This is a genomic window from Mesorhizobium sp. 113-3-3, assembly GCF_016756495.1.
In the GTDB taxonomy this organism is placed as follows: domain Bacteria; phylum Pseudomonadota; class Alphaproteobacteria; order Rhizobiales; family Rhizobiaceae; genus Mesorhizobium.
Genome location: NZ_AP023243.1, coordinates 6553037 through 6610707 on the forward strand (window position 1 = coordinate 6553037; position 57671 = coordinate 6610707).

The 57671-nt window shown below is 60.4% G+C and carries 54 protein-coding genes, 3 pseudogenes and 1 riboswitch (2 of these 58 running past the window's edge); of the genes and pseudogenes, 13 read left to right on the forward strand and 44 right to left on the reverse strand.

Features of this window, described 5'->3' with window-relative positions:
• Positions 1–670 carry the 3' portion of a LysR family transcriptional regulator gene (locus JG746_RS31570; protein WP_010913834.1) on the forward strand. Its footprint begins 275 nt before the window's first position, so 670 of the gene's 945 nt are visible here — the last part of the coding sequence; its start codon lies off the left edge, out of view; the stop codon is at positions 668–670.
• A gap of 14 nt (positions 671–684) precedes the next feature.
• Here JG746_RS31570 and JG746_RS31575 read toward each other — a convergent pair whose 3' ends face one another.
• The 4 genes from JG746_RS31575 to nodB all read right to left on the reverse strand — a co-directional run bounded on the left by JG746_RS31575 (position 685) and on the right by nodB (position 4211).
• Entirely contained in the window at positions 685–1497 is an 813-nt protein-coding gene (locus tag JG746_RS31575) for a TIM barrel protein (protein WP_162034361.1), read from the reverse strand.
• Between the two features lie 263 nt (positions 1498–1760).
• Complete coding sequence (locus tag JG746_RS31580) at positions 1761–2411, reverse strand: LysE family translocator (RefSeq protein ID WP_010913832.1); 651 nt, start codon at positions 2409–2411, stop codon at positions 1761–1763.
• A 27-nt stretch (positions 2412–2438) separates the two neighbouring features.
• Entirely contained in the window at positions 2439–3062 is a 624-nt protein-coding gene (locus JG746_RS31585) for an FMN-binding negative transcriptional regulator (RefSeq protein WP_202296081.1), read from the reverse strand.
• Positions 3063–3551: 489 nt separating this feature from the next.
• On the reverse strand, positions 3552–4211 hold the full coding sequence (gene nodB, locus JG746_RS31590) for a chitooligosaccharide deacetylase NodB (RefSeq protein WP_010913829.1): 660 nt from the start codon (positions 4209–4211) through the stop codon (positions 3552–3554).
• Between the two features lie 329 nt (positions 4212–4540).
• Here nodB and JG746_RS31595 point away from each other — a divergent pair.
• Positions 4541–4701: pseudogene (locus JG746_RS31595) on the forward strand (LysR family transcriptional regulator); the annotation flags it as partial.
• A gap of 22 nt (positions 4702–4723) precedes the next feature.
• Here JG746_RS31595 and pdxR read toward each other — a convergent pair.
• Positions 4724–6193 carry a MocR-like pyridoxine biosynthesis transcription factor PdxR gene (gene pdxR / locus JG746_RS31600; RefSeq protein WP_010913827.1) on the reverse strand — a complete coding sequence of 490 codons (1470 nt, stop codon included), beginning with the start codon at positions 6191–6193 and terminating at the stop codon, positions 4724–4726.
• 318 nt (positions 6194–6511) lie between these two features.
• Here pdxR and JG746_RS31605 point away from each other — a divergent pair, with 318 nt between their 5' ends.
• Together JG746_RS31605 and JG746_RS37885 are read left to right on the forward strand one after the other, a co-directional pair.
• Positions 6512–6664, forward strand: a complete 153-nt coding sequence (locus JG746_RS31605) for a PLP-dependent transferase (RefSeq protein WP_244730574.1) — start codon at positions 6512–6514, stop codon at positions 6662–6664.
• Complete coding sequence (locus JG746_RS37885; RefSeq protein ID WP_244748460.1) at positions 6665–6901, forward strand: DUF6398 domain-containing protein; 237 nt, start codon at positions 6665–6667, stop codon at positions 6899–6901.
• Between the two features lie 217 nt (positions 6902–7118).
• On the opposite strand, the gene JG746_RS31610 is transcribed toward JG746_RS37885, so the two are convergent.
• The 16 genes from JG746_RS31610 to JG746_RS31685 form a co-directional block, all read right to left on the reverse strand.
• Positions 7119–9140: a carbamoyltransferase family protein gene (locus JG746_RS31610; RefSeq protein WP_199201271.1), complete on the reverse strand. Its 2022-nt coding sequence runs from the start codon at positions 9138–9140 to the stop codon at positions 7119–7121.
• 303 nt (positions 9141–9443) lie between these two features.
• Positions 9444–10232, reverse strand: a complete 789-nt coding sequence (locus JG746_RS31615; RefSeq protein ID WP_010913823.1) for an ABC transporter permease — start codon at positions 10230–10232, stop codon at positions 9444–9446.
• Between the two features lie 3 nt (positions 10233–10235).
• Entirely contained in the window at positions 10236–11258 is a 1023-nt protein-coding gene (nodI, locus tag JG746_RS31620) for a nodulation factor ABC transporter ATP-binding protein NodI (protein ID WP_010913822.1), read from the reverse strand.
• Between the two features lie 49 nt (positions 11259–11307).
• A complete protein-coding gene (gene nodC / locus JG746_RS31625) occupies positions 11308–12582 on the reverse strand; it encodes a chitooligosaccharide synthase NodC (RefSeq protein WP_010913821.1) in 1275 nt (424 codons plus the stop codon).
• A gap of 127 nt (positions 12583–12709) precedes the next feature.
• Positions 12710–13303, reverse strand: a complete 594-nt coding sequence (locus tag JG746_RS31630; protein WP_044549143.1) for a NodA family N-acyltransferase — start codon at positions 13301–13303, stop codon at positions 12710–12712.
• An 853-nt stretch (positions 13304–14156) separates the two neighbouring features.
• Entirely contained in the window at positions 14157–15635 is a 1479-nt protein-coding gene (ltrA, locus tag JG746_RS31635) for a group II intron reverse transcriptase/maturase (RefSeq protein WP_202324029.1), read from the reverse strand.
• 832 nt (positions 15636–16467) lie between these two features.
• Positions 16468–17073: a nodulation methyltransferase NodS gene (gene nodS / locus JG746_RS31640; RefSeq protein ID WP_010913819.1), complete on the reverse strand. Its 606-nt coding sequence runs from the start codon at positions 17071–17073 to the stop codon at positions 16468–16470.
• 371 nt (positions 17074–17444) lie between these two features.
• Positions 17445–18626, reverse strand: a complete 1182-nt coding sequence (gene ubiM, locus JG746_RS31645; protein ID WP_202324040.1) for a 5-demethoxyubiquinol-8 5-hydroxylase UbiM — start codon at positions 18624–18626, stop codon at positions 17445–17447.
• Positions 18627–19045: 419 nt separating this feature from the next.
• On the reverse strand, positions 19046–20020 hold the full coding sequence (locus JG746_RS31650) for a hypothetical protein (RefSeq protein ID WP_202324042.1): 975 nt from the start codon (positions 20018–20020) through the stop codon (positions 19046–19048).
• 242 nt (positions 20021–20262) lie between these two features.
• The gene (locus JG746_RS31655) at positions 20263–21993 is read right to left on the reverse strand and encodes a ParB/RepB/Spo0J family partition protein (protein WP_202324052.1); all 1731 of its coding nucleotides are present in this window, start codon (positions 21991–21993) and stop codon (positions 20263–20265) included.
• A 79-nt stretch (positions 21994–22072) separates the two neighbouring features.
• Positions 22073–22492 (reverse strand): DUF2958 domain-containing protein, encoded by a 420-nt coding sequence (locus tag JG746_RS31660; protein WP_202324054.1) that lies wholly within the window; start codon positions 22490–22492, stop codon positions 22073–22075.
• A gap of 196 nt (positions 22493–22688) precedes the next feature.
• Positions 22689–23651 (reverse strand): ArdC family protein, encoded by a 963-nt coding sequence (locus JG746_RS31665; RefSeq protein WP_202324056.1) that lies wholly within the window; start codon positions 23649–23651, stop codon positions 22689–22691.
• Positions 23652–24076: 425 nt separating this feature from the next.
• Complete coding sequence (locus tag JG746_RS31670) at positions 24077–25045, reverse strand: omptin family outer membrane protease (protein WP_202324068.1); 969 nt, start codon at positions 25043–25045, stop codon at positions 24077–24079.
• Between the two features lie 342 nt (positions 25046–25387).
• Positions 25388–25843: a GNAT family N-acetyltransferase gene (locus JG746_RS31675; protein ID WP_202296099.1), complete on the reverse strand. Its 456-nt coding sequence runs from the start codon at positions 25841–25843 to the stop codon at positions 25388–25390.
• Positions 25844–26234: 391 nt separating this feature from the next.
• Entirely contained in the window at positions 26235–27326 is a 1092-nt protein-coding gene (locus JG746_RS31680; protein WP_202324072.1) for a threonine aldolase family protein, read from the reverse strand.
• A 70-nt stretch (positions 27327–27396) separates the two neighbouring features.
• Complete coding sequence (locus JG746_RS31685) at positions 27397–28272, reverse strand: AraC family transcriptional regulator (RefSeq protein WP_202324074.1); 876 nt, start codon at positions 28270–28272, stop codon at positions 27397–27399.
• Positions 28273–28347: 75 nt separating this feature from the next.
• On the opposite strand from JG746_RS31685, the pseudogene JG746_RS37325 reads away from it, so the two are divergent.
• From JG746_RS37325 to metE, 5 genes and pseudogenes are all read left to right on the forward strand, one after another.
• Positions 28348–28533, forward strand: a pseudogene (locus tag JG746_RS37325) (transposase); the annotation flags it as partial.
• 404 nt (positions 28534–28937) lie between these two features.
• Positions 28938–29630: an OmpW/AlkL family protein gene (locus JG746_RS31690; RefSeq protein ID WP_202324077.1), complete on the forward strand. Its 693-nt coding sequence runs from the start codon at positions 28938–28940 to the stop codon at positions 29628–29630.
• A gap of 95 nt (positions 29631–29725) precedes the next feature.
• On the forward strand, positions 29726–30958 hold the full coding sequence (locus JG746_RS31695) for a cytochrome P450 family protein (RefSeq protein WP_202324079.1): 1233 nt from the start codon (positions 29726–29728) through the stop codon (positions 30956–30958).
• Positions 30925–31212, forward strand: a pseudogene (locus JG746_RS31700) (cytochrome P450); the annotation flags it as partial. The gene JG746_RS31695 and the pseudogene JG746_RS31700, both read left to right, overlap by 34 nt.
• A gap of 274 nt (positions 31213–31486) precedes the next feature.
• A riboswitch (cobalamin riboswitch) is annotated at positions 31487–31686 on the forward strand.
• A 116-nt stretch (positions 31687–31802) separates the two neighbouring features.
• Positions 31803–34133 (forward strand): 5-methyltetrahydropteroyltriglutamate--homocysteine S-methyltransferase, encoded by a 2331-nt coding sequence (gene metE / locus JG746_RS31705; protein ID WP_202324082.1) that lies wholly within the window; start codon positions 31803–31805, stop codon positions 34131–34133.
• Between the two features lie 713 nt (positions 34134–34846).
• Here the strand turns inward: metE and JG746_RS31710 are convergent.
• Together JG746_RS31710 and JG746_RS31715 are read right to left on the reverse strand one after the other, a co-directional pair.
• On the reverse strand, positions 34847–35095 hold the full coding sequence (locus JG746_RS31710; protein WP_199201251.1) for a DUF982 domain-containing protein: 249 nt from the start codon (positions 35093–35095) through the stop codon (positions 34847–34849).
• A 270-nt stretch (positions 35096–35365) separates the two neighbouring features.
• Entirely contained in the window at positions 35366–35668 is a 303-nt protein-coding gene (locus tag JG746_RS31715; protein WP_202324084.1) for a DUF982 domain-containing protein, read from the reverse strand.
• Positions 35669–35913: 245 nt separating this feature from the next.
• On the opposite strand from JG746_RS31715, the gene JG746_RS31720 reads away from it, so the two are divergent.
• The gene (locus JG746_RS31720) at positions 35914–36378 is read left to right on the forward strand and encodes a MucR family transcriptional regulator (RefSeq protein ID WP_202324086.1); all 465 of its coding nucleotides are present in this window, start codon (positions 35914–35916) and stop codon (positions 36376–36378) included.
• Positions 36379–36635: 257 nt separating this feature from the next.
• Here the strand turns inward: JG746_RS31720 and JG746_RS37730 are convergent, their stop codons facing one another.
• The 4 genes from JG746_RS37730 to JG746_RS31740 all read right to left on the reverse strand — a co-directional run bounded on the left by JG746_RS37730 (position 36636) and on the right by JG746_RS31740 (position 41275).
• Positions 36636–37235, reverse strand: coding sequence for a cold-shock protein (locus tag JG746_RS37730; RefSeq protein WP_202324089.1), 600 nt, complete (start codon positions 37233–37235; stop codon positions 36636–36638).
• A 378-nt stretch (positions 37236–37613) separates the two neighbouring features.
• Positions 37614–38606: an adenosine kinase gene (locus JG746_RS31730; protein WP_202324091.1), complete on the reverse strand. Its 993-nt coding sequence runs from the start codon at positions 38604–38606 to the stop codon at positions 37614–37616.
• Positions 38607–38704: 98 nt separating this feature from the next.
• Complete coding sequence (metK, locus tag JG746_RS31735; protein ID WP_202324094.1) at positions 38705–39880, reverse strand: methionine adenosyltransferase; 1176 nt, start codon at positions 39878–39880, stop codon at positions 38705–38707.
• A gap of 57 nt (positions 39881–39937) precedes the next feature.
• Complete coding sequence (locus JG746_RS31740; protein WP_202324096.1) at positions 39938–41275, reverse strand: serine hydroxymethyltransferase; 1338 nt, start codon at positions 41273–41275, stop codon at positions 39938–39940.
• Positions 41276–41472: 197 nt separating this feature from the next.
• Between JG746_RS31740 and JG746_RS31745 the strand changes: the two genes are divergently transcribed.
• The gene (locus JG746_RS31745; protein ID WP_202356170.1) at positions 41473–41610 is read left to right on the forward strand and encodes a hypothetical protein; all 138 of its coding nucleotides are present in this window, start codon (positions 41473–41475) and stop codon (positions 41608–41610) included.
• 121 nt (positions 41611–41731) lie between these two features.
• On the forward strand, positions 41732–42313 hold the full coding sequence (locus JG746_RS31750; protein ID WP_202324098.1) for a transposase: 582 nt from the start codon (positions 41732–41734) through the stop codon (positions 42311–42313).
• Here the strand turns inward: JG746_RS31750 and JG746_RS31755 are convergent.
• The 5 genes from JG746_RS31755 to JG746_RS31775 all read right to left on the reverse strand — a co-directional run bounded on the left by JG746_RS31755 (position 42282) and on the right by JG746_RS31775 (position 45090).
• Positions 42282–42491: a helix-turn-helix transcriptional regulator gene (locus tag JG746_RS31755; protein WP_019863475.1), complete on the reverse strand. Its 210-nt coding sequence runs from the start codon at positions 42489–42491 to the stop codon at positions 42282–42284. The genes JG746_RS31750 and JG746_RS31755 overlap by 32 nt on opposite strands.
• Positions 42492–42605: 114 nt before the next feature.
• Complete coding sequence (locus tag JG746_RS31760; RefSeq protein ID WP_342215817.1) at positions 42606–42953, reverse strand: helix-turn-helix domain-containing protein; 348 nt, start codon at positions 42951–42953, stop codon at positions 42606–42608.
• Positions 42868–43083: a helix-turn-helix domain-containing protein gene (locus tag JG746_RS31765; RefSeq protein ID WP_006328748.1), complete on the reverse strand. Its 216-nt coding sequence runs from the start codon at positions 43081–43083 to the stop codon at positions 42868–42870. The genes JG746_RS31760 and JG746_RS31765 overlap by 86 nt, the downstream gene beginning before the upstream one ends.
• 279 nt (positions 43084–43362) lie before the next feature.
• Positions 43363–44709, reverse strand: coding sequence for an IS701 family transposase (locus tag JG746_RS31770; protein ID WP_202323969.1), 1347 nt, complete (start codon positions 44707–44709; stop codon positions 43363–43365).
• 171 nt (positions 44710–44880) lie between these two features.
• Positions 44881–45090, reverse strand: coding sequence for a helix-turn-helix domain-containing protein (locus JG746_RS31775; protein ID WP_096453812.1), 210 nt, complete (start codon positions 45088–45090; stop codon positions 44881–44883).
• A gap of 125 nt (positions 45091–45215) precedes the next feature.
• On the opposite strand from JG746_RS31775, the gene JG746_RS31780 reads away from it, so the two are divergent.
• Positions 45216–45467 carry a DNA -binding domain-containing protein gene (locus JG746_RS31780; RefSeq protein ID WP_027033327.1) on the forward strand — a complete coding sequence of 84 codons (252 nt, stop codon included), beginning with the start codon at positions 45216–45218 and terminating at the stop codon, positions 45465–45467.
• 29 nt (positions 45468–45496) lie between these two features.
• Here JG746_RS31780 and JG746_RS31785 read toward each other — a convergent pair whose 3' ends face one another.
• The 12 genes from JG746_RS31785 to JG746_RS31840 all read right to left on the reverse strand — a co-directional run.
• Positions 45497–45982, reverse strand: a complete 486-nt coding sequence (locus tag JG746_RS31785; RefSeq protein ID WP_244730578.1) for a DUF2285 domain-containing protein — start codon at positions 45980–45982, stop codon at positions 45497–45499.
• A gap of 64 nt (positions 45983–46046) precedes the next feature.
• A complete protein-coding gene (locus JG746_RS31790) occupies positions 46047–46298 on the reverse strand; it encodes a transcriptional regulator domain-containing protein (protein WP_202324106.1) in 252 nt (83 codons plus the stop codon).
• Position 46299: 1 nt separating this feature from the next.
• Positions 46300–46932, reverse strand: a complete 633-nt coding sequence (locus tag JG746_RS31795) for an acyl-homoserine-lactone synthase (protein ID WP_202327578.1) — start codon at positions 46930–46932, stop codon at positions 46300–46302.
• A gap of 100 nt (positions 46933–47032) precedes the next feature.
• Positions 47033–47758 carry a LuxR family transcriptional regulator gene (locus tag JG746_RS31800; protein ID WP_202324108.1) on the reverse strand — a complete coding sequence of 242 codons (726 nt, stop codon included), beginning with the start codon at positions 47756–47758 and terminating at the stop codon, positions 47033–47035.
• 673 nt (positions 47759–48431) lie between these two features.
• Positions 48432–49838 carry an aminotransferase gene (locus JG746_RS31805; RefSeq protein WP_202324110.1) on the reverse strand — a complete coding sequence of 469 codons (1407 nt, stop codon included), beginning with the start codon at positions 49836–49838 and terminating at the stop codon, positions 48432–48434.
• 162 nt (positions 49839–50000) lie between these two features.
• A complete protein-coding gene (locus JG746_RS31810) occupies positions 50001–50498 on the reverse strand; it encodes an Lrp/AsnC family transcriptional regulator (protein ID WP_202324113.1) in 498 nt (165 codons plus the stop codon).
• A 68-nt stretch (positions 50499–50566) separates the two neighbouring features.
• Positions 50567–52111 carry a fumarate hydratase gene (locus JG746_RS31815; RefSeq protein ID WP_202324116.1) on the reverse strand — a complete coding sequence of 515 codons (1545 nt, stop codon included), beginning with the start codon at positions 52109–52111 and terminating at the stop codon, positions 50567–50569.
• A 6-nt stretch (positions 52112–52117) separates the two neighbouring features.
• Positions 52118–53551 carry an NAD-dependent succinate-semialdehyde dehydrogenase gene (locus JG746_RS31820; RefSeq protein WP_202324118.1) on the reverse strand — a complete coding sequence of 478 codons (1434 nt, stop codon included), beginning with the start codon at positions 53549–53551 and terminating at the stop codon, positions 52118–52120.
• 196 nt (positions 53552–53747) lie between these two features.
• Entirely contained in the window at positions 53748–54674 is a 927-nt protein-coding gene (locus JG746_RS31825) for a LysR family transcriptional regulator (protein ID WP_202324120.1), read from the reverse strand.
• Between the two features lie 174 nt (positions 54675–54848).
• Positions 54849–55763, reverse strand: coding sequence for an HpcH/HpaI aldolase/citrate lyase family protein (locus tag JG746_RS31830; RefSeq protein WP_244730580.1), 915 nt, complete (start codon positions 55761–55763; stop codon positions 54849–54851).
• Positions 55764–55893: 130 nt separating this feature from the next.
• Positions 55894–57045, reverse strand: a complete 1152-nt coding sequence (locus JG746_RS31835) for a CaiB/BaiF CoA transferase family protein (RefSeq protein WP_202324122.1) — start codon at positions 57043–57045, stop codon at positions 55894–55896.
• 16 nt (positions 57046–57061) lie between these two features.
• Positions 57062–57671, reverse strand: the 3' end of a protein-coding gene (locus JG746_RS31840; protein ID WP_202324124.1) for a methylaspartate ammonia-lyase. The gene runs 644 nt beyond the window's last position; the window shows 610 of its 1254 coding nt (coding positions 645–1254); its start codon lies off the right edge, out of view — the gene reads right to left on this strand; the stop codon is at positions 57062–57064.

Below are 57671 nucleotides of genomic sequence, written 5' to 3' on the forward strand. Positions count from 1 at the left end.
GGCTCAATCCGATCGCCGTTTCAGGATCATTCTTTCCGATTTCGCCACACTCGTGTTTTTTGAAAAGGTCGTGGAGCGGGTTGCACGCGAAGCACCCGCCGTCAGCTTCGAATTGTTGCCTATCGACGACGACCCCGATGAGCTTCTCCGGCGCGGTGACGTCGATTTTCTGATTTTTCCAGAATTGTTCATGTCAAGTGCCCATCCAAGAGCGGCGCTGTTCGACGAGACGCTCGTGTGCGTGGGCTGCTCCACGAACAAGCAGCTGCCACGGCAGCTTACATTCGAGAGATACATGTCGATGAGGCACGTTGCGGTCAAGTTCGGGCGGACGCTGAAGCCCTCCATCGAGGAACAGTTTTTTCTTGAGCATGGTCTCAAGAGACGTGTCGAGATCGTTGTGCAGGCCTTTAGCATGATCCCGCCGATGGTCTCAGGCACAGCTCGTATAGCGACCATGCCCTTCCGGCTGGTTCAGCATTTCAAAAAAACCTTCCCCCTGCGGATCATCGAACTTCCGCTGCCACTACCCACGTTCACCGAGGCCGTTCAATGGCCCGCCCTTCACAACAGTGATCCGGCAAGCATCTGGCTGCGAGAGATATTGCTACAGGAGGCGTCTCGAATGACTTCTCCGGGGGACGCCAAAAGGCGCCCCAGGCAGCCCTAATTTACTCCCGCGTCTCACGCCGGCACTCGCGTCAATAGCCCGTGTCGGAAGAGAGCGACGCTCGCGGCAAGTGCGCCTGCGAGGTCGTCCAGCGGGTGGGCTGCGTCGACAAACGGTGCGAATGAGAAGGGCCCCCCATAGCCGCCATCAAGCAGCGCCCGGATCTGGCTGCCATTGTCGGAACCGACCAGGACGCGATCCGGGTAAATCCAGTGGATCGGATCGTTCACGCTTGAAATGTGGACGAGACCGGTCAGCTCGGAGGAGAAGAACGTCTCCCCGGCAAGCGTGTGGTGGAACGTGTCGTGCACGAGGCGGAAGACGGATTGGCCATCAATGGCGGCAATGGCCTTAGCCGCTTCGTTCTTCGATCGAAGCGAGCAGGTCCGGAAGCCCAGCGGCTCGATGAGACCGATCAGACCGCGCGACTGGAGGATCGGCTTGAGCGCCTTCAAGGCGACGCGGAGATCGCCCCGGCGCTCGACATTGGCGGGCCAGGAGCCATCGTTGACCGGCACCAGCATGAGCGTCTTGGCTCCGCAGGCCGCTGCATAATCGGCGAGCTTGCTCGCCTCGGCCCTGCGGGCGGGGGTCCACTCATTGAAGCGCTGGAGGGCATTGACGGAAATAATCCCAACGCCTGTGTCGGCGGCCGCAGACCGGACGTCCGCCGCCGGCATGCCGCGTGCAATAGCATTGCTGCCCGGTTGGCTGCGGATCTGGACATCGGTTAGGCCCTGGTCGCGGGCAAAAGCGAAAAGTGCCCTGACGTCAAGTCCGGGCGTCGCCAAATAATCGAGTGCAAAGCGGGGCGATGCTTCGCGCATGGCTTGGCTTTCCTTCCATGAAACGGGCGTCATTCTCGGCTGACTGGCTTCTACCGTGCGTTGATTCGCGAGGTCCGAAATGATGGGCATGAGCGAGGCGAGGCAGTCGTACTCACGTTTCTCTCACGCTATGTTTTTCTCTCATTTATGAGCCGACGTTCACCCAAACGGCGGTGCCGCGCCTCCTGAGACATGGTTAAATAGGTGCAATGACCGAACTCGCTCGCAGCCATCCAACTGCTTCCGCAAGGTACCCGCCAAAGTCAGGCAGCAGGGTGTTTCGCCAGAGCGAGGCCGACGCCCAGCGCGATCATCGCGCCACCTGACGCCTCCCTCAGGCGGCGGATCAACCCGGGACGCGCTGCCGCGCCGTCTTGAATGCCGCTGGCCACGACGGCAACCACGATGTCGGCGAGCGTGTTGAGCGCAATGGACACGGAGCCAAGCACCACGAATTGCAGAGCTACGAGCCCTGCGCTCGGATTCACGAACTGCGGAATGAAGGCGAGGAAAAAGACTGCCGTCTTCGGGTTGAGCGCCTCGACCAGTACCCCTTCACGAAACGCCCGCCGGGGTCCGACTGGACCCACTGCGGCGCCGTCATCGCCGCCAGTCGCTCCCTTGAGGCGGGCGGCTTGAAAGGTGCGAAAGCCGAGCCAGACGAGGTAGACCGCGCCGAACAGCTTTAATGCGGAGAACAGTTCCGAGCTCTCGAGCACGATCGCGGAAACACCTAAGCTTGCGGCGAGGACGTGGATCATGCCCCCCAACCCCGTGCCGAAGCTGGAAGCGATACCTTCCCGACGACCACCGGCGAGCGTGCGCGCGGCAACGTAGAAGATGCCCGGACCGGGGGTGATGGCGAGCACGGAGGCCGCGGCGAGGTACAGGGCGAGTGGGGTCAGTTCTGGCATGATGGTCGATTCCGACGAAGTTCATGATTATTTTGGGATGAGAGCGGCGACGTCGCGGTCAGATGCCCGCTCGCTCACCGCAAGGCCCGCCGCCACGCCAGCGCGGTCGGCCGCGTTCCGGTTCTGGCTCATTTTGCGCTTGCCCTCCAGCCTCGTGATTGGCATGCGCAGGCCGACGATTCCGCGGAGTTGCGCCTGTATAAAATCCGGCGGCGCGTCCGACACCGCCCAAGGCGAGGCGCGCTCGCCCTCGTGGTGGTCGGTCAGCCGATTCACGACGTCCAGCAATCTTCCCGCATCCTCGAAGAACTCGACCGGGCCATAGGCGTGGACGGCGACGTAATTCCAGGTCGGGACGACCTTCCCGGTTTCCCGCTTGGTCGCATACCATGCCGGCGTCACGTAAGCGTCCGGCCCCATGAAGATGGCTAAGCCGTCGCCCAGCGGCGGAACACGGCACTGGGGATTGGCCTTCGCCAGGTGCCCGTAGATCACGCCGTGCTCGCCCTCGCTCTCGTCAAGGAAGAGGGGCAGTGGCGTTGCGAGCGGCCCTTCCGCCGTGACGGTAACGAAGTTCGCCAGCAGCGCCGCGCGAATGGTCGCGCGCAGGCATTCCTTGTCGTCGTCGCGGAAAGCGGGAGGGATGTACATCGCGAAACTCCTTGCGTTACCAAGTCAGGTATCGGCAAGCTGGCCTATTGGAAACAGCCAGTCAGAAGCTATTGAGGTAGTCCAGTTGGTGAAAGATGGCATCGCGCACCGGATCAGGGCACCGGAATCCCCGGTGCCGGTCACGGTATGCGAATTGCTTGCCAAACCTTTTGGACGCAGCCAGCGATCCCGCTTGGTCGCTATGTGAGCCTGCGGCAAGCCCAATGAAATTGATCCAACGCAAAGTGAACCATACATGCAAACAATCGTCGAAAAGTGAACCTACCGGCGATGCTAGGCATGCCGAGAGCCTGCGCGGGTTTTCACTGTAGCAGGTGACAACACTACCCTTAGCCAACCGGTCGGAGCCGACCAGTTTGTCCGATGTCGACGAAGTGCTTGTTCGCAGGGCGCAAACGGCCTGTAAGCCTTCATAAGCGAGACCACACAGGTACTGGCTGGGAAAGCAGGTCCGTGGGATCTCGCATTTCAGTGATGTTCTGGAAGCGAGCGAATTTCATATCCGCAGGCATCTAATGCAGGAATCAGATTGGACAGCGCCATAACGGTCTGGTTGCGCAGACTGGCTTGAGTGCTCCGTGTCGACTCGTCGGGAGGGCATCCGTCGTGCAAGAGCACGATTGCGCCGGGGCGTACCGAGGCGAGCACTGCATCGACGATCGCGTCGGTGCCGGGGCGCGACCAGTCTCTTGGGTCGATCGACCAATGAAGGGCCGCCAGCCCCGCGATCTCTGAGGCAGTGAACACTTCTTCGCTCCAGGCGCCGTATGGCGCGCGAATGTAGCGGATCGAGGCCTGCGGGCATGCCAGCATGATGGCCTGGTTCGCCTCAAATACTTCACGTTGCACTTCGCCCAAACCGCATTTGGACAGGTCCGGATGAGACATCGTGTGGTTGCCTACCTCATGCCCTTCTGCGATCATTCGCTGGATGAGTTCCGGATGCTCTGCGGCGTAAGCACCAATGACGAAGAATGTCGCTGGCACCCGATTTTGCGCCAGCACATCGAGTATCTGTGGTGTGAAACATGGATTGGGACCGTCGTCAAACGTCAGATAAACGCTTCGACGCCCGGTGCCGTCAGCGCATTCACTCTGCACCTTCCATCTGTCATCGAGACGTCTCATAGCTGCGAACCCTTGCGGTCAATTGTTGTACCGGTCGGCCATTCGCAATCGGCATAACCCCGATCCTTGAGGTAGGGGCCTACGCTATCGGGGGGAGCTTGTCGCGAAGAGCCGACGCGATGCAGCTTGCGCCGATCACCGATGTACCTGGTCGAAAAGGGGATCGGCTCGCTTGATGTTCGGCGCAGACCAGGAGGGACACACCAGAAAATGCTCCTCGGAGCCAACGCACGCATCGACAATCTCCTTAGGGCTGCATCCTTGAATTCTTCCTATGGGACGTTCTGTACAATCGGCAAAATCGATTGTTTCGATGACAAGCATCCACGTTGCGGATAGATGAGACAAAGGCTTGGATCGCGTGCAACCTCACGGCGGCGGCAGCAGCATCAACCTTAGTCAGCCGGCCATGAGCGCGGCCGTCGCCCGGCCGCGCGACTATTTCAACGATGAACTGTTTACGATGAGCGGCCGCGAATGCGTTCTAACCCGCGTGCGGAACCGTCAGCGTCTCAGAGTCGAGCGACGACGTCGCGCAGCATCTCGACGCCTTTTTCGATCTGCCGGATGCTCAGGGCGGAATAGCCCATGACAAGCCCGACGCGGTCGGCTTCGCCTGCTCCCGACTGCCGATGATAAAGCGGCGAAATCGGGTGCAGACCCAGACCCGCGTATTGGGCAGCTTCGACCAACGCCGTTTCACGCGATCGCGGCAGGTCGTTGAACCATATGACGACGTGCAGTCCAGCCTCTGCCCCCTGGACGGCGATCCGACCTTGAAAACTCCGCTTCAGGGCGGTCAGCAATGCCTCCCGGCGCTCGCCGTTGATGCGGCGCACGCGGCGCACATGGCTTTCATAGCCACCGCTCTCGATCAGAGAGGCCAATGACTCCTGCCCCGCCATCGGAGAATGCCGGTCGGCAAGCTGCTTGGCGGTTTCGAAAACCTGCAGGAATTCCGCCGGGACGACGAGATAACCGATCCGCAGCATCGGCGAGAGCGTCTTGGAGATGGTGCCGAGGTAGATGACGGCCCCATGATCCTCGAGGCTATGCAGCGGGGGAACGGGGCTGATATCGTAGCGATATTCGCTGTCGTAGTCGTCCTCGATGACATAGGCGCCCTGCTCCCGCGCCCATTCCAGAAGCTGATGCCGCCGCGGGATCGGCATGACGCCGCCGAGCGGAAACTGATGCGAGGGCGTCACATAGGCCAGCCGGGCCGCGACCCCCGCCAGTTGCTCCGTTTGCATGCCGTGATCGTCAACCTCGACAGGAACGGGCGTGGCACCTGTACTGGCAAAGACCTGGCGCGCCATCCTGTAGCAGGGGTCCTCGATGACGAAGCTGTCCCCGGGGTCGAGCAGCAGGCGCGCGCAGAGATCGAGGCCCTGCTGCGAACCATTGACGATGACGATCTGCTCGGGGTCGCAGCGCACAGTACGGGCGCGCCAGAGATAGCCCTGAAGCGCTTGGCGGAGCCGGCTCGAACCGCACGGATCGTCATAGGCGAGCCGTGCCGGCCGCTGCGCCATCGCCGCGTTCATCGCGCGCTTCCAAACCGATGCGGGGAAATCTGAGGGCGCCAGGACGCCATATCGGAAATCAACCTTCAGCGTGTTCGGCAGGTAATCCGGCCAGCGCGGAGTACCACGCAGCCGTTCGCCATAGCTTGACAAGTGAACCGGGCCGAACCGTTTTGGGGGATTGGCGGTCAGCTCATGTCCCAGCAGTGAGGATGCGACACGAGGGCGCGCGCCTTGACGGATGTCGATGAAACCTTCCGCGGCCAGCTGCTCGTAGGCGACGGTGACGGTCGTTCGCGAGACGCCAAGTTCCTCGGCGAGACCACGGGAGGACGGCAGCTGGCTTCCGGTGCCGTAAACGCCTCTGAGGATCTGCTCGCGAAGCGCTTCGTAGATCTGGCGCGCGCCCATGCCATGCGAGCGGGTTGAAGCACCGGGACCTGGAGACTGGACCATTTCTTTTCCTGCCAACTGGACATTCCATATCAACCAGTTTGCAGCCACTCCTTCCGAAAGCCAAGGCACGTCTGAAGCCGATGCCCGAGACCGCAATCCAAGACCGGAAAGTGGCACATCTGCGAACGATGCCAAATTCGGCTTCGCTACCCTCGCGATCCATCACGGCTACGATCCGGCTGGTTTTCCCAATGCCGGTCAACCACGCGTCTTCCTGAGCTCGACCTACGATCGAAAGTGTTGCGGCGAATGAGGCCGCCGCCTTGGCGGCGCAATCCTCGGCGCCGCGGAAGCCTCCACACGCTGTACGAAACGGGCTTGCGCTACATCACCGGCGCGGCGCTCTCGACCATGTCCTCCCTCCTGGTTCTGCGCGGGCTGAAAAGGACTCTCGCGCTTCGCATGGAATGGCACAGCACCACGGCGCTTGCGATCGCGCAGGTGCGCGACGGGCATTCGGCCGTGGGTTAGGTGAGCTCCCCTTCTTCGACTCGCATCCCGATCAGGCGATTGCCCGAAAGGAGATGTCGGGCATCGCCAACGAGGGGGCCGAAGGGTCAAGGCGCGCTAAGACATGATCGTCGCCTCACCAATGCATTTTGCCAAAAGCATCTCAACGACGAATATGCCGGCTTGGCGCGCCGTAGGGCCGCCGCCTTATCCCGCGAGCGGCGCAGCCCGCTCGCACGTCCCGTCCGCTATGCGTAACACCAGGCTGATGCCGGAGACATAGGCAGTCACCGAACCGGGTCCGCCGTCGAGAAACGACGAATTGGTGCTGTCTTGAGCCACCGGCAAGCAAATCCATTACTGATCCTCGACTGCCATAGGCGTTATGCATGCTCGCAGCCTGGGCACAGTCATATGAAGATGCTTGGACAGAACGGTGTTTCGGCAACTGTTATCTGTCGTCCAGCTTTTGGCATCAGTTTTGATGGACGCGAGCAGCTTGCGAGGGACGCATCCGAACGCGGCGCTGCTCCCACAACCGTCGCAGTTCTCCTGTGAGAGCCTCGCGCTGGGCCTGATCCAGCGTAATTGTATCGAGGAGATCCGCGAGCACGGCTTCGCCCTCGATTCGCGTCAGCAGATCGAACAATTCAGGTGAAATACGCACACCGTCACGGCTGGAGTGATCCGTTCGGATTTCGCAGATGGTCTCCTGGCGATCCAGCGCCGTGTGAGCGCGGACCTTATACAGGGATACATAAGGCGGCAATGAAACCGCTAGCGCAGTCCAATCCTCCAGCGTTGCGGCCCGTTTTTTGACGAGGAACGGCCCGACCACAAGTCCATCCAACCCTGTCGTCAGGAACGTGGCAATCGAGTCTGCAACTGAATCCACGATCGGCTCGGCATTGTTGTTAAAGGACGTGTTGAGCAGAATTGGGATGCCAGTGCGCTGCTTGAAGGCATTGATGACGTCCCAGTAGGCCGGACTGGCCTTGCGCGATACTGTTTGCAGCCGAGCCGTACCGTCGACGTGCGTGATGGCGCCGAGCAAACCACGCTTGGAGTCGCGCACACGAACCACGAAATTCATGAAGGGAAATTCGCACGCACTGCCTGGGAGGTCGAAAAATTCGCGCGCATCCTCCTCCAGCACTGATGGGGCGAACGGGCGATACCCTTCCCGCTTCTTGACCATGGCGTTGATCCGGTCCTTGTTTGTGGCGGGCCTGGGGTCGGCAAGAATGCTGCGATTTCCGAGCGCGCGCGGCCCGAACTCCGAACGACCTTGCACCCAGCCGATCACGGCGCCACCGGCCATCCACTCGGCTGCCCTATCCGCCACCTCCTCAGTGCGTTCAAACTCCAGGTGCCCCGCCCATGCCTTTAGTTCCTCTTCCACAGCATGATCGCTCGCGAGATCCGGCCCCCAATAAACCTCCTGCAATCGCGCACGCGGCGCGGGGCGGCCCAACTCACCAGACACGATTAATGCAGCGCCCAATGCGCAGCCAGCGTCATGCGACGCGGGCTGCACGAAGATGTCTTCGAAAAGGCCTGAATAGAGCAGCTTGCCGTTCATGGAGCAATTGTGCGCAACGCCACCGGCCAGGCACAGCCGCGTCATCCCCGTGGCCTCACGATGATGCCGAAGAATGTGAAACACGATGCGTTCGAGTGCTTCCTGTAGCGACGCACTCACATCTTTGTGCTGCTGAGTGAATGGCATTCCCTTTTGCCGGACCTGAATGGTGCGAAGCAAAGTCGGACCGATGCGGTCCAGGTGGACGCGATACTCGCCGTTTGCAGACAGTTCATAGAACTGCTCGAAAAGCTCGCGATAGGGAACGGGATCGCCGTAGGGGGCAAGCCCCATTACCTTATATTCATCGAACAAGCCGTAGCCGAGATACCGGATCACCTCGAGATAAAATAGCCCAAGGGAATTGTTCTCTGGGAAAGTCGCGAGTTGCGAAATTTCAGCACCAGATCCTACCGCCACAAGACCCGACTGGAAATCACCAGAGCCATCAATCGCGAAAATCAGACTTTGCTCGAAGCCCGACATTGCAAAAGCACTCACGGCGTGCGCCTGATGATGACTTACGAATGAGATACGCGAAGGGTCGAGCTCGCTACCGAACTCCTGCGCCAACAGCTGCTGCACCAAAAATTTGGCATCCAACGGAATGGAGGCGTCGGGCTCGGAAGCAAGCATGTTTTCGAGCATGGCGTTGCAATAGGCTTCGGTAGCGTAGTACGCCACATGATCGATTTCGCTGAGCTGAACCCCAGCGGCTGAAAGGCAGTATTGAACCGAACTGATTGGGAGCTTGTTGGAGTGTTTGATCCGATTGAGGCGCTCCTCTTCTACGGCCGCGATGACCTGTCCGTCTCGGACGAGCACCGCAGCGCCATCGTGCATGAATGTATTCGCAATCTGGAATCGGTTTTCATAGACTTTGTCTAATCCGCCGCTCAATCCTAGACACAGCATCTCGCTCTCCGTTTATCGTACAGGAAGACTGAATTGGCCTGTCTCAAGGCCGTTTGATCAAAAACACAGGCTGCGTTGTCGTTCGCCGCCGCGAACGCCAGTCAGACATCACCAACCTCAAAGAAATTCTCTTACGCCTGGATCAACATGAGATCCTGTGATCGAGGTCCCGGGCGTTCCATAACGTTGAGAGATTGAGTGGATGCCACGAAGACCCTGGGTTGGATGCCGATTTGCATTGGCGATGTCGTTTTTATTTGCAGCACGAAGTCCGTAGCGCATTGTTTATCTCACTCTCTTTCGTCAGCGCATTAGTCGGCGGCGCAACAGCGCCATCGAGAGGAAGAATGGCAACAGCGCGTACAGGCCGAGCACACCGACGTGCAGGGCGATGCCGCTGATCGGGCGATCAAGCATAACCGGACGAATGAGGTCGATCGCATGTGACAGCGGCATGCATCGCGCTATCTGCTGAAAGGCGCCAGGCAGCTGGTTCAATGGGAAAACGGCGCCCGACAGGAACAGCATAGGTGTGAGGACAAGCGTCTGGTAAAACACGAAGTAATCGTAGCTGGGCGAAAGTGCGGTGACGATCATCGCGAGGCTCGCAAATACGCACCCTGTCAGAGCAATGATTGGCAGCGCATAGAGGACGGACGGCCAGGCGGCATAGCCCAAGGTTGCGGTGACGATGGTAATAGCCGTACCGGCCATGAAGGCCTTGGTGGCTGCCCACGCCAGTTCACCCAGAACGATGTCGCCGAGGGTAACGTGCGTATACAGCATGGCTTCCCATGTGCGTTGAGAATGCATGCGAGCGAAAGCCGCGTACAATGTTTCCAGGGTAGAGGCGGTCATCGCACTTACCGCGACCATGCCGGCCGCCAAAAAGGCGATATACGACGCACCGTCGACGCGGCCGACCATTATGCCGAGGCCGGTGCCTAGGCCGAAAAGGTAGATCATAGGATCGGCGAGGTTACCGAGAAGCGACACGAGTGCGACTTTCTTCCATGCCAGATAGTTGCGTCGCCATACCGCAACCCAGTTCCACGCATTGGCCGGCAGCGCCGCCGCAAAACCTTCAATCATCGCTCACTCCTCCATCTCGCGCCCGGTCAGCCGCAAGAAAACATCCTCGAGATTGGCTGGACGCAGAAGAAGACGCAGACCTGCTCGCCCCTGCAGTTGCGTGCGCACCTGGTCAGGGTCTGGCGCATAGCAATAAAGGGTTTCGCCGCTGACCTCGATGCGCTGGGAATGTGGCTTGACCAGCGAAAGCAACTCGTGCGGATCGCCGCCATAAATCTCCATGACCTGGCATCCGATATGCTCGTCGATCAGCGCCTGCGGGCCGCCTTCGGCGATGTTGCGGCCCTTTTCGAGCACGCACAGCCGATCGCATAATCGCTCAGCCTCTTCCATGAAATGCGTCGTCAGGATAATCGTCTTGCCGCGTGCCAACAGGGCGCGCAGCCGCTCCCAGATCAGGTGGCGCGCGTGCGGATCGAGGCCGGTGGTCGGCTCGTCCATCACAATGAGCTGGGGGTCGTTGATCAACGCCCGCGCCATTGTCAGGCATCGCTTCATGCCGCCGGACAGTTCCGAGACGCGCGCATCCGCCTTGCGCTCGAGGCGAGCGAACTCGAGAAGCGACGGGATGACCGCTTCGCTCTGACGTGTGCTCATGCCGAAGTAGCGTCCGAACACCAGCAGGTTCTCGCGTACGGTGAATTCCTGGTCAAGATTGTCGAATTGCGGGACCACGCCAATGCCCCTGCGTGCCAGCCGAGCGCGCGCCGGCACCGGGACGCCAAGCACCGTGATCGTGCCCGCGTCAGGGCATGTCATGCCGAGGAGCATACGCGCAATCGTGCTTTTGCCCGCCCCGTTTGGTCCGAGGAGGCCGAAACACTCTCCCGACGCAACGGAGAACGACAGTTCGTCGACAACGATCTTGTTCCCATACGACTTGGTTACGCCGGCAAAATCGACTGCCACGGTTGACGCAGAGTCAGGCACGGAGCTTTTCGCGCTTGTTTGCCCGTGAGACTCCCGTTCGATCGCAGGAGTCTCGAGCCGCCGCAAATCCTCTGGGCCCAACTTACGCTTCAACACTTGATGTTTCTGGTCCTGGCTCAAAACTCTTCTACCTGCGATCAAGTAACTATTGCTGTTCGCTGTAAGCGGCGTCAGATCCCACCAGGTTTGGCTTTGGAAGGGCGTCGCCGGTGTCTTGCACATTGGCCGCAGAGCTTCGCGACAACCAATCGCTGTTGCTTAATGTACACAGCGCGTATGCTTTCAAGGGGAGCAAGAGAAAGATGTTGATGAGTGTGTGGAGCGAGAACCCGAGAAATCGAAGTTGGCGCGCACGAAACGCTGCCACGCTGCAGCGAACTATAGTCATGGCTGCAATCATCAGGCATGCCGTCCAAGGCACAGTACCTGTCGTTACGAATTGCGCGAGCCCCGCCAGAATCGACAAAGAGAGCAATAATGGGCCAATATTCTGGCCAATCACGTCCAATGTGAGATAAATATTAAGGCCGCGCAGCAGTTGGAACGCCAGCAACGTGTCACGGAAAGTGCTCCGGGCCCAGCGAAGCTGTTGGCGCAGATAGGGACCCATGCTGTTGGGAACGACTGTTGCCGCGACGGCCTCCGGGACATACTCTGTTCGAAAGCCTGCTTTCAGCATCAGGATCGTAAGGTGGCGGTCCTCGCCGAAGTCGCTCGGCTTCCCTCGAAAGCGCTGCGTCTCGTACTGATCCAGCAGCGAAACAAGCGCGGATCGCCGGTACATGGCACACGGACCGCAGCAACACATGACGGCACCGAACCGAGCCTGCGCTGCCCGCTCTTCGTTGCAGGCGAGCCAGTATTCCATGTCGATCAACCGCGTCAGCCAAGTTTCACTGCGATTGCTAGCCGCCAACTGGCCCATGGCGGCGCCGACCGCTTGATCTTGCATCTTTAGCGCAAGCCTGGTGATGACGTCCGGGGCGAGTATCGTGTCCGAATCTACATTCAGCACCAAATCTCCGCACGAGCGGCGAATGGCGGCAATCTGCGCCTTGCGCTTTCCGACATTCTTTGGGAGCGCAACGAAGTTGAACCTCGGGTCGCCCGCGTATTCCTCGTGTACACCCACGAGGGCATCGCGGTTTGCAGAACCGTCATCAACAACATAGACCTGCAGTTTGCCGGCGTAGTCCTGACTTGCAATGGAAGCCAGGCAGTCCGAGAGGGTGCGAGGCGCCTCGTTGTAGCACGGGATAATGACATCGACGCTCGGCCAAGGCTCACCGCTGGGCGGGTCGCCCGAGGTCGGCGGTACGTTTGTAGGCAGGGTATAAAAGACCTGCGCGGTTTTATAGACGGTCGACAGCAGCGCGTAAGAGCAGATGGCAACAGTACTGGCTGAGGCAAATAGGTTCATGAGATGTCAGATTTTTCAGTGAATTTGAGGGAAGCGGGCGGATAGTAAAACCGCGGCCAATGCTGGAATCAGCTCGATCAACGCCATGGGGGCGGGTCGCGCTGACTGACGTCGTAGCGGGTGTCCTTCATAGCTCTGGACCGTTCCGATCGATCAAAGTGCCGGCCGGCCACTCGCTCATTGAGCGTCCAATTGGGAGCACCAGGACGAGTACGTTGTCGTCGACTCGCGTGGGAGGCAGATCGAGGTACACGTCCGGGTGGGTTGAACGCACGCGAACGCCCGACAAAATGTTCGCCAAGCCTTTGCGGCAGAACCTCGAAACATGGTTCCGGAGCGCGGGCCGCACCGAGCCGAACGCGAATGGAACGCCAAGCTGCTGCAGCACCGGATACATCACGCTGATCGAATGGGCGATTCCTAGCCCCTCAAGATCCGGACGCACCCCGTATAGACCGAGTTCAGCGACAAGCAGATCATCGTCGCCAACTTTGATGTATCGGCGCAGCAGGCCCAAGTGAGCCGCTACCCCGTGCACATCACGGCCGATTACGCGGAGCTCCGGCCTTGCACCGGCCCAACTTCGACCGCCTGCGAATTGCTTCCCATTAAAGGCTCCGGTCGGCTCATAGGTCTTCCGGAAGAACTCAGAGAGTTCGAGGTGATCGGGAAGCTGCAACTCATTTTCCCAGCATAACCTCCACTGCACGTCAGGGCGCATGCGAAGACTTCCTCTTTTTCGGGTTCTTTTGTGCACCTCACGCGGTAGAGCAATGGCGGTGCATGTCATGGGTCTATGAACGGCCCTCCCGGATTGGTAAAATTGATTGTTTAGATCGCGAGCATCCACGCTATGGATGTTAAAACCATGCCTTTCAAAGCCTGATCTGAACCTTCTGGTCGTGCTCGATTGGCCCGATAAGCGGCGGCACCGATGGCAGCTGTCGGTGACACAACCTGATTCAAGAGCGGCCGCCAGCGCGTGGCTGCGCCCGTGCCGAAGCAGCGATCAAGTGGAGGACGGCCCGACTGTTAGGCGTCAGCAAACGCGGCGACCGTTGGCGCACGCGATGATGCATGGCGATCGCGCAGCTCTGGATCGCCGGCGGCAAACAGGTTCCGCGAAGCTCTATCGCGCTCGCCAACAGGAATCGTCTGGTCAATGCTTTCGAGTGTTGCCAGTCAACCGGACTGTCGGTGAAAGCACCTGGAGAGCGGGAAGGAGGGCGCGCCCGGATGGCGCTACTTCGAACGAATTGTTTGAGGTTTTGGCCGACTGGAACACACAGCTTGAGCAGCTGAAGCCTGAAGTGCGCGAAGGAGCTGGCCCCTAAGTCTTCATTCCGTGCGAGGGATCAAAAATCGCCGCACACAGAAAGGCAGCCTAAGGAGCGTCAGCACTTGCGCCGGCCGAAGGGCCGGGACGCGGGACTGACTGCAACGACGAGATCGGTTAAAAGGGCAGCCGTAGGAGTGTCAGCATAGCGCCGGCCGCAGGACGATCGCGGTAGGGACGCTCATTGCTGAGCGCCCCCCGCACAGATCCGTACGTGCAGAATTCCCGCATACGGCTCCTACCTTGGGTATTTGACGGCGAAGCGGATTGCCGGCCAGGGATGCAGGATTCTTGGTTTCGGAAGCCATTTCGCTGCGAGCTTTTCCACTCGGGACGTCGACGTCGTGTCCATCTGGCCACGGTGTCTCAGAGCCAACTTCCAGAGGAAGATGACATGCTCCCGAAATGCCTGAAGTGATCGCAGGTTGGCGGGCACCGCGTGATACTCATAGTATCCACGGACGACCTGCCTGAGCCATTTCGCTTGTTCGCGAATTGGCTGGTTTCTCAACCATCGCAGCCGGTCCTTGATCTCCCGGAGCTTCGCCCTCATACGGTCGCGGCGGGACTTCCGCAGAAGCATGAAGTCTCCCCGCAGTGATTTGCCGCAGATATGGGTAAAGCCGAGAAAGTCGAAGGTTTCCGGTTTTCCAAGACCACGTTCCCGTCGGCGACTGGCCGCGTAGCGGCCAAACATTAACAGGCGCGTTTTCTCAGGGTGCAATGACAGAGAGAACTTCTCCAACCGTTCTCGCATCTCGATCTGGAACCGGTGTGCGTCAGCTTCTCGTTCGAAGCCCACCACGATATCGTCCGCGTAGCGCACGATGATCATGTTGCCCGTGGCTGACCGCTGTCGCCAGCGGTTAGCCCAAAGGTCGAAGACGTAATGCAGGTAGAGGTTCGCGAGCAGTGGCGAAGCCACCGATCCCTGACCCGTTCCCTGTTCAGACGTCGTGACGATCCCTTCTTCCAGAACGCCCGCCTTCAGCCACTTCTGGATGAGACGGATGATACGCTGGTCGCCGATCCGATGGCTCAGGAACCTGACCAGCCATTCCTGACTGACCCGGTCGAAGAACTGCTGGATATCGGCGTCCAGTATGAAGTTCACCTTTCGCTTTTCGATCCCGACCGCGAGCGCGTCCAGCGCATCGTGCTGGCCGCGTCCGGGCCGGAACCCATACGAGAACCCGAGGAAGTCTTCCTCGTAGATCGCGTTGAGCACCGTGACCGTCGCTCTTTGGACAATTTTATCCTCAAGGGCGGCGATTGCGAGCGGGCGTTGGCGTCCGTCCGGCTTTGGTATGTATTGCCGCCGTGCGGGGCTTGCCCGGTATGCACCTCTTTGGAGCCTATCGCGCAGATTCTCGATCAGGTGATCAAGGTCCGCTTCGTAGGCTCGCCATGTCAGCCCGTCGACGCCGGGGGCTGCATCACGCCGTAAAGCGTAGAATGCCGTCCTCAACGTTTCGAGATTGAGATGGTGAAAGAGGCTGGTGAACCTCTCCTGCTTCCTAAGTCTTGCGACTTGCCGTATGCGTTCCAGCGCATGTGACACGCTTTCCCGGTCCTGTGCCCGGCGCGTGGTTTGCTGATCCGCATTTCCCTTGGTCGTTGCCCTTGGCTCCACTGACTCCGCAGCCGGTTCCCCGGCCTTGTTCGTCAGCTTCATAGCTACTACGGCAACGTCTGACTTCTCACGATCGTTCATCATCGGCTCATGCTTTCGCTTTCCCGATACGGACCAAGGAAGGTGATACCGCCTTGGTCAATCGTGAGATCTCCCGGTTCCCGAACAAGGAATTTCCGCACATGCCAGGTTCTACGACCACGCCGAGTTGGTCGGGCACTCGCAATAACGCGCCCTACCATGTTGCCTTCCGGAGCATCCACGCCGTCGGCACTCGAGATTAGGTCCCTTACGCGGCTCAATGGCTGGCCTATGCTTTCTCCTACCGACGCTTCACCGACGACCTCGCGGGCGTCGGCGCACGGCTCGGAGCCAATGTGGATTGCTACTCCTTCACTGAAATGGACTTTCACCATTCTATTCCTTGCCGGTTTCTCCGGCGCTCGGACACGGGACCGACGGCCCCCGACGAGGAGTGCCGCTTTCCCGGCTAGGGATCGTCACCTACCTGGGCCGAAACACCTTTGAGGTTCGGTGGCGGCAGCCGTAGAGCCCGTCCCGCATAGGGAGCCATGCAAAATAAGGACTTCGCTTCATGTGGGCATCTATGGGTCATTTATTGGGTAAAGCCGTTACGCAAAATGGCAGAGGTGGGGAACGGTCACCCCGCCGCTTCCGAACCTGATGTCTGGACCGGAAAGGCTTCGGCCGACGTCTGGGGCCGTTGAGGTGGAAGCGGGCGAAAACCCCTCGAGGCTCGCGGCGCTGAACATCGAGCCGCATGAAGAAGCCGGATGTAGTCAGCGGTTGTTACCATCAACCGGATCCAGCTACTTGTTGCATCGGGCGCTCTTATACGTCCGCATATTGGGTCAGCTTGACACCGCAGAAGCGCACAGTGTCTCCCAGTGTTTTATCAGGCAGCGGAAATCGGCTTTCGGAAGAGAGCCAGCAGGCAGTCTTCATTGATCGACGCGCCCCGGCACTCGATGCACTCGATCTCGGTCAACGATTCGTTCAGCATGGCGATGGTGGTCTCTGCACCAGCAGCGTGCCCCCAGCGTTGGCAATTGGCGTCACGTGCCGACCCGAAAACCAGCTGCCCGCCTGGCGCAAGCAGACCTACCAGGTTGCGGACTGCCGCGCGGATCTGAACGAGGTCTCCGACGTAGTAAAGAACCTCCGCAACGACGATCAGGTCGAACAGCTCATCACTCGAAAACTGTTGAACATCGGAAATTATCCAGCTGATGTGCGGCGTCTCCTTCATGCGTAAACGTGCTCGGGTAATCGCTGGCTCCACGACATCGATCACAGTGAGCCGCTGGCAAATGGGGGCTAGCCGCTCCGTAAAAGCGCCGGCAGCGCACCCGACTTCGAGCGCATTCGCGACTCGACCTTGCGCAAGTGACAACCGGAGAATTTGGGTGTGGCGCTCCCGCTCGAACGGGTTGCCATCGAGCCGCCATGGATCGTCTGCGGCCATTTCTCGATTCAGCAGTTCATGATCGATTTGGGTCAAATTCGCACCTAGCTAAGGCAGCAATCACCGGCGCTGCAAATGCCGTCAGATGTCGGTAGGGTCGGGACCGTACTGCGGGCCGAGGCAGTTGATTTCGGTCACGCTCCTAATTGGGTCCGCAGGATTGGCAAAATTGATTGTTTGGATGACAACCATCCACGCAGTGAACACATCGAAGGCGGAATTGGGCGTGGATTCGCACACACACGGCGATTGACACGTTGACGATCCGCGATGGAAGAGGCTCGCGGCATTCAGCAGCCCCGTCTTCATCAAGCTGATCCCGCGCAGCCGCGACCGCTCCCATCGAACCACACGCGCCCGCCTGCTACGACGCCGCACGCTGATGCTGAGACTATGGTGACTGGGGTTTACCGCCTCAGCATGGCCGCAATGCCATGACGGACAAAGGGAAGATGTTGGCCGAGGCGCAGCCCCACATGCCTTGCAAGCCGTGCCGCCGGATGCTCGCTTGAGTAGAGTCCGACGAGGATATTCGTAGCATGGTAGAGCGGCGCCGCCGACAGGCGCAGTCGGCTTTCATATCTGTGGAGCATGTCGGGGTCGGCAATGTCGCGACGGTCGCGCCATGCGGTCTCTATACCCCGGGCGAGCTGCTTCTGGCCGCCAAGGCCGATGTTGAAGCCATGCGCGGTCACCGGGTGCATGCCGATGGCAGCGTCGCCGATCAATGCGAAGCTCGGCGCCCGGAACCTGTGCGCCCAGGTCGTGGCCAACGGATAGATATAGCGTTGGCTTGCCAGGCTCATGTTGCCGAGGCGCCCTCGACAGCGCTTTGTCAACTCCCTCAGGAACAACTCGTCGTCGAGGGCAAGCAGTCCGTCGGCCTCGTTTGAGGGCAAAGTCAAAAGCAGCGACGACACGCCTGGCGCGAGGGGCAACATCGCCACCGTCTGATGGTGATCGAACCATTCGATCGCGATCTGGTGGTGGGGGCGCTCGTGCCTCACCCGGCAAATCAGCATCGAGTTGCCAAGCCGATTGATATCGGCGCCAATGCCGAGCAGATTGCGGGTGGCGGAAAAACGCGAATCGGCTGCAACGAGAAGGCGAGCGCTCAGCTGCCTGCCATTGGAGAGCGTTATCACTGCTCCTTGACGGCTGTTTGTTGCACGCACGACCGAGTGGCCGCACAGCAGCCGGGCATGGCCCCGCAAGCGGATGATCTTGAACAGGGCATCGCGGATCTGGCAATTCGGGACCAGAACGCCCAGTGGTTCCGCGGATCCGGCGGGGGAATCGAAACACAACGCAAACGGGCTCGATCCGTTGAGGACGCGTGCGCCTTGAAGCGGTGACTTGTCCGAAGCGGAGATAACATCCCAAGCGCCGAGCTCGCGAAGGATTCCAATCGAGGCGTGGGTGAGCGCGATCTCGCGGCCGTCGAAAGCCGGACTTGCCAGTCTTTCCAGGGCCTGCCCTTCCACAACCGCCAGTTTGAGCTGGCTATAGGCAAGCGATGCGGCGAAGGAAAGTCCGACCGGCCCGGCGCCCACGACAATAATGTCGAAGCTGTCGTCACAGCCGGCCATCAGCGTGGCGCCAGCGCGTCGGTTCTCTTCGTGAGATGTTGGGGGAGTCGAGCCGCAGGTCGTGCATCGATTGCGCTGTGATCTATTGCCCGCATCGCCTCAAGCGCGGTTCTCACGTCGGTTCCTGGCTGGTGAAGCGTCATTTGCCTGCCGTATGATCTGGATTGTCAAGATGATGGGAGCGACGACCAGGCTGTCGGTCAGCCCATGCGTTTTCCCGTGAAGGACTGGGCGATCAAACCACGCCGACAAGGGCGTGGCCTTGATCTGGGTCAGTCGAGGCCCAGCCGGCGTCAGATGACATCGATCCAATCCAGTCATGCGCCAGCTGATCCCATGACGACGCCATGGCACCAGCCAGCCCAAGGAAGAACCAGGCGTCTGATCTGGGGAAGGCTGTTTTAAGGACTTTTGCGAGATCAGCGAATAACCGGCTCGCCATGAAAGCGCCGGCGCGAGGGCGGCGAGACGCCGAAGCCGACTTCCATCATCAGTCGTGGCGTGCGCGAAGGCACGGTGCCCATATGGAAGCCGAACGGATCCTCGACGAAGCCGAGGCCGGCTTCGCCGGTCAGCGTGACCGGACTGTCGTCGCCATAGACCTTGAGAACCTCCTGCGCCGGATGGCCGACAAGCAGCGTCAGCTGATGCTTGATGGCGCGGCGGTTATGACTGCCACGGACATAGACATGCGGGCCGGTGCCTTCGTCGACCGGCGTCAGATAGAAGAAGAATTTCAGCATCCGCCAGTCATCGAGGTCGAAATGATACTTGCCGAGCGAGGCACGGTTCTTGTCGGCGTCGGAAGCCTCGCTGGTCGGGAAGCTCCACCACACGCGTGTGGTGATCAATTTCGCCTGAGCGCCCAGATAATGCGCGGCGATGTCGAGCAGCAGCGGATCGTTCTGGATGGCGACCGCTGCCTTGCAGCCGAGGATGTGTTCGAAAAAGTGGCCGCTGAGCAGCGAGCGGCCGAAACGCTTCTCGGCCTCGGCATGGTCCTCAGCCATGAATTCGAGACGGCGATCGAAATTGCCGAAACAAGGCGTGTACCGGGCGAAGGCGGCGATCTCCTTATGGATGGAAGTCGGCAGGACGAGCCCGCAAAACAGCCCGTCCGACCGCAGCGCCTCGACAATTTCCTGGCGATCGACGCCGGCAAACATGGTGTCGTGGGCTTTTTGCGACACGCGAACCGGCTTAGCCCCACGCCAGTGCATCCGGCGGGCCGGCATGGTGCGGGCGAGCACGAACATCGGCAGCCATGCCGGGTTCTCGCGAATGTCCGACAGATAGGTCGGAATGCGCACGGCGATGCGGCGCAGCACGCCGCCGTTTCGCGCGATGGCCTCGAGACTGGTGGCGCCGGATTTGTCAGGGCTCGAAAGGGTCATGAAGGTCCTCAGCTATGAATGCAATATGATATTGACGAAGCATCTCTTTTCACTGCCTCGCCGCTGGTCCAAGCCCGATTCCCGCAACGGAAGGAGGTGTAGGCGCGCGTCGGTTTTTGTGCAATGCACAATAGCCTTGCGCGTGGCAAATCTGTTCGGATTGCCGTGCGCATCAGCCAATATTCCAGCGGCAGGCAAACGGGGCGGCGGCACTTAAAAAGAGCCGCCGCCCGGCTTGGCAGCTATTGGCGGACGAACAGCGGCTGGACGCTCGCCCATTGATCGGCGGTGCGGAAGCCGCCGCGTTTCGTGTAGCTTTCGACCGGGAATTTCATCCAGTTGGGCATCCAGTTGTCGGTTTTCTCGCGGCCGTTCTCGCCCGACAGGCAATCGCGGATGATCTTCTTTTGCGTCTTGACCTTCTCGGCGACATTGCCGTCGGCGACAGGCTTGCCGGCGAGGTCGGCCAGCATCGCATTGGCGATCTCCCTGTCGCGCAGCAGGTCGAAGAAGGCGTCGTCCGCTTGCCACCACGCGCCCATGTCGATGCCCAGATGGTTGCCGAGGGCCTCGACGACGGCGCTGCCGGCTTCGAGCGTCTCGGCCATGACAAGGCTGAGAACGCGCATGACGTCGTCGTCGCAAAGTGCCAGCAAACGGGCAAAGACTGCGGCAAGCGCAAAGGCGTCGCCATTGCCGCCGGCTATCGCGCCCTCCTCGTCGGCCTGCCCAAGCAGCGCCAGCACCGCGCGCCGTTTTTCGGCGAATGCGGCTTCGGCCCTGGACGCAGCAATGCTTGCCGCCACCGCTTCATTGGCGGTGCGCTGCGGCTCGCGGCGAACCTGCCACAGGCCCGAGCCTGCGATGGCATGCGCCACCATCAGGCGCAGCGCGACACAAGGATGGTCGAGCATGGCGGTACGCACGGCACCGTGGCGGTGCAGATCGAGATAGTTCTGCATCGGCCCGGTGAGTTCCGGTCGCGACGGCTTGGCGGGCGTTTCGTCGTGTGCGCCGCCCTCGCCTTGCGCGCGGGCGCGGCGGGCTTCCTTGCGCGACAGCCAGCCCTCGTGGCATTCGACCGCGCCGCGATGCGAGACCGATATGAAGACCTTGCCGCCCTTCTTCCTCGGCGTCTTTTCATGGTCCCATGACTGGAAATGCTGCCCCGGTTCCAGCACGGCGACCTCGGGCCAGCCGGCTTCCAGATAGGCGTCGCGTTTGGCGGCGATCGCCTCGTTCTGCTTTTGCCAGAACAGGTCGGCATCGGCGAAATAGCTGTCCTCACCGAACAGGTCGCAGACGATCAGGCCCGGATAATCCTCGATGGCAAACAGCGCCACCTTGGTGGAAATCGACTGGCCGCCGAACAGCCATTGCTTCAATTGGTGGCCGCGCGGCGCGTATTGCTCGGGATCGGCATAAAGCGCCAGCCAATCCTTCTGCTGCGCCTTGGAGGCCATGGTCAGATGGCGCGCCGTCTCGGCGTCGATGTCCTCGCGCCGATAGGCCTCGCGGATCTTGGGCAGAAGATCGCCGAGCGCCAGAATGCGTTTGACCAGAAGCTCGGTGATGCCGAAAGTGGCGGCGATGTCACCAACGCCGCGGCCCTCCTTGATCAGCCGCGAAAACGTCTCCCACTGCGACACCTCGTCGGGATCGAGCCGGGCGAAGTTTTCGATCAGCGAGGCCTCGAGCGCGTCGGCGTCGTCGCCGTCTTCCATGATGGCGCAGGGCAAGGCATTGCCCTGGCCGCGCTCGTCGGCGAGCGATTTGGCGGCGAAATAGCGGCGCCGGCCGGCGACGATCTCGAAGCTTTCCGGCGTGCCGTTGGGCCGCACCAAAAGCGGCACCAGGACGCCGCGCGCGCGAACCGACGGCAGGATGTCCGACACGTCGGGCGCGCGTTTGGAATGGCGCATGTTGAGCGCGGAAATGTTGAGCTTATCAAGCGGAATGTGGGCAAGTTGCATGGTTTGTCTCCTTCGTTGCGGGGTGGGATTGCCCCGCCGCAGAGGCTGCAAGCCGGCGCGGCGGGACGGTTTTCGCGCCCTAGCGGCGCGTCTGTTCCGCCGTGTCGGGCGGAAGCTTGGAATCGGCGTTGCCAAGGGCTTCTGCCGCCTGTCGCAGCAGCCGGTCGGCTTCGGTGATGTGGCCGGCGCTGTACGCTGCCTGGGCGTAGACGGAGAGCGGAAAGCGCGCCTTGAATCCAAGGTCGCGCTCGATGCCGAGGCCAAGCCGCCCCTTGACGCTTGCAAGCTCGGCAAGACTGACGCTGCCGAGTTCGGGGAAGCCGAAGCCGAGGTCGCAAAGGCCGAAAAGGGTGTCGCCGTCGGTGTCGAGTTCGGTGAGAAGCCAGGTCGCTAGGCCGGTAGGATCGAACAGTTTGACCACCGGGACATGGTCGGTTTCGGTGTCGGTTGCGCCATTGGCGAGCAGCAGGGCGCAAAGCTCGTCGGTGATCAGGATCATGGGAAAACTCCTCTCAAAACAGGTCGCGTTGATTTCTGGCGTCATCGAACAGCCCGATATCGAGCGGCTTTTGCGCCGCGCGCGGGCGCGTCGGCCAAACGGGCAGGCGGTCGCGCGTGGTGAGCGGCCGGACACCGGGAATGAGCGTCTGCTCGCGGTTTCGGTTCGGTCTGCAGGGTGTCGGGATCGCGCGCGCTCATGCCGCGATCTCGTCTTGTTGCGCGCCTTGGGCCTCGGCGTTGAAGCCCAGAAGAAAATCGGCGGCCTTGGAGGCAAGGCTGGCGGCGCGGAAGATGGCGCGATTGTCCTCGCGCAGCACCTTCAGCCATGTGCCGATATAGTCGGCATGGCGCACGGTCGGCTCGATGCCGAGGGTCGAGCAGACAAAGGCTGCGGTGATTTCGGCAACCAGTTCCTCGCGCGCATAGGTCTTGGAACCGAAGGCGCCGGAGAGGTCGCGCGCCAGCCGCGCCGGGTGGCCGGTCCAGTGGCCAAGCTCGTGGAAGCAGGTGCGGTAATAGTCGATCTGCTGAAAGAATGCCGGCTGCGGCGGCACCTGAATGGAGTCACTGCCCGGCATGTAGAAAGCGCGATCGCCGCCGATGCGGAAATCCGCGCCGCTTGCTCGAATAAGCGCCTCGGCCTGCGGGACGATCTCGCGTTCGGGCAGCGGTTCTGCGTTGCGGTAAAGGTGCGCGGGCAGGCCGTCGCATTGCGCGACGTTGAAGACGGTGAAGCGCTTCAGGAAAGGGACCGCCTGCGGTTCGTCGCCATCGGCCTTGGCGCGCTCCTGCTCGCCCTTTGGGACAAAGCGGTCGGCATGAACGATTGTGGTGCCGCGCTCGCCCTTCCTGACATTGCCGCCAAGGGCAAGCGCCTGCCGGAAGGTCAGCCAGTTCTGGCCGGGATAGCTGCGCTCGACGACGGCGCCCCACAGGATGAGGATGTTGATACCGGAATAGCGGCGCCCGGTGGCCGCGTTGCTGGGCAGGCCGAGGTCGGCCTTTGCGCTGCCCCATGGCTTGACCCATGGCACGGTGCCGCGCTCCAGTTCGGCAATGATGCGGTCCGTGATCTCCTGATAAAGGCTGGCGCCCGGGCGCCCGCCCCTGCCCGCGCCAGCCTCTCGGCTGCCGGAACGCTGGTGTTTTGCACGCATCGTCTGGTCCTCCGCTCTTCAATCCCGCGCCTTTCCCCGCAAGTGGGGTGGGCGGCGAGACGCGACCGGAAAGGCCCGCCGTCGGAGGCGGACCGCATCCGAAGGACCGGAACGAAGAGGAGGACCCGAAGCGCAAGCGAAGGGTTGCGGGACGCCGCGGCGGGCCTAGAAGGGAGTGCCGCCCACCCCGCGCCGCCGGGAAAGGCCAACAGACAAACCGCGCCGGCCGGCAGGGCGGCGACCATCAGGAGCCGACAGGCTGCCCGCGCCAGGGGGCGAAGCCGGATGGCCGAGACCGCCTGAGCCTGGCGAAGAAAAAGCGGGCTCGGTTCACGAGCACCCGGCACGCGCCGTCAGGCGCGCGGGCGCGTCAGATTTCTGCGCCGTGCGGACATCGGTTTGGTGTTCCGGTCGCACTCGTTCAATCAGAACGAGGTCTTGATGCCGACCATCACCGTCGCCGCGGCAAAATCGCCGCCGATCCAGTCGTCTTCGCCGCCAGTCTCTGCGCCGGTCGCAATGTCATAGGTGTTGTAGTCGCCGCGAGCGGTGAACACCTTTACGTAGGAACCGGAGACGAAGAAGCTGGTCCGCTCGTTGTACTGGTAGCCGACGCTGCCGCCGACCATCAGAACCGGCGCCAATTCGAAATCATCCTCGAAGCGCAGGTCACGCATCCAGTGATGATCGGTAGCGCCGGCCGAGAAGGTCGTGCCGCCCTTCAGCGCAAAGCCGAAGTTCCAGCGATCCTGGACATAGGTCGCATCGATGCCGGCGAAGGCGACCGGCAATTTCTGCTGGTAGCTGATGGCCTTTGCGTCTCCTGGGAAGTCGCCAACCGAATCCCGGAAGCCGGCAACGCTGTAGACATAGGAGCCGCCATAGGCAGTCCACTTGACCGAGGTGTACTTGAAACCACCGTTGAAGTTGATCAGCAGCTGGTCGCTGAACTGGAAATCGTGGCCGAGCGCGACGGTTGCCGAATAGAAGTAATCAAGATCGGTGTCGCAATGGCGCGAACGGTTGCTCCAGTCGTTCCAGCCATCATTGGTCGAGAATGACGGGTTCCAGTCATAGTCTTCCATGTAGCTGTTGCCGCTGAAGGCGATCTGGCTGGAAAGCTTGGCGGTCCAGCCGGTCTCGCTGCGCGCCGTCATCTCGGCTGAAATGACCGCAGAGGTGCCTTCCCAGATAAGGTGGCTCAGCTTCGAGCCGCTGCCGGGAGCCTGATAGACCAGCTCGTTGGCCTCGATGTCGATGACGCCGACGCCGCCAACGAAAGAGAAATTGGGATTGTAGGGCGCCGGTTCGCTCGCCACCGCGTCGCTGGCCATCGCCGGCCAGGCAGCGAGCAACGCTGCCGCTCCACCAAAGACTTTCGCGTACAATTTCATAGGACTACCCTCATGGGAATCATCCGCCATTGGCTATAGGCAGCGTAACCGGGTGCACGTCACGTGCGGTCGTCTATGCAGCGCCCCTGTAGGTGGCAAAATCGCCGCCCTCGGCTCTGTTCCTCAACACTCAAGGAAACGTCGTTAGCGTGACCCGATTGACGGCGGTTTTTGCCGATGCGTTTCGGGCAGCCGGCGTGACGGGAACCCCTGCATTATCCGAGGCACACATTTGCGATGACGATGCTGGTACGATTGCAGCGTCAGGCAGCGACCACGCCGGACCTCAATCCGCTGAGATCGTGCAGGTTGCTTTGAGCAGCCCATAGCAAACTCTATAGTCTAGATAATCCGAAAGAGCCGAGGGCCGAGTTCCTCGAACCCGTTGCGCAGGTAGAAATCGAGCGTGCGCTTCCATTTTGGTTGCCTGGGCGCTGCAAGCTCAAGTCGCTTCCAACCACGCGCATGGCCTTCCCGCGAGGCGACCTCAAGCAGTTGAGGGGCAATCCCTTTGGAGCGCTTTTCGGGTCGAACATACAGCTCCGAAATATAGCCGAACTTACCTCCTGCATAAATCGCCGTGCATTCATTCAGCACCATGATGCCGACCGGCTCGTCATCTGCACTTGCGATCACTGCGACCACGCCAGCGTCGGCAAGCATTATCTGCGCGCTTTGTCTCACGTCGTCGGGCGCGGGCGCTTTCCCGCCAGTGAGTTCATCGAGTAGCGCGTGAATAAAACGGACGACCGTCCCTGCGTCCGTTGCGTTGGCGCGGCGAGTAGATATGAAAGGCATATTTTCTCCTGCTAGTGGTCAAAATCCCGATTCATGCTGCCATCCGCGCAGATCCGACTCACTCTTTTAAGTAACTCGGACGAGTGAACAGCATTTTTCATCAAAAATATGATAAAAAAATGCAAAATAAATATTACAGGCATGCCGGATTACGGATGACTTGAAGTGAATTGCGCAGATAGGGGACCTTCTTACAGAAAATCAACCCGGTTACTTCGTAACCGTACGGCATGCCGCCTTGCCGAGGTAGGATGAAGCTGCAAGTCTAAAAGGCCTGAGACAAAAGATACAGCCTGAGATGCCCGTGCGGCCAGAACGCTCGGATCATCAATGCAGTCGAGCAAAGAGGACATCCGTGACGGGCGGCGAGAGCGCTCGACTGTCGCCACACTCATTCGGCGCCAGCCGGAACACGAGCCGAGCCGACCGGTGCGCAGAGGCTGGTTGCCGCGCCGATCAAGTCGGACACGTCAGCCTCGGTCGTCGCGAAAGAGGTGACGAACCTCACGATCCCGGTCTGCCAGCGATCATGGTAGAAGCGGAATCCCATGTCGAGCAGCCCCCGGATCAGGGACATGGGAAGTCTGCAGAACAGGATGTTGGCCTCGGGACGCTGCTGGATTTTCACGCCTGGCACCAGGGCCAACCCCTGCGCGAGCGCCGATGCCATCGAATTGGCATGGGTCGCGTTGCGAAGCCAGACACCGTCCCTCAGATAGCCGTCCATTTGCGCCGCCATGAAGCGCATCTTGGAACTCAACTGGCCGGCACGCTTGCGGCGAAAGGCTATCGTGCTCGCGAGATCTCCGCGGAACGAGACGACTGCATCGACCCCAAACGTTCCATTCTTGGTGGCGCCAAATGACACAAGGTCGACGCCGGCCTTCCACGTCATCTCGGCTGGCGAGCAGCGCAGAGTGACGAGGGCGTTGGCGAAGCGAGCACCGTCCATGTGGAACGCCAGGTTCGCTGACCGGCAAATATGTCCGATCGCCTTGATCTCGTCGAGCGCGTAGACCGATCCCATCTCGGTCGCCTGCGTGATGCTGACGCTGGAGGGCTGGACCGAGTGGATATCGCCCACCATGCGCGTTGCATTGGCCGCCAAGGCGTCGATGTCGATTTTGCCAGCCTCGCCTGGAAGCTGCACCAACTTCGCACCGGCGGTGTAGAACTCCGGCGCGCCGCACTCGTCGCGGTTGATGTGTGCGTCGGCGTGCGAGAGAATGCTGCCCCATGGCGGCGTAATCGCCGCGAGCGCCAGCGCGTTCGCCGCCGACCCCGTCGAAACGTGGAACACGTCGACCGCATGCTCGAACACCTCGGCGAGCTGGCGCTCGACGGTATGCGTCAGCTCATCGTTGCCGTAGGGAAGCGCCTGACCCGACGCGCACGCGGTGATGGCTGCGATCACCTCGGGGGAGACGCCGGCGATATTGTCGCTGGTGAAGTCGCGGGGGCGGGTCTGCTTGCTTTCGTTCATGGTCTGACGCTCGTTTCATCCATTGAGCGTCCAAGCTAGACGGTTCGCCGCGCGCTTTATTGAACGATATTCAAACCGAGAGGTAACGCGCCGGCGTCACCCCCAGCACCGCCTTGAAGTGCCGGGTCAGGTGGCTCTGGTCCGCGAACCCTACCGCGACGGCGACCTCGGCGACCTGCTGACCTCGCCTCAGCAGCCGTCGCGCCTCGTCGATGCGGACCTGGATCAGGTAGCGGGTGGGGGGCAACCCGAAATGCGCCTTGAAGCCATCGATCAGCGTCGCCTTGGAGCATCCGGCCAGGGCGGCCAGGGCGGCGAGCTGCAGAACTTCGTCAAAGTGGGCATGGATGAAGTCACATACGTCGCGGAACCTCGATGGCACGAATTTTGGCCCTGCAACGCGCGACCCGCCTGCCTCTGCGAAGACGTGGGGCAGGAAACGGATCAGATACTCCTCGATCTCCAGTGCCGAGCTACGCCCATGTTCAAGCAGGCGCCAAAACGCGCTGAGGCCGTGTGCAACTGGGGCATTCTCCTGGAACGGGCTTTTGAAGTCGATCGTTCCGGGTTCGTTTTGGCCGCTGTCCTCAAGGACTTGCCGGATAAGGACTTCGGGCATGTAAAAGATCTTCTGGCTCCAGCCAAGATCGTCACCAGCACCCCCGAAATGCGGTTCCCCGGGCGCGAAGGTCGCGACGGTGCCGCTACCGGCGTGCCAAACCTCACCTCGGCACCAAACATCATGGACGCCTCGCTCGATCAGCCCGATCAGATACTCGTTGTGGACATGCTTGGAGAAATCCTGCCGGTGATAGTCCGCCGCCAGGTAATCGAGCCCGCCAAGGACATCGGAGTGCTTCATCACCGCACGATTGCGCGGCGGCCGGCCCGGAGGTTCAGAACGGCCACGCGCCTTTTCGCCGCATTCTATGGCGGTATCGGCCACTTGATGATCAATCCAGGTTGGTCATCACAACGATATCGTGCTCTCGTAGCGAATTTCAAACCGAAGCAGGATTAATTGAAGACCAGGCGCTATCCCCTCCGATCTGACGGATGAGGAATGGTCGCGGATACAACCGCTCCTGCCGGGCGCGGCCAAGACCGGGCGGCGCGTGGTGACGGACCTGCGCGAGGGTTGAACGCGATCCGCTACATGGCCCGATCAGATGGCGGCTGGCGCATGCTGCCAAAGGATTTCCCGCCCATATCGGTCGCGGTCGAGACGCCTTACGGACATGCCCACGGACTGCGCCAACTGGCTGGAACGTTCCCCGGCCTGACGGCGAAGCAGCAGGCGCCGATCAAGGCGCTGAACGCAGAATACGCCAAAACTCGAAGCCGAGTACGAGCATGCCAACGAACTGCCGGCCGATGTTGACGAACGGCTCCCAGGGGCGGCTACGGCTGCACTCATTGTCGGATCTTCGACGAAGTCGGACATCAGACACAGCGCTATCGGAGTGACCGCATTGTTCTGCAACGATTTTCTCATTTGGCACGACACATGCGGGGGCTATCCCGCATGAGCGCTCCGTCAATCTCGATTGATGCGAGCAGGATTCAATCAAGGCGCAGTGCGTCGCTTCTGAAGATCAAGGAGAGAAAAGTATGGCGAGAGCGCGAATTGGCGTGGCGCGGGCAATGACAGCGGCTGTCGTCCTCATCGTTGCGGGACAGGCCGGCGCGGCAGATGTTGGGCAAGCCGCGAGCGTCCCGCAGGCAGAAGCCTGCGTCGCGGAAGCGCCAAGCCCCTGGCAGATCCGCCTGCGTGCGTTGGGGGTGATCACCGAGGATTCGGGCTATGTCAATGCGGTGCCCGGCTCCGGTCTTTCCTATTCGAACACCGTGACGCCGGAACTCGATATCTCCTATTTCTTCACGGACAACATCGCCGCCGAACTCATACTCGGCACCACCTATGCCAACATCGATGGCCAGGGTGCGATCGGCGGGCTGGGCGAGGTCGGCAAGGTTTGGCTGCTGCCGCCCACGCTCACATTGCAGTATCATTTTACCGATTTCGACGCCTTCGAGCCCTACGTCGGCGCCGGCGTGAACTATACGATCTTCTATCATCAGCAAGTCGGCAGCGCCGATGATCTCAAGGTCAAGAACACATTCGGCGCCGCGCTGCAGGTCGGATTCGACTACATGGTGGACGAGCACTGGGGCGTCAACTTCGACGTGAAGAAGCTTTTCCTCAGGCCCGACTTCGACGTCACTGTCGCCGGCACCAAGCTCACAGGCAAGGCCAGGCTCGATCCCTGGTTGATAGGCGCAGGTCTGACCTACCGCTTCTGAGGACGAAGCACACTGAGGGGCACTTTTCGAAGTCCGCGCGCGGATCATCCGTGCCGAGAAGTGGACCCGCGATGGTTCTTAAAGGAGCTGTTGGCATGCGCGTAGAAAACGATCATTGCGACGTGATCGGTGTGCCGGCCGCTCCCACGCAACTTGATCGTCTTTCTTCTGCGATTCTGCGGCAGGGGGGGATGGCGCGAGTGTCGCTTCCAGGCGATCTGGTGACCTGGGCGGCAGCCCGTCACCAGACGCTCAGGCAGATGCTTTCCGACCAGCGTTTCAACAAGGACTGGCGACAGTGGCGGGCGCTGCAGGACGGCGAGATTCCCGAGGATCATCCGCTGATCGGGATATGCAAAGTGGACAACATGACCACGGCGCACGGCGCCGATCACCGGCGCTTGCGCGGCCTGCTGTCCAGCAGCTTCGCGCCCAGTCGGATCGCCTTGCTGGCGCCACGGGTCGAACAAAGCGTCGATCGACTCCTGGCCGACATGGCGCAGCGCGGCGGCAGTGCCGATCTGATGAGCGAGTTCGCCGCTCCGCTGCCCACCAACGTGATCGCCGAACTGTTCGGTTTGCCGGACGAACAGCGCGAAGAGATCGTCGCGCTCACCTACAGCATGGCCAACACCTCCGCCACAGCCGAAGAGGTGCGACAGACGCGGCAGCGCATCCCGGAGTTCTTCCGTCGCCTGATCGCGCTCAAGCGGGGCCAGCTCGGAGATGATCTGGCTTCGGCCCTGATCGTCGCCCGTGACAAAGGCGAGCTCGTTTCCGACACCGAGCTCATCGACATGCTGTTCATGGTGCTCTCTGCGGGCTTCGTGACCACCGCCGGCGTCATCGGCAATGGCGTGCTGGCATTGCTGACGCATCCGCAGCAACTGCACTTGGTGCGCAGCGGCCAAGTTCCGTGGTCACAGGCGATCGAGGAGATCCTGCGCTGGGGCAGCTCAGCGGCCAATCTGCCGTTCCGCTATGCCACCCAGGACGTGGAGATCGACGGATGCATGGTCCGCCGCGGCGATGCCGTCCTGATGGCGTTCCATGCGGCGAACCGGGACGAACAGGCCTTCGGCCCCGGCGCCGACAGGTTCGATGTCACCCGGCGGCACAACCCGCATTTGTCGTTCGGTGAGGGGCCGCATGCCTGCCTGGGCGCTGCGCTGGCGCGCCTGGAATTGCGCTGCGCCTTCCCCGCGCTGTTCGGGCGGCTGGAGGATCTGGCGCTGACCATCGCCGCGGAGGACGTCGTCTACATTCCGTCTTACGTCATTCGCTGCCCGCAGCGCCTGCCGGTCACCTTCCGCCCTTCCATCGCTTAGAGAGTGCGGCATTCACCCCGGATTCGGTGATTCTTGGTTTGCCGGAGTGGCTGGTCTCGCGCGAGGGGGGGCGAGCATGCCCGGTTACGCACGATCGTGGCGCCGGCGTTCAGCAACCGAGGGTGAAGCTGCTCGCGGAGCAGGTCGAGGCGAGCGCCGCGCAGTTTGTCGAGACGCTGGCGGCCCGGCCCCAGTCCGCCCACCTGCGGCGCCACCTCTTCTTTCCGCTTGCGGCCATGGTCATCAGCGCGCTGGAATGCGCAAGCACGCTGAGCGAAGCCGAGCGGGAACAAATACCGGGATTCCCGGCTGACCGTGACGACCTGGCCCGACTTTACGCCCTTTGAGCCCGGCGACCTCGATCTGATCCGGCGTCGCCGATGGGGACAAGGATCTCTCCGAGCCTGCACTGATAAGAGGCGGCATCGTAAGCGGCTTTGGGCGAAAGAGACCGATCAGCGCAAGGGCATTATTCGCATCATCACATAAACATCTCGTTATATGCATTGACAAGGAGCGAAGCTGCTGTGATTGTGCGCATGTCGTGGTTCTCCGCGCGGCACTGCTGTAGCGGAGCTAAGAGGGAAGCCGGTGCGATGCCGGCGCTGCCCCCGCAACTGTTAGCGGCGAGCCAAGCCCATTGGTGTCACTGAGGCGAACGGCCTCGGGAAGACGGGCAGAGGCTTTGACCCGCGAGCCAGGAGACCTGCCACGACGAACAACGTCCACGGGCGGGGTGTCTCGGTGGCCGCGGTAGCTTGGCTTCGTGCCGCCTGCTTGCGCGTTCCTTGTCCCCACGCCCCAACCATCGGGGTATGGCATGACTGTCTCTCAACAAATTCCAGTGGCAACGCTCGGCGTGCCGCGTATCGGTCGACGGCGGGAACTCAAATTCGCGCTTGAAAGCTACTGGTCCGGAAAATCTCCCGCTGCCGACCTGCTCGCGACGGCGAAGGCGCTACGCGCCGCCAGCTGGAGGGAGCAGCACGATCACGGCGTGTCGAAAATCCCGTCCAACGATTTCTCGCTTTATGACCATGTGCTCGACACCGTCATCATGGTCGGCGCCGTGCCGGCACGATACGTCTGGACTGACGGCGAGGTCCCACTCGATACCTATTTCGCCATGGCGCGCGGCGACCAAGGTCAGGCCGCTGATTGTGGACATGCCGGTGACGAGCATGCGGCCAACGGGCATGGCCTTGCCGCGATGGAAATGACCAAATGGTTCGACACCAACTATCACTACATTGTGCCGGAACTTACCGACGATCAGAGCTTTGCCCTCTCGTCGGCGAAACCGGTCGATCATTTCCTCGAGGCCAAGGCGCTCGGCATCCACACGCGCCCGGTCCTGCTTGGACCGGTTAGCTTTCTCAAGTTGGCGAAGTCACCTGAGGAAGGTTTCAACCCTATCGCGCTCCTGCCACGGCTGCTGCCCGTCTACGAGGAGCTCCTGCGGAGGCTGAAGCTCGCGGGAGCCGATTGGGTGCAGATCGATGAGCCGGCGCTCGTGGTCGATCTGGTTCCCAACGAACGGGATGCCCTCCAATTCGCCTACTGCCGGCTGTCAAAAGCAGCACCGGAGTTGAAGATCATGGTCGCTACCTATTTCGGATCGCTGGGAGACAATCTCGAGACCGCAATTTCTCTGCCCGTGGCGGGACTGCACGTCGATCTCGTGCGCGCTCCAGAGCAGTTGGAGACCGTCGGCCGGCTCGCGCAGAAGGAACTTGTGCTCTCGCTCGGGCTGATCGACGGCCGCAACGTCTGGCGCGCGAACCTGCCTGCCATACTTGACCGCATCAAGCCGATCGTCGCCGGCTGGCCGTTGGACCGCGTGGAGATCGCCCCGTCCTGCTCGATGCTGCATGTGCCGATCGACCTGGACATGGAGACGGCACTCGATGCGGACGTGAAATCGTGGCTCGCCTTCGCGGCGCAAAAAACCGACGAGCTGGTCGTGCTCGCCCGTGCCCTGGCTGAAGGCCGGGACGCGGTCGCCGCCGAACTAGAGGCGTCGGCTGAGGCTGCCGCCGCTCGCGCGACATCCGCTAAGGTGCATGATCCGCTCGTCGAAGGTCGGGTCGCCAGCATCAAGGTCGCCATGACGCGCCGGAAGAGCGCATTCGCCGTGCGCTCCAAGCTTCAGGCCGACACGTTTGGCTTGCCATCCTTCCCCACCACGACGATCGGCTCCTTCCCGCAAACAGCCGAGGTTCGCAAGGCGCGGGCAGCCCATGCCAAAGGCGAGCTGAGTTACGTCGACTATGAGGCGTTCCTGAAGAAAGAGATAGAAGCCGCCGTTCGCTGGCAAGAAGAGATCGGACTCGACGTGCTGGTCCACGGCGAATTCGAGCGCAACGATATGGTGCAGTATTTCGCCGAGCAGCTCCGCGGCTTCGCCTTCACGCAACACGGGTGGGTGCAAAGCTACGGCTCGCGCTTTGTGCGACCCCCGATCATCATTGGAGATGTGTCGCGACAACAGCCGATGACACTACACTGGTGGCGATACGCCCAGTCGCTGACGCTAAAGCCGGTGAAGGGCATGCTTACCGGCCCGGTGACGATCCTCAACTGGTCCTTCGTCCGGGACGACCTTGCCCGCCCAGCCGTCTGCCGCCAGGTCGCGCTCGCCATTCGCGATGAAGTGAGCGACCTCGAAAAGGCCGGCGCCAGGATGATCCAGATCGACGAAGCCGCACTGCGCGAGGGCTTGCCGCTGCACGAGGCCGACTGGCAGGCCTATCTCGACTGGGCCGTCGAATGCTTCCGGCTGGCTTCAACAGCGGTCGGCGATGCGACCCAGATCCACACCCATATGTGCTACTCCGAGTTCGGCGATATCGTGGACGCGATTGCCGCAATGGATGCCGATGTGATCTCGATTGAAACTTCGCGCTCGCAGATGGAACTGCTCGATACGCTGCGAACCTTCAAGTATCCGAACGAGATCGGTCCTGGCGTCTATGACATTCACTCGCCGCGGGTCCCGGAAGTGGGGGAGATTTCCAACCTTATCATGCTTGCGCGCGAGCGATTGTCGGATGGCCAACTGTGGGTGAATCCCGACTGCGGTCTCAAAACGCGCAGATGGGAGGAGGTCCGCCCTGCGCTGGTGAACATGGTGGCTGCGGCACGCGCAATTCGGCAAAAAGCGCAGACGGCGTAGGGCTCGGTGCCACTCGCCGGCGGTGAGCGGCAACGCCACACACCGGGCATCCTTGGGGGAGTCTATCCGGCGCGCCCAAGGCAATCGCGCTGCCGGTGACGAAGCGCCTCGGCAAGCTTGGCCTGGCCGCGGCCCTTGTCATGGCGCGTCGAAGTCAGCTGTTCCAGAGGCGGCCGTTGGCGGGCGATTGAAGGAGGCTTGGGCCTCAAATGAGCCGGCCAGAAACGAGAAGGCTCTCCGCCAGCCCGTTTCGGATTATTCCGTATTGGGATAATCGAAATCACTATCGTCTCCCAACCTTGATCGCCGAAACCCCGGTCCCGACCATGGGGAGAAACATCGGCGATCACGCACCCCGGTCCCGGAGCGTGTTCCGAGAAACCGGATGCAGGGCCAAGCTGGGGGAAGGTTCAAACAGCGCTTCTGGAGACTTTTGAGGCGGCATCGACGCTCCACCATCTGCAGCGGGCCAATTCCCGCTCGATGGCGTCTGCCTCTGGCTGCAATCACCATCACCGCGACGGCGAAGCCGAGCGGCCGCAGCTGGCTGGCGGACCCTTGTGTTTTGATGGTGGAAGATCAGGCGCCGGACCAGGAAAGCCGCCGCGGAAAGAGCGGGGTTGGCTTGCTCCTGGCGGAGCCGGCAGGGGTATTTGGACCGCGCTCAATACCGATGCGCAGATGGCCGAAATTCATCCGCGGCATCCTGAATATCAATCGCTGCGCAGAACGCGTGCTTCGAGCGCGGCTGCGACAAAAGCCCGTCGAGCGGTTGGTGGATGGGTCTTACCGCGTAAAACCTGCAGACAGGCGTCCATCGCTATCCTGCGTTTATCGGTCTCATGATGCAGATCCCGCAGCAAGATAGCGGCCGCGTCGTTGACGTCGAACACGATACGCTCCGAGCCGCGGCGGCTAAGCTGAACAACGACTGGTCTCTCAAATCTGGTCAACCCGGTCATCCCCCCTCCCCACAGCCACTATACGGCAAACAGCCGGATCACATTTTTTTATTCAGCCGAACGCGACCGCTGCATCTGCGCCACTGAGCCTGGCCATTGGCTAGCAAGCGATCGCCATGAGCTGCGTCTGGCCATGGTCAGCTTGCTTGCGATCTGCGGTTTTGCAGTCGGTGGTGAGGAACTGCTTCTCATTCGCGTGGTCTAGCTGTGAAACCTGGACATAGTGCACTGTTTGACGCGCCTCGCCAGTCTCAAACTCGTCGTCGAAGTCTACACCTGCACTTTTCCACTGCCCGATCTGCAGGCGGCGATCCACTGCATGGCGGAGGTTGGATCTTCCAATATGGCGACCCGCTTCGCAAAGCCGAAAAAGGCATTGCGCGCCGTGCTTACCGGCTTGCGCCCATCGTACGCATCGTAGCATGCCCTCAGGGCGGCTTCGTGGATCATGTCTCTGCGATCTTCCGGCCATTCGTTGAGAAAATCGATTGCATCCGCAAGGCCGGCAATCTCTTGGATGATGTGCGTTGCGCGCCTCACGAAAAGCGGGCTGCTGAAAGCCTCAGCGTTCATTCGTTCCTCCAACCTTCCAAATAGCCAATTTGTGTGAAGAGGCGCCGCATCGACGCGAGGCGACCCTGACACAATGTGTTGTCAGGGCGATGACGGTTCAAGAGGAAGATCCGCGACGGCGACCGGGCGTGCAGCGATCCGCCAACACATCATGCAATGGCTTTGGTTGCCATCAAACGCGGTCGTCACTATTAAGCTACGAGATGATTCTTACCCGGCTACTCTAATTCCGCAGGAGCGTTTTCATGACCGAAGAAACCGAGAGCAAAGCCGACAACCTCATCGAACTCACCGCCCATGTCGTCTCAGCCTATGTTTCGAACAATCCGGTTCCCGTCGGTGAACTGCCTGGGCTTATCGGCCAGATCCACATCGCATTGAAAGGCACTGCTGGTGGTGCCGCACCAGAAAAATCGGAAGCTCTCAAGCCTGCCGTACCGATCAGAAAATCGGTTACACCCGATTATATTGTCAGCCTTGAGGACGGTAAGAAGTTCAAGTCGCTCAAGCGTCACCTGGCTACCCACTATGGCCTTACGCCCGACGAATATCGCGCAAAATGGGAGCTGCCGGCGGACTATCCCATGGTGGCGCCGAACTACGCTGCGGCGCGCTCGGCATTGGCCAAGACCATGGGTCTGGGCCGCAAGCCGAAGGAACCGGGAGCGCCGGCACCTGCCAAGCGTGCCCGCAAGAAAGCCGCAGCCTGACCGCAATTTTTCAGGATCGACGAAGCAGGCCCGGCATGATTTCGCACTCGCGAGATAAAATTTGTGCGTTGCAATATCCGGGGCGATCGGTATGATCATGGTGTCGGCCATCTACTCCTCCCAGATGTGGTGCCGACGCTGAATGGGGCGCACCTCCTCCCGCGTCTCATTCTAAATCGAGCCCGCTGCCACCTCCTCCCGGTAGCGGGCTTTTTCTTTGTCTGAGGCGCGATTTCGGTAGGGCCGACGCATTGGCTCTAAGGGAGGCGAATGCTCCGAACTTCCAGGCCTTTCTTGCCCTGTCCGCATTGGACAAACACCTTCTGACCCTCCATCAGCATGCTCAGTCCTGAGCGGGTCAGCGCGGTGGCATGAACGAAGATGTCCTTCTCACCGTTTTCAGGAGCAATGAAGCCGAAGCCCTTTTGGGGATTGTACCACTTGACCGTGCCCTCGCTCTCCAGCTGGGCACTCGTCCCGGCGGTGGACTCTCCAGTGCGACGCGTATGTAGCTGAGTTCTCGCGGTCTGATCGCTGACCTCCAGCACTTGCGCGACCTGATGACCTCTTGGACTTTCTTCCGTTGTGACCTTCAGACGCGTTCCCTCGGAAACACCGCGGCTCCCGGCCGCCTCCAGCACCCGGATGTGCAGATAGGCCTCGATGCCCTCCGGCAATTTGACAAAGCCAAAACCCTTGCTGGTGTTGAACCACACCACTTCGGCGTCGACAGGATCCGCGGTTACAGTGGACGAACGCTGAAAGTAGCTTAGCTCGGAAGGCCGTTCCGCAAAAGAAACCGGGTCATCGTCATGACGATGCCGGCGTGGCTCACGATGGTCTTTATATTTTCCCATGATCGTCTCGACTCGGCTGAACACCTCATTGCGCCTCCCGGCAGGATAATCTCAATCGGGCGATGCATTGATGTCAATTCACCAGTTGGCCGCTTCACCCGCTCTATCGCATCACGATCCCGGCCGACCTGTTGCCACACAAGGTCGATGTCCGGTGAGCAATATATGCCACAGGTCGACCTGCTGATCCGAACGCGTTCCCCATATCGCACGGCAAAAGGGTCGCGCTGAAGGGCGGCACCGCGATCAACCGTTTCGATCGTGACACGCCCCGGGCTGCCGCCTCACGCGGATGCGCATCCGACATTTCGATTTACGCGCAATTTACCCGCACAGCCTGCAGGAGGGAGACGAGCAGCTTGTCGTTGAGTCGTCCCGCTAGATCAACCCCGCCTGCTCGGCTTCGCGGCGTAAATTCTGCCTCGGCCTTGGGCCGATCTGCTGGATCACCAAGCCGGCCGCCAGCGAGCCAAGATCGCCGCAGGCCTTGAGGTCGCGGCCTTGCGTGTAGCCATGCAGGAAACCGGCGGCATAGAGGTCGCCGGCGCCTGTCGTGTCGACCAGTTCCTTGATCGCGGTTGCCTGGACGACCACGGTCTCGTCGCCGCGCACGATGACCGAGCCTTTTTCCGAGCGGGTCACGGCGGCGATCCGGCAATCCCTGCGGATCTGCGCCAGCGCTTCGTCGAAGGACTTGGTCTGGTAGAGCGACTTGATCTCGTGGCTGTTGGCAAAGACGATATCGACGGTGCCCGAGCGCATCAGCTCGAGGAACTCCTCCCGGTAGCGGTCGACGCAGAACGAGTCCGACAGCGTCATCGACACTTCGCGTCCGGCGGCGTGCGCCAGCTTCGCCGTCTGCCGGATCGCTTCCTTGGCGCGCGGCGGGTCCCACAGATAACCCTCGAAATAGGTGACCGCCGCACCCGACGCCTTGTCGGGCTCGACGTCCTCCGGCCCGAGTTCGATGCAGGCGCCGAGATAGGTGTTCATCGAGCGCTCGCCGTCGGGCGTGACGAAGATCATCGAGCGCGCCGTCGGCGGTTCGCCCTGAAGCGGCCTGGTGTCGAAGGCGACGCCCTGCGCGTGGATGTCGTGGGCGTAGATCTCGCCGAGCGGGTCGTTCGAGACCTTGCCGAAGAAGGCGGCGCGACCGCCGAAGCTGGCAACGCCCGCCGCCGTGTTGCCGGCGCTGCCGCCGGAGGCTTCGATGGCCGGGCCCATGCGGCTGTAGAGCACTTCGGCGCGCCTTGTGTCGATCAGGTTCATCGCGCCCTTGATGATGCCGTTCGTCTCCAGGAACGCCTCGTCGCACTGGGCGATGATGTCGACGATGGCATTGCCGATACAAAGCACGTCATAATCCGGCATCAATGTCTCCGCCTACTACCCAGCGGCTTTCTGGTATGCCGGCCGGGCGGGGGTCTAGCGAGGAAAAGGGTTGCCGTATGCGCTTGATCCAGCGGCGCTCACGCAGCTGCCGGTCCTGCTTCATGCAGCAAGTCGTCGGCTTTGTCCGTCTTCTCCCAGGTGAACTCAGGCTCTTCACGGCCGAAGTGTCCGTATGTCGCCGTCTTGCGGTATATCGGGCGTAAGAGATCAAGCATCTTGATGATGCCTTTCGGTCGGAGATCGAAAAGCTCAAGAATAAGGCGCTCGATCCTTTTTTCCTCGATCCTTGCGGTTCCGAAGGTGTTAACCATGACAGAAACCGGACTGGCCACGCCGATCGCGTAGGCAAGTTGAACCTCGCAGACCTCGGCAAGGCCGCTGGCAACGATATTCTTTGCGACATACCGCGCCGCATAGGCGGCCGAGCGGTCAACCTTAGATGGGTCCTTGCCCGAAAAGGCGCCGCCGCCGTGACGCCCCGTTCCACCGTAAGAATCGACGATGATCTTGCGTCCAGTGAGGCCGCAGTCGCCGGCGGGCCCACCGACCACGAACCGCCCTGTTGGGTTGACCAGAAATCTGATCTCCGAAGTATCCAGATGGGTTGGCAGGACCGGTTTTATGATCTCCTCAATGACGCCTTCGCGGACTGTATCTTGGGAGACCGCCTCGTCATGCTGCGTTGACAGGACTATGGTGTCCAGCGCCACCGGGCGGAGACCCTCGTAGCGTACGGACACTTGAGATTTCACGTCCGGACGCAACCAGCCAAGCTGTCCCGTTTTCCGGACCTCTGCCTGTCTTTTCGTCAAATGATGTGCGAGTTGGATCGGCAAGGGCATCAATGTATCCGTCTCGTTGCATGCGAATCCAAACATGAGGCCCTGATCCCCCGCCCCCTGCTCGAGATCCTGCCCTCGTCCTTCATCAACGCCCTGGCTTATGTCGGGCGACTGCTCGGTGAGAGCCAGAATGACGGCGCAACGTCGACCATCAAAGCCGATGGCATCGTCGTCATAGCCAATGTCGAGGATCGTATCGCGGGCAACTTGAGTGTAATCGATCTCCGCGTGGCTGGTGATCTCTCCAGCTAGAACGACCATCCCTGACTTCACCAACGTTTCACAGGCGACGCGCGCCTTCGGGTCGGTGCGGAGGATGGCATCGAGGATGGCATCCGAGATGTTGTCTGCCATCTTGTCGGGGTGTCCCGCGCCGACGGATTCGGAAGAGAACACGAACTGCCTGGCCATGGAATGTCCTCGCTTCAAGTGTTGGAGTCAGGTGGGGAGTTTCTGGATTAGGGTGGCTTACCGGTCGGGGATGCCGGGGACGTCGAACGCAGTGCAGAAGTTGGCAACGTCTCTTCGTACGCTCGCATGAACTTCCTCGTCGTCGGGCTGGCGGCAGACCGAGTCGATGAAAGCGGCGATCTGCACCATTTCCCCTTCACGCATGCCCATGGACGTTACTGCCGGCGACCCCAAGCGGATCCCGCTTGTGACTGTCGGGTCGCGTGGGTCGCCCGGCACCATATTAAAGTTCGTAATGATGCCTGCCCTTGCCAGGCGCTCGGCATAGGCTTTGCCTGACAGCGGCCGGTCCCGAAGATCAAGGATCAGCATGTGATTGTCCGTCCCGCCGGTGACCAGATCGTAACCACGATCCACAAGCGCCTCGGCCAGTGCCTTGGCATTCTTGACGATCTGGTGACCGTAGGTGCGGAAAGAGGGGGTCGCGGCTTCCTGCAAAGCAACAGCGAGCGCGGCGATGATATTCATGTGCGGCCCACCTTGCAGTTGAGGAAACACCGCGCGATCAATCCGTTTGGCGAGATTGTGTTTGCTCGTGGGATGATAGAGCGCCTGATAACGATCTTCATTCTTCGACAAAATAAAGCCTCCACGGGGGCCGCGGATCGACTTGTGAGATGTGCTGGTGACGACGTCGCAATGAACCACGGGATTCGGATGCGCTCCAGCGACAACCAGGCCGCTGATGTGGGCGATGTCGGCCACGAGATAAGAGTTCGCCTCCAGAGCGATTTCTGCCATTGCCGCGTAGTCAAAAGCGCGCGGATAGGCAGTTCCGCCGACCCAAATCAGTTTCGGCCGTTCCCGCCTGGCGGTCTCGCGCAAGCGGTCATAGTCAATTTGCTGCGTCTTTTCGTGCAGCCCATAGGGGACGCGTTGATAGTCAGTGCCGGAAAAGTTGACGGACCAACCATGAGTCAGATGGCCGCCTTCGGGTAAAGGCAAGCCCATGACTTTGTCACGGGGGCTCAAAAGCGCACGATAGACAGCCTGGTTGGCTGGTGAGCCGGAATAAGGTTGGACGTTGGCGTGCTCACTGCCAAAGAGCGCTTTTAGGCGCTCGATCGCGAGGGTCTCAAGCTCATCGACGATCTCGTTTCCCGCGTAGTAGCGCGCACCCGGGTACCCTTCGGCATACTTGTTCGTGAATATAGAGCCGGTCGCTTCCAGTACGGCCGAAGAGGCAAAGTTCTCGGATGCGATGAGTTTGAGCGTTGTCCGCTCCTGCCGCTCCTGTCTTAGAAGCAGTTCGTGAACGCGGCAATCGACGTGGACCAAGGAAGACCGTCCGTATGTGCCGGGCTCTGCCATGGCTACGTCAGCGGAGTTGTTCATGGTAGTTTCGCACTCCCACGTAGGCAGATCTTTTCACGACAAGCAGCAGTCCCCTTCGACCACGCGTCTTGTACCGCCTCGAGCCGCTCCAGGTCCCGCTTATGACACCCATCGTCGTGGGGCAGGAGATCGACCAAGAATTGAACCAACCCTCCGTCCTTGCCCCCTGCATTGAGATGATATGAGGACCAAGGACGTTGTCCGTTGCCGCAAAGAAAGTCGGCTCTGGCGAGCATCCGGACGTGTCGCGCAACGCGCTCCCGACGAAGATCGAGAATCTCCGCCAGTTCGCGGACAGTCAGGTCGGCATGCGCGCAAAGGCCCAGGATCCGTAGGCGATCAAGATGTGCTGCTGTCATTAGGCGATCGACAAGTATCATCATTGGTCAGAACGACGCCAAATAGAAGAACCGAACCCCTCGTCCTGCTCGCTTTGTCATGTCGGGCTCTTTGCAAATGCTGTTCGGCAGCGAACATAAACACACCAGATTTCTGCCGCCACTGAACTTGACAGTTGTGGTGAGCGTACCATTGACAGCGATTTGTGGTCGCAAAGATTCGATGAATTTCCTTGAAGGATCTGTTGCAAGGCCTAAACAAGAACGCAACGAGATTGGCGAGGTGCTGGTAAGACGGCAAGCTGGCGAACTGCTTGGCCAAGAGAGAGGCGACCGGCGCCACTTTATCCCAGGCGACAGTGCTAACCTGCTGGCGCACCTGATCCGCCATTTACTTGATTTCGTGTCACGGAAAGATCGCAAAGCCGTCGTGCCGATGCTCAGCGCCATCTGCCGGGCGCGGACGCCAAGCCGGCATGAAGGCTCTGGAGGACTTCGAGGCCGGCGACTGGGCCGGCGATACCCGGCGATTACTCAAAGCTGGCGGCGCGACTGGCAGCACGTCGTGCCGTTCTTCGCCTATCCGAGTGTGCGCAGCATCATCTACGACGGATGCGGTCGAAATGTCCGCGGCGCGTCGGTCATTTCCAAATTGCGCTTAATCCTGGTCAGTCAGGTCGCACCAGATCGATGTGGCTGACACGGAGGGCTTGTGCCAGTTCATAAAGCGTGACGATGGTGGGGTTCCTTTTGCCCTTCTCCAGCCCGCTGATGTACTGCTGGCTGAAGCCGGAGATCTCGGCAAGCTGCTCCTGCGTCAAGCCGGCCTTCTCCCTGATCCTGCGTGCATTTCGTCCGACCAGCTTGCGCATATCCATGCGCGGAGGTCAGCCACATTGTCATCGATTTGCCCGAACCATCTGCCGCGGGGCAGCAAAATCCAGGGATGCGATGTTGATGACGTTGGTCGCTCAAGCCAAGCACAGCACGAGCTATCGGTCACGCAAGCGACGCACATGTGCGAGAACCTCGCAAGGGTCGAATTCGAGCGCTTCCGCTACGTCGAGGAACTCAATGACGTCCATGCGACGTTCGCCGCCCTCATACTTGGCCACGAAAGACTGCGGGCGGCGAAGCGCTTCGGCAACCTTGGCCTGGGTTAAGCCCTTGTTCTTGCGCGCCGCTATCAGCTGTTCCAGCAGCCGACCTTGGCGGGGCGATCGAAGGGATTTCGGCATCAGACGGTGCTTAAGCCTATTCAGATCGCGGATCGAGCAGCGTTGCCGGCTCAACCTCCAGCACCGTAGCGAGCTTCTCGACCATGTCGATGGTAGCAGCATATACACTGCGCTCAAGAGCGCTGATATAGGTTCGATCAACACCAGCTTCATGTGCCAGCGCCTCCTGCGACAGCTTCTTTTTCTCGCGAAGCCTACGCAGATTGCGGGCAAAGACCTCTCGGATTCCCATAGGCGAGAGGCCACCCTCTTGTTGAGGATTTCACCACGGAGTATACTCTACAAACTTAAGGAGCAACTCGCACGAGCATCGACTTTGCCCGAACTCCCTGCTGTTAGGGATCGCGACTTCCCGGATGCGATCTGACGATGGTTATCGCTCAAGGTCAGCGCTGTAGGCCACGCAAGCTGCGCCAGGGAGCGAAGCCGACTGGTCTAGTACTACTGTGTCATAAAACTATGTTGGCAGCATGGACATCGTGGCAGACGCCGCGCCAAGGCGTGGGCGAGTCTAACCCTGACGGTGGCGATTGAATTGCTGACGTGGCGTTCGGGACGGAGCGGCGGCGCCGCGGGGTCGATAATCTTCGGGTAGCGCAGGTGCCTTGAGGAGCGGCGCTGAGCGTGGGGCTGAGGGGGGAATCAGACTCCGTTCGGAGACTAGGAATCCGTAAGCGGCGATCGCGAGCGTGGCGTGGTGATGGAAGCCGCGCCAACCTCGGCCCTCATAATGGCCAAGGCCGATCTCCTGCTTGAGTTCCTGATAATCCCGTTCGATCCGCCATCTCAGCTTGGCCTGGTCGACGAGGCCGGCGAGTTCGGTATCTTCCGGCAAGGTCGAGAGCCAATACTTGGTCGGCTCGACCTCGCCCTGCGGCCACTCGATCAGGAACCATTCCTCAGCTCGTGGCGCGGAGCGCCAGTAGTCGCGATGGGCTGGGCGGACGCGGACGGCGGCAAAGCGCGAGGCGAGCGGCGCCTTGGAGCCCTCGCGCCAGGTGACGCGGCACCAGGCGCCCTCGGGCAGCGCTTGCGCCAGGTCCTTGGCCGAAACGGGCGCGTGGTCGGCCTGGCGTCGGACGAGCGAAGGTGGGCGGCCGCGGCCGCTCCATGGCTTGGGCGGCAGCGGTTGCGTGTCCGGCGGCCACAGACGGATCGAGGACTGGACACCGACGACATAGGTCAAGCCCATCTCCGTCAGCCCGGTGCGCAAGGAGCTGTCGTTGCCATAACCGGCATCGGCCAGCACCACGCCCGGCGAGACGCCGGCCGCCAGCGCCGCCCGGATCTGCGCGAGTGCGATTTCGGGCTTGGTGCGGAAGATGACATCCTCCGGCACACCTGCCTTGGCGCGCCGGTCAGGGTCGTTGGCCCAGCCTTCCGGCAGATAGAGCTGATAGGCGACCGGCAGGCTCGCCTGTTCGGTGGCAACCGACAGACTGACCGCGACCTGGCAGTTGTCCTGCTTGCCGATCTGGCCGCAGTACTGCCGCGCCACACCCACCGAATGCTTGCCTTTCTTGGGAAAGCCGGTGTCGTCGACGATCCAGGCGCGGATCGGCCCCTGACCCTCAAGTGCCGGCAGAACCTGCGCCCGCACGACGCCAAGCACGGCATCATCCGACCAGTCCGCTTTCGCCACGAAGTGATGCAGAGACTGGTGCGCCGCCTGAACACGCCCAGGCTCCACCCGTGCCGCCATCGGCTCGACGCTCTTGCGCTCGCCTGGCAAAAGCAGCCCGGTGCAATAGGCCTTCAGCGGCGCCACCCGGTCAGCATGACCCAATGCCGAGGCGAGCGTCTCGACATAGGCCGCAAAACGCGATTCACTCGTTTCGATTCCGTCTCGGAGATTCATCGCTCCCTCCATTTGAAGCTTGAATCGCCATTCTCGCAATCAATCGTTAACGAAGTTTATGACACAGTAGTACTAGACCCATGTCGAAGAAAGCGGGCTCAGTTCACTGGCGGCCGGTTGCGCGCCATCAAAATCGATTTCGGCAATCCGGGATGGGCCAGATCGCCTTTGTTACTGCGGCCTAATCAACTCACAAGGATCAACGTCAAGTGCTTTTGCGAGCCGGCCAAGCACACTGACGCTGGCGGAAACCCGAGCACGCTCGATCGAACCCACATAGCGCATGCTCAGCTCTGCGCGGGCAGCCAATTCTTCCTGCGTCAGGTCCTGATCATGGCGCAAACGACGCATGTTGATCGCCATGACCTCCTTGAGGTCCATGGCGAGATAGGGACCAGAACCGGAACTATGGTTCTAGGAACGATCGTTCCTATTCGCTATGGTGAGCCAACCGAGGAGCAGCCGTGCCCGATCACAACAAACCCCAAACCGGCAAGAGGGTCGCGATGAAACGCAAAGTCCAAGACGAAGTCCCGTGGTCGGACAGCCTGACCGCTTACGACAATGAGCACTTCACGATCTATATGAGGCTCCTGGACGCGTCCGCCGACGATGCCAGCGAAGACGAGATGGCGCAGCTCGTCCTCGGCATCGATCCGATGCGAGAACCTGAGCGCGCCCGAATGGCGGTTCGCAGCCATCTCGATCGGGCCAACTGGATGGTTACGACTGGATACAAAGAACTGTTCGCGCGCTGACCGGCTCCAGATGAGCTATTGCAATCACCTTAGACGAGGAAATCCTGATAGCCACGATCCATGAGCATGTGACCGCGCCGGACAGCACGGCGAATGCGATCGCGAAGGTGATTGCGCGGATCCGTCCAGTCGGCCTGGACGCGTTGCCGGCCCAACAGGGCCCTTGCGATTTGACGGTGCGATGCACCGCCTAGCGAGCCGTCAAGCGCCTGGAGGACAAAGCGCAGACGACTGGCGCGCGCTTCGGGGGGAAACAGCCTGTCGGGAAGTTGTCCGGTCGCGTGAAGAGCATTGAGGCATTCGAGCGCATTCAACTGCTGCCTCATCCGATCGGCGGGCCAGATCGCGTCGACGCAAAGCCGAACGGGGCACAAAACGTCCGCGCCCTCCACAACCAGTTGTAAATCCCGGTGAGCATTTCGCAGCATGACATGCTGGCGACCGTCCGCCGTGATCACGAGTGCCGCCCGACATGGCAATGCAGCGAGATCAAACGAAAGCGTTTCGGGCGACAATGTTTTTTCCGCAATGACCGGCAGGACGTGCGGGCATTGGCGGGAGCACCAGAACACATTCGCATCAGGCCTCAACGAGCTTGCGAAACAGGAGCCCCCACCGCGTCAGATCGAGCGACGATCTCACCACTTCTATGTCGAAGCACCTTTCTGCAATTTCTGCCTGCTCAAGCGCGTGCCTCAAGTCACGCTGGAAGGCCGGATTGCGCCGCAGGAATTCCCAGGCCCAGCCGCGTCGGGTCAGGTAGCGCGTGTAGCGATAGGACTTCTCATCCTGCCAGTCAGGCCAGTCGGCGCCGTTACCTATCATAACCATGTCAGGCGGCCGTGCAGAGCACCGGCGCCCACAGCACGGGACCGCCAAGACCGCCATTGTGGCGGACCGTAGCAAGGCTCTCCTCTGAGACATCCAAAAAGCCGGCAACGGCGCGCGTGGTGCCGATTGTCTGGGGCGGCCCGATGCGGGCCAGCGGCCATCCGGCGCGACGCAGGATTCGCTCCATGCGCAAATCCGTAACCGTAACGATATGCGTGAGCCGCCGCGACAAACCGAACTCGATCATGCCGGCGAAGAGTTCATAGGTGGCAACAGCAATGCTCCCACTGCCCTTCGGTGCAGACGGTGGGAGATCAAGGGCGAAACGGCTGCTTTCCCAGACACTCGGTCCCTCGGGTGCCGTTCCCCCTTCCAACAGCCTCGAAAAGACATCTCGCAACATCGTCGGCCCCGTTGAGGGCAGAAGGCGTACGCCGCCCCCGACACGACCGCCGGCATCGCGCAACACAAGATAGTGCGGTTTCAGGGAATCGAATGAGTCGATCTCGAAGCCGCCGGTCGTGCGCACGTTCCAGTCGAGCCGCTCCTTGAAGACGCGGTAGCGCAGGCGGTGCATTTCGTGAAGTTCGTCGGCAAAGGCGCCGTACCAGCCGGGCGCAATAAGCTCAATCATGATGGTCTCCTCGCAGGTATGACCCTGCCATTGGAGGCGAACCTTCATGCCGCGACTGCCTGTGCATTTGCACAGGTAGATTAAAGAGGGATTCTGTTCCTCAGAGAATTGATGATCGTGAGGAGGCCAGCAGCGTCACCGCCTGATTTTTGGTGCGCACGCCGAGCTTCTTCTTGGCATTGTCCAGATGGAAAGCGGCCGTGCGCTCCTTGATCCCCAAGATACAGCCGATCTCCCAGGCGGATTTGCCCTTCGCCGTCCATTCCAGGCATTCGTACTCACGGGGCGTCAGCGAAACACCATCCACGGCCAGACCACCCGAAAGCTTGCGGCGAACGCCAATGTGAAAGCACATCGCCATAATCTCGAGCGCCTGCTCATATTGCTCGGCGATGCGCAGGAAGGTCGGATCGAGCCTGTCTGCCGCGAAGGTCATCGCAGCGACACCGCCGCGGCGATCGACAAGTGGTATCGTCAGTCCGCAGCAGATGCCGAATTCGGCAGCCTCATCGAAAAGTTGTTGCTGTCGCGTTGAAATGCCGGCATGGCCGAAACCCGGCCCCCACTGAAAGGGACATTCGCTGCATCTTGCCCATTCTATGACCGGGTCGATCCTTTCATATTGGTGGCGCAAGTAGTGCGACGTCCAGCCGGAATGATAGTTCGATATCAGCCTGGGTTTTGTGACGCGATCAGACACCAGAGACAGATAGGCGAATGCGGGAATGTCGAAGGCGCCGGCGGCGCTGGCCAGTGCGTTATGGAAGTCGACTTCATCAACGCTCAAAGACAACTGTTCCAGCAAAGTTTCGAAGACGAGCTGCATTTTCTCCTGCGGCTGTTTTCAATTAGACATGGGACTTTCTGGCTTCTTGGCAGCTACGGCGAGAAGACTCGCCCCCAAGATATTCGACGCTGGAGAAAATTCACCGCGGTGACTACTCCCCGGACCTTTGATCATATGAAAGCAGGTGGATGCGACCTCGACGCCGGCTGCCGCAAGCCGCGGGTCCGAAGCTGCGATTGTGGGTGGTTTCCCTGGTGTCGTAGAAATATCGAAGCTCGATGTGCCATCCGGATATGCAGATGACCTCCTTCTCGAACTATCGATTGCGGACGCGCTACAATCACCCAGATCCAATGAGGCACCGAGATCCAGCGGGTCAAAAAAGGCGCCCTGCCGGCGGGGAGGGACACCGGCAGGGCGCGCCGCACAAACACCCTGATCGTTGGGCAACAGGACAGCGGCGGCAGAACTGATTTGGTTATCGCTTGAGATCGAAGTTGTCCGAAGCATGCTTAGAATCTGACGGCTTCAAGTTTAGCGGTTTAGGTCGGCTCGGCGCGAAATGCGCCGTCAACCCCTCGTCACCAAAGGGCGACCAGTCCTAACGCCAGCCTGACGTCAAAGCGTTTGGTCCGTGGGAAGTTCCTACCAGGGACCACTTTACCCGGGACGGCGTCGAACCCGGGGCTCGCTTCCGTCGGCACTCGCATGTTCATATCGCACCCTCGGCCTTCAGCGCGCGATAGGTCGTCTCGACTGATTTCGCGGTTGCGTCGACGATTATGTCGATCTCCTTACGGGTGATGATCAAAGGCGGGGCAAAGCCGAGGATATCGCCGTGTGGCATGGCACGGCCGATGACACCATTCTCGAACAGAGCAGCGGCGGCGCGAACGCCGACCTGAAGATCGGATTCAAACGGTATTCTCTGCTTTGGATCTCGCATCAGCTCTACGGCGGCGAGGATTCCGACACCACGAACCTCTCCGACGATGGGGTGTCCCGCCAGTTCGGCATTCATGCGGGCATGCCAATACGGTCCGACATCGCGGACATGCTCCAGGATATTTCTTTCCTTTAGGAGTCGAATATTGGCGAGCGCGGCCGCAGCGCAAAGCGTGTGACCTGAATATGTCCAGCCGTGGCCGAGAGCGCCGTGCTTCTCTGTTCCTTGTTCCAAGACCGACCAGACGCGGTCGCCAATGATTGACCCGGAGATGGGCAGGTAGGCGGAACTCAAGCCCTTGGCGATGGTCACGAAGTCCGGCCGCATGCCATAGAGGTGGGAACCGAATTGCTCACCGGTTCGTCCAAACCCGCAGACCACCTCGTCGGCGATCAGCAGGATGTCGTACTTGTCGAGCACGCCTTGGATCGCGGTCCAATATCCTTTTGGGGGTGGAACGATACCGCCTGTCCCAAGCACCGGCTCGCCAATAAAAGCTGCGACGGTCTCCGGGCCTTCAGTGAGGATAAGGGCTTCAAGTTCATCCGCGCAGCGTGTCGAGAACGCTTGCTCACTTTCGCCGTCATGCGCCTGGCGATAGTGGTGCGGCGTCGTGGTATGGCGCACCAAATCGAGCGGCAGGTCGAAGAAATTATGGAAGAAGGCAAGGCCTGTCAGGCTGCCGGTGACCAGCCCAGACCCGTGATAACCGCGATGTCGCGAGATGATCTTCTTCTTTTCGGGGCGGCCCAGAATGTTGTTGTAGTACCAGACCAGCTTGATGTTGGTTTCGTTGGCGTCGGAGCCGGAAAGGCCGAAAAAGACCCTTCGCATGTTCTGACCAAAATATTCGACGACAGCCTCTGCCAAGAGGGCGACTGGCTCTGTTCCTTGACTTGCATAGACATGGGCGAACGGCAATTCGTGTGCTTGCCTGGCAATGGCCTCGGCAATTTCCGTGCAGCCATATCCCATATTGACGCAGTAGAGCCCACCGAAACCGTCAAGGCTCTTGCGGCCTTCGGTATCCCAGATGTACACGCCTTCCGCACCGGCCATGATCCGATTTGGGGTCTCGCCTCGGCTGTGCTTGGCCAGATGCGTGGACGGATGAAAGACGAAGCTTCGATCCTTCTCTCTGAGTTGCTCGGTTCCCAGATTACTCAACCGCATAGTCCCTCTCCTCGCGATGGATTGGCGGAGGGCACTCGGCCGGCCGCCTCCTTAGCAATTAGCATACCGCAAACGCCTCTCCAGTTTCGCGGGAATGCACGTCCTTCGCCGACGAATTCGCGGAATCGGGATCAAAAGCCGTGGAAACCAAGGCCTCGCCGTTTACCGCCGCCTTAGTGCGGACAAGGGGATTGGTGAATTGGACTTGATTGGTTTGGTCACGACAAGACTGTAATATTGATCGATCCCCAAGCCTGCCTGCAGCATTCCCTCCATGAAATCCTGATACGCAGCCATGGAAGGAGATGCGACGCGCATCAGATAATCGATCCGCCCGCCGATAGCCCAGCAATCCAGGATTTCCGGAAATTCTCCGATCGCAGTCTCGAAGTGTTTTTGGTCCTCGAGGCGATGACGTTCCAGCACGACCTCCACCATGACAAAGACCATGCCGCCGATGAGGGCCGGACTCAGCCGCGCGTAGAACCCCTCAATAATCCCTGCGACCTCGAGTGCACGGAGCCGCTCCGAGCAGGCCGACGCCGAAAGATGAACGCGTTTTGCAAGCTCGCTTTTTGAAATCCGGCCGTCTGCCTGAATCTCTGAGAGAATCCGGAAGTCCCAAGCGTCCAGACGCGCAGGATTGGGTTTCGACTTCATGACCTTGTGCTCTTAAGCCGTTGTCGACAATGGAATTGACGCCGACCAACCGAGATTGGTCGGAAGGCTCAAACGCCGATGTTGCGTGCGATGCTGTCCGCAGCCATGCGCTTGCGCCATTCAAGAGGCCCGGAATTGTGAATGGAGTTTCCCTCAACATCGACAGCCATGATGACAGGCATATCCTGCACTTCGAATTCATAGACTGCTTCCATGCCCAGGTCTTCGAAGGCAATGAGCCGTGCTGACTTGATTGATTTTGATATCAGGTAGGCAGCCCCACCCACTGCGATGAGGTACGGCGTTTTGTGTCTTACAATCGACTCGATGGCAGCCCGTCCTCTCTCCGCTTTGCCTACCATCGCGAAAAGCCCGGTTTCGGCGAGCACCTTGTCCGTAAAATCGTCCAAGCGGCTGGAGGTTGTTGGGCCAGCCGGTCCGACGACCTCCTCTCTCACGGCGCGGACGGGTCCAACGTAATAAATCACGCGTCCTTGCAGATCGAACGGAAGCGGCTTGCCGGCGTCGATCAACTCGACCATTCGCTTGTGGGCGGCGTCACGGCCCGTCAGCATCTTTCCGGACAAAAGGAGCGTTTCTCCGCAGCGCCATGATGCCGTCTCTTCCTTGGTCAACGCATCGAGGTTGACTCTTCGTACGCCGGCTGGACTCAATTCGTCGGTTCCGATATTGGGCCATTCGCGCAAGTCGGGCGGCTGAAGCCTGATAGGTCCAGAGCCGTCCAAGGTGAACTTCAGGTGCCGGTTGGCGGCGCATTGCGGAATGAGCGCCACGGGCTTGGACGCCGCATGGGTAGGATAAGTCGCAACCTTGACGTCAACGACTGTCGTCAGGCCGCCTAGGCCCTGAGCGCCTATGCCGAGGGCATTAATTCGTTCATAAAGCTCGACCCGGAGTGCTTCCTCCGCACTTGATGGCCCCCTGGCGATCAATTCCGCCATATCGATGGGCTGGTTCATGGCCTCCTTGGCCAGCAGCATCGCCTTTTCAGCGCTACCACCGATGCCAACGGAGATCAGTCCGGGCGGACACCACCCACTGCCAAGCGTCGAGACAGTGTCAATCACCCAGTCGGAAACGGAGGCGCTGGGGTTCAAGGTGGTAAAACGTGCTTTGTTCTCTGAGCCGCCGCCTTTTGCGGCAATGGTGATCTCAATCTGGTTACCTTGCACAAGGTCAACGTGGACGACCGCCGGCGTGTTATCACGGGTGTTGACCCGTCCGGCGAGCGGATCGGCAACGATCGATGCCCGAAGGGGATTGTCAGGGTCGAGATATGCCTGACGGACGCCCTCATTCACGAGGTCTGCGAAACTGACCGTTGATCTGATGCGGGCGTCCATTCCAACCTTCGCGAAGACCACCACAAGGCCGGTGTCTTGGCAGATCGGCCGCCGCCCAAATGCCGCCATGCGGGAGTTCAGCAGAATCTGCCCGATGGCATTCTTCGCCGCTGGACTCTGTTCGCGCGTGTATGCGTGAGAAAGAGACCGGATATAATCTGGAGGGTGATAGTATGAGATATACTGAAGAGCGTCGGCGACGCTCCTTGTGATGTCCTTGCCAGCGATGGTCCGTGTGCTATTTCCCACCGGATTTTATCCAAATGAACCGAGGCCATTCACCATTTTCAGGATCTGGAAGCTCCGCACCCCCTGCTCGCCTCCTTCATATCCATAGCCGCTCTGTTTGATGCCGCCATAAGGCGCATCTGCGGAAACCCCTTTCAGGTAGTTCACACTGACAGCGCCCGCCGAAAGACCTTTGATAAGCTTCTGTTGCGCTTCGGCAGCGCCGGCGAAGAAGTAGGCGGCCAGGCCGTACTCGGTGGCGTTGGCTTCCTCGATTGCCTCTTCGATCGTATCGAACGGCGCCACCGTGAGGATCGGTCCGAACGGCTCTTCATGAAGCGCTCTGGCATCCTTTGGCACGCCCGTCAGGATGGTTGGCGGCCAGTAAAAGCCCGGTCGGTCGAGGCGGGTTCCACCTGTCACGATGCGGGCGCCACGATCGACCGCATCCTTGGTCAGGCGCTGCATGGCCTCGATTCGCCGCGCGTTTGCCATCGGTCCCATCTCCGTTGCAGGATCGTCCGGTAGCCCGATCTTGATCTTGCGAGCCGCATCCGTCATCCGGGACAAAAATTCCTCATAGCGGGTCCGCGCGACGAGGATCCTGCTGGGTGCGTTGCAGCTCTGGCCTGCGCACTCGAACTTGTATTCCGAAATTGCCGATATCGCCTTTGCCAGGTCAGCATCCTCACACACAATGACCGGGGAGTGCCCACCGAGTTCAAGGATGCAACGCTGCAAATTATTTGCGGCGAGCGTGGCCAGCTGCTTTCCAACCGCGGTTGAGCCCGTGAAAGTCAAGACCTTCACGATCGGCGAACTGAGCAGATGCCGCGATATATGCACCGGCACGCCGAAGACCAGATTGACCACGCCCTCCGGGATGCCTGCTTGGTGCAGCGATTCAACGATATGGACAGCCACGCTCGGTGTCTCTTCGGCCCCTTTGAGGATCACCGGGCAGCCTGCCGCCAGCGCGGGGGCGAGCTTGCGGGCGATGAGAACGGCCGGATAGTTCCATGGCGTAAAGGCAGCAACGACACCGAGCGGCTCCGGGACGATCATCCGGTTCGGACGCATCGGAATCGGGGCCGACAGCTCTTCGGCATGCCTGCCGTTCCATTCCAGCGTTTCGACGGCACGTGCGTACTCACCTGTCGCTTCGGCAATCGTTTTTCCCTGTTCGGCCGACAGCTCCCTGGCTGCTGCTTCAATCTTCGTTGCCAAGATTCTTGCGGCTCCTACCAGGATCTCGCCACGTTCTTTCGCAGGCCGTGCAGACCAAGCCGTGCGGCTGCGTTCTGCCGAAGCGAGGGCCTCATCCAGATCTGACACCGTCGCCGAGGCCACCGAGGCAAATACCTTCTCCGTTGCCGGATTAATCACCGGCAATGTGGCTCTGCTACCACCGGCCCGCCATTTGCCGTTGATGAAGAGCTCGTGGCTCCTAGCGTCTGACATCGCTTGCTCCACTTATGTGAATTTTTGCCATACGAGCGCCATTCGACACCGAACCGCTGAACTCGCTTGAGCCAATTTCATCGCGAGTGTCGCGGCAGGTCAAATATCGAATATTGCCGAAATCCATCTGGAATCCAGATCGTTCTGATCCTGATGGCCGCAAGAATACATAGCCTTGCCAAATAGGGTGAAGAGTTCAGGCCGCGTCAGGTGCCGCGGCTGCCCAGGCCCGACTCTCAATTAATTCTCTGGCGACCTTGGGGATGAGCTTGCGGACCGCGGAGACGGCCGCAGAACGCTCATCTTTCGGATTTACGGCAAGCACAACGGAACGGGTGATCACCGGATCGACGATTTTGACCGTCCTAACCAGCCCTTGAGAGGCTTCTTTTTGAACGGCCGAGGGGGCGAGAATAGAATGGGCTTTTCCTTCTATAACCATGTTGATGATCGTTGAGAGCGAGTCCACTTCAAACTTGACGTCCAGCGCGCAACCGTGTTGTGCGACGACGTCAGCCACCGAACGTCTGACATTGTTATTGCGCATGGGAACCGCCAGCGGGAACGCGTGTAGATCCGCCAAAGATATCGAATCTTCGAAAGGCGGTTCACCTGACGGCACCACGAGACAGAGCTCTTCGCGCGCCAAGATTGTCATTCGTGCCACACTATCCGCGGTGCGGTAGAGAACTGCCAGATTGAAGCGGCCAGCAGCCATCCACTCCTCCAGCGGTCCCGTCATGCCCTCGATCATCTTTAGTGAGACCCTCGGCAGTTCGGCTCTCACTGATTCAAGCAGGGGGCCGCTCAGCACGCGAGCGGCTCCGGACGGAATGCCAATGGTCACCTCCCCAGCAGGGGAAGCGGCTGTGTTGGTCAATTCCGCCTCGGTGAGTCGAATTTCCCTGAGAATTGCCCGCGCTCGTTCGAGCAGTTTGGCTCCTGACGCCGTCACGCTCACGCCGGTCCTGTCGCGTATCAGCAGCTGAGTGCCGAAGCCTTCCTCCAACTGACGCACATGCAGGCTCAGAGCGCTCTGAGCAATATTGAGGAACGCAGCGGCCTTCGTGAAGCTGCCTGCTTCGACTACGCCGACGAAGTATTTTAACTGCCTAATTTCCATAACTTGAAGAGCCCAACTGAGGCACTTTCCCCAACTTCCCCCTATCTATCTCGAAAAGCGATGGCGCGAAAGCAATAATTGTGCCGCGCTGCAGCAATCACCGCGCCAATCCACGGCCGAGGCAAGTGGAGTACCTTGGTGTCGAGTCGTCCTAGTCTGCTCTAAATCAACCGTTCAAACACCCAACTCGGCTTTCGGACCCATGGCGATTATTTCACGGGCCCTCCTGACAACCGGGGCATCGACCATCTTTCCTTCCAAGGCGAAAGCACCTCTGCCCTCTGCCGCAGCATCCCTTTCGGCCGCGAGCACGCGCCGGGCCCACTCGAACTCCTCTGCGCTAGGCGAGAAGGCTTCATTCAGGATGGCAACTTGTGTCGGATGAATCGCCAACGCTCCGACGAAGCCGAGCCGCCTTGCCTGTATGACGACATCGCGGAACTTCTGCGTGTCAGAGAACTCCCCGATACTTCCAACGAATCCCAGAGGCAGCAGACCGCTCGCGCGGGCGGCGAACAAGACCGAAAGGTTCGGTCCTAGAAGTAGCTCCGGATCTGGTGTCCCGCCAACGGCCGCGCTGAAATCTTCCGGGCCAAGCGCCATCGCGGCCATCCGGGGATGGGCCGAAGCTATTGCCGCGAGTCTCGCCAATGCCCCCGGAGTTTCGATCTGGGCAACGAACCGAACGCTTCTCGCGTCAAGTTTCCTTTCGTGCTCAAGTTCCGTCACGGCATCAGCGACTTCCATCACCCACTCGGCCGACTCCACCTTGGGAAGGACAAGCGCGTTGACGCCTGCGACAACCGCTGCTTCAAGGTCGACAGCCAGCGCGCGCAGGCCACGGTTCACGCGGACCAAAACCGACGCACCGTTGCGACCCACTTTTGTCACGGATTCTGGGAGCTGCCGCCTTGCCTGGCCCTTCTGATCCTGGGGAACAGAGTCCTCCAAGTCGAGAATGACGCCATCTGCACCCCGCTCATGAGCCGTCTCCACAAAGCGCGGAACGTGAGCGGGAACGAAGAGCAGGGATCTCCAGCGGGGTACAGACATCGTGTTTTCAACGGCCGGAAAGGTGTCCTTGATCATGGAGTCGCCTCTGCGATCAATCTTAGCGAGCGTGACGGCAGTACGCTTGCTGGATAGCCGATGCGCTGGGATGATCCGAGGTACACAGACTCTTCGTAACTCGCGAGCCCACTCACCCTCAAACGCGCACTCACGCTGACGCGGCTTTTGTGCGCAAGCCTGCTCCAACCTCTTCGCGGACAGCCTCGGTATGGGCGCCGAGAGCCGGAACTGGCCGCAGCGAGGGGCGCTCAGAGTTGAAGATCGCGGCTGGGGCTATCGTCTCGACGGTTCCTTCGGGTGTGCCAACCTGCACCCTGCGAATGTGTGGATGCTTTGAAACTTGCGCCACTTCGTTCAAACGGCCATACGCCAAACCGGCTGCCTCAAGCTCCTGCATTGCTTCGTGGCAGGATAATTCGGAAAAACGCAATTCAATGATCTCATCAAGTTGCGCCCGGTGACCGAGACGCTCCATATTATCGGCAAAACCAGGTGCGCGTGTGAGCGCCGCCTGCTTTAGGAATTTCTCGCAGAAATTCACCCATTCGCGGTCATTCTGAACCGAAAAGATAACCTCTTTGCCATCGGCACAACGATAGGCGCCATACGGCGCAAGCGACGGGTGTTTCACGCCGGCGCGTACCGTGTGATACCCGCTGTAGTCGTTTTGCAGAACTGGCACGTTCATCCAGTCGGCGACGGCATCGAACAACGAGACATGTATGCCTGCGCCTTCACCTGTTCGTTCGCGGTGGAACAGTGCCTGGAGGATGGCGCTATGCGCCGTCATGCCTGCCGAGATGTCGCAAACCGACACCCCTACCCGCGCCGGACCCTGTTGTGTCCCGGTGATCGCGCATAGACCTGTTTCGGCCTGGACGATCAGATCATAAGCCTTCAGGTGGGAAAACGGCCCCCCCTCCCCGAACCCGGAGATGTCGCAGGTGATGAGGCGCGGAAAGCGTCGGCGAATATCCGCAGACCCGAAACCCAGTTTTTTGATGCTGCCCGGCTTCAGATTCTGGATGAACACGTCAGCACTAGCAATAAGCGTGTCTAGGACGGCGCGATCCGCCTCCGATCTCAGGTCCAGACAAACCGACTCCTTACCCCGGTTAAGCCAAATGAAATAGGCACTTTGCTCCCTCACCAATTTGTCGTAATTCCGCGCAAAGTCCCCTTCGGGCCTCTCGATCTTGATGACTCTGGCGCCAGCGTCCGCAAGGCGAGACGATGCGTAAGGCGCAGCTACAGCCTGCTCCACGGCAACGACGGTGATCCCCTCAAGGCCGTTCAGCATGGCGACACACGGCTCTTCATCCAACTTGTTCGACATACGCCCGACGACGGTTCAGCATCGCGAATAACCGGCTCTGTTCGTTCCCAACGATGGAAAAACCCTCGTCGACACCCATTCCGGGCTTTGCGAGCATCATGTCGGCCTGGGTCGCTACCGAAACGTGGACTGAAACCTGGGCGGAGAGATCCGTCTCGGTACAGCTTCCCCCTACATATGCCCCTACCTTGTTCGCCTTGCAGATGAGAACTGCGCGCGCCGTATCGGCGATTGAGCCGACGTCTGGCGTCTTGATTTGGACCAGATGCGTGGCCTTCGCTTCGGCAAAGAGCCGAATATCCTCAAGCGTATTGCATCTCTCATCCACGACAATGCGGGCGCTGGAACTCCGGTCATCCAGGATCGATACAATTCGAGCGTAGTTATCAATTTGGGCCTGTGTGGAACCAAAATCGGCCGGGCACTCGATATTGAGCGTAAAACCCGGAACGGTATCGGCAACCCTGCAGATAAAATCGGCGATCCGTTGCGGCTCCAGGCCGATTTCCTGCCCTATCCAACCATACACATCGAAATGCAGCACCGGATGATACTCTGGGCGGCCGATTTGGCGCGTACGCGTTGCAACC

Excerpts from the sequence above, each read along its gene's own strand:
- JG746_RS31805 (WP_202324110.1), bottom strand. The coding sequence starts at position 49,838 with ATGCGGTTGAGTAATCTGGGAACCGAGCAACTCAGAGAGAAGGATCGA.
- JG746_RS31770 (WP_202323969.1), bottom strand. The coding sequence starts at position 44,709 with ATGAATCTCCGAGACGGAATCGAAACGAGTGAATCGCGTTTTGCGGCC.
- JG746_RS31710 (WP_199201251.1), bottom strand. The coding sequence starts at position 35,095 with ATGACCGGGTTGACCAGATTTGAGAGACCAGTCGTTGTTCAGCTTAGC.
- JG746_RS31730 (WP_202324091.1), bottom strand. The coding sequence starts at position 38,606 with ATGCCGGATTATGACGTGCTTTGTATCGGCAATGCCATCGTCGACATC.
- JG746_RS31695 (WP_202324079.1), top strand. The coding sequence starts at position 29,726 with ATGCGCGTAGAAAACGATCATTGCGACGTGATCGGTGTGCCGGCCGCT.
- JG746_RS31660 (WP_202324054.1), bottom strand. The coding sequence starts at position 22,492 with ATGATCCTGATCACCGACGAGCTTTGCGCCCTGCTGCTCGCCAATGGC.
- pdxR (WP_010913827.1), bottom strand. The coding sequence starts at position 6,193 with ATGGTCCAGTCTCCAGGTCCCGGTGCTTCAACCCGCTCGCATGGCATG.
- nodC (WP_010913821.1), bottom strand. The coding sequence starts at position 12,582 with ATGAACCTATTTGCCTCAGCCAGTACTGTTGCCATCTGCTCTTACGCG.
- metK (WP_202324094.1), bottom strand. The coding sequence starts at position 39,880 with ATGGCCAGGCAGTTCGTGTTCTCTTCCGAATCCGTCGGCGCGGGACAC.
- JG746_RS31740 (WP_202324096.1), bottom strand. The coding sequence starts at position 41,275 with ATGAACAACTCCGCTGACGTAGCCATGGCAGAGCCCGGCACATACGGA.
- JG746_RS37730 (WP_202324089.1), bottom strand. The coding sequence starts at position 37,235 with ATGGGAAAATATAAAGACCATCGTGAGCCACGCCGGCATCGTCATGAC.
- JG746_RS31715 (WP_202324084.1), bottom strand. The coding sequence starts at position 35,668 with ATGAACGCTGAGGCTTTCAGCAGCCCGCTTTTCGTGAGGCGCGCAACG.
- JG746_RS31665 (WP_202324056.1), bottom strand. The coding sequence starts at position 23,651 with ATGCGTGCAAAACACCAGCGTTCCGGCAGCCGAGAGGCTGGCGCGGGC.
- JG746_RS31610 (WP_199201271.1), bottom strand. The coding sequence starts at position 9,140 with ATGCTGTGTCTAGGATTGAGCGGCGGATTAGACAAAGTCTATGAAAAC.
- JG746_RS31835 (WP_202324122.1), bottom strand. The coding sequence starts at position 57,045 with ATGCTGAACGGCCTTGAGGGGATCACCGTCGTTGCCGTGGAGCAGGCT.
- ubiM (WP_202324040.1), bottom strand. The coding sequence starts at position 18,626 with ATGGCCGGCTGTGACGACAGCTTCGACATTATTGTCGTGGGCGCCGGG.
- JG746_RS31615 (WP_010913823.1), bottom strand. The coding sequence starts at position 10,232 with ATGATTGAAGGTTTTGCGGCGGCGCTGCCGGCCAATGCGTGGAACTGG.
- JG746_RS31780 (WP_027033327.1), top strand. The coding sequence starts at position 45,216 with ATGAAACGCAAAGTCCAAGACGAAGTCCCGTGGTCGGACAGCCTGACC.
- JG746_RS31655 (WP_202324052.1), bottom strand. The coding sequence starts at position 21,993 with ATGCAACTTGCCCACATTCCGCTTGATAAGCTCAACATTTCCGCGCTC.
- JG746_RS31765 (WP_006328748.1), bottom strand. The coding sequence starts at position 43,083 with ATGGGAATCCGAGAGGTCTTTGCCCGCAATCTGCGTAGGCTTCGCGAG.
- JG746_RS31800 (WP_202324108.1), bottom strand. The coding sequence starts at position 47,758 with ATGCAGCTCGTCTTCGAAACTTTGCTGGAACAGTTGTCTTTGAGCGTT.
- JG746_RS31580 (WP_010913832.1), bottom strand. The coding sequence starts at position 2,411 with ATGCCAGAACTGACCCCACTCGCCCTGTACCTCGCCGCGGCCTCCGTG.
- JG746_RS31790 (WP_202324106.1), bottom strand. The coding sequence starts at position 46,298 with ATGGTTATGATAGGTAACGGCGCCGACTGGCCTGACTGGCAGGATGAG.
- JG746_RS31810 (WP_202324113.1), bottom strand. The coding sequence starts at position 50,498 with ATGAAGTCGAAACCCAATCCTGCGCGTCTGGACGCTTGGGACTTCCGG.
- JG746_RS31755 (WP_019863475.1), bottom strand. The coding sequence starts at position 42,491 with ATGGATATGCGCAAGCTGGTCGGACGAAATGCACGCAGGATCAGGGAG.
- JG746_RS31630 (WP_044549143.1), bottom strand. The coding sequence starts at position 13,303 with ATGCGCCCTGACGTGCAGTGGAGGTTATGCTGGGAAAATGAGTTGCAG.
- JG746_RS31575 (WP_162034361.1), bottom strand. The coding sequence starts at position 1,497 with ATGCGCGAAGCATCGCCCCGCTTTGCACTCGATTATTTGGCGACGCCC.
- JG746_RS31830 (WP_244730580.1), bottom strand. The coding sequence starts at position 55,763 with ATGATCAAGGACACCTTTCCGGCCGTTGAAAACACGATGTCTGTACCC.
- JG746_RS31795 (WP_202327578.1), bottom strand. The coding sequence starts at position 46,932 with ATGATTGAGCTTATTGCGCCCGGCTGGTACGGCGCCTTTGCCGACGAA.
- JG746_RS31825 (WP_202324120.1), bottom strand. The coding sequence starts at position 54,674 with ATGGAAATTAGGCAGTTAAAATACTTCGTCGGCGTAGTCGAAGCAGGC.
- JG746_RS31680 (WP_202324072.1), bottom strand. The coding sequence starts at position 27,326 with ATGAACGAAAGCAAGCAGACCCGCCCCCGCGACTTCACCAGCGACAAT.
- JG746_RS31720 (WP_202324086.1), top strand. The coding sequence starts at position 35,914 with ATGACCGAAGAAACCGAGAGCAAAGCCGACAACCTCATCGAACTCACC.
- JG746_RS31690 (WP_202324077.1), top strand. The coding sequence starts at position 28,938 with ATGGCGAGAGCGCGAATTGGCGTGGCGCGGGCAATGACAGCGGCTGTC.
- JG746_RS31750 (WP_202324098.1), top strand. The coding sequence starts at position 41,732 with ATGCTGTTCGGCAGCGAACATAAACACACCAGATTTCTGCCGCCACTG.
- JG746_RS31585 (WP_202296081.1), bottom strand. The coding sequence starts at position 3,062 with ATGTACATCCCTCCCGCTTTCCGCGACGACGACAAGGAATGCCTGCGC.
- JG746_RS31820 (WP_202324118.1), bottom strand. The coding sequence starts at position 53,551 with ATGTCAGACGCTAGGAGCCACGAGCTCTTCATCAACGGCAAATGGCGG.
- JG746_RS31760 (WP_342215817.1), bottom strand. The coding sequence starts at position 42,953 with ATGCTGCTACCATCGACATGGTCGAGAAGCTCGCTACGGTGCTGGAGG.
- JG746_RS31670 (WP_202324068.1), bottom strand. The coding sequence starts at position 25,045 with ATGAAATTGTACGCGAAAGTCTTTGGTGGAGCGGCAGCGTTGCTCGCT.
- JG746_RS31775 (WP_096453812.1), bottom strand. The coding sequence starts at position 45,090 with ATGGACCTCAAGGAGGTCATGGCGATCAACATGCGTCGTTTGCGCCAT.
- JG746_RS31650 (WP_202324042.1), bottom strand. The coding sequence starts at position 20,020 with ATGACCCTTTCGAGCCCTGACAAATCCGGCGCCACCAGTCTCGAGGCC.
- JG746_RS31675 (WP_202296099.1), bottom strand. The coding sequence starts at position 25,843 with ATGCCTTTCATATCTACTCGCCGCGCCAACGCAACGGACGCAGGGACG.
- nodB (WP_010913829.1), bottom strand. The coding sequence starts at position 4,211 with ATGAGACGTCTCGATGACAGATGGAAGGTGCAGAGTGAATGCGCTGAC.
- ltrA (WP_202324029.1), bottom strand. The coding sequence starts at position 15,635 with ATGATGAACGATCGTGAGAAGTCAGACGTTGCCGTAGTAGCTATGAAG.